Below are 57,671 nucleotides of genomic sequence, written 5' to 3' on the forward strand. Positions count from 1 at the left end.
GAACTCAAAAAAATGCTTCGACTCCGCTCAGCATGACAAAATACTGTCACACTGGGCAGAGTCGAAGTGGGAATCGAAGGGGATGTCATCCTGAGTGCCTGCCTGTCCGGTAGGCTAGGAGTCGAAGAGAATGTCACCCTGAGCGGAGTCGAAGAGAATGTCACCCTGAGCGGAGTCGAAGGGTAATAAATGCTTCGACTTCGCATGACAAAATCAAGTTTAGGATAATTATAAAAAATAAAATAAACAAATTGATAATTTTGCAAAGCTTAAAAGAAAAATACTACATGAATATCAAGAATATATATTTATACTTCATTCTCATTATTCTATCATTTAACGCTCTGCCATCTTTAGCACAAAATATCACACAACAAAATTTTTCTAATGTTCGTGTAGATGAGTTAACAGATGAACAAATCAAGCAAATTATCAAACAGGTAGAGTCATCTGGATTATCGGAGGCGCAGTTAGAGCAAATGGCGGCAGCCCGTGGTATGCAACCATCAGAAATCCAAAAGCTAAGGGCTAGGGTAGAAGCTTTAAAGAGTAAAAGTTCAGCAACTGGTACTAAAGATGCGACAGTAAAAGGAAAAGATGGTAGCAGAAGTAGAAGTTTTGAAGGCGAAGTAGAAGAAATTGCTAATTCAGATGATAAAAAAACAGAAACGGAGGCAGACGCTGCCTTGCAAGCTTTAAAATCTAAGATATTTGGTAAAGAGTTATTTTCCAATGCTGCAACTACTTTTGAGCCTAACTTGAGATTAGCTACGCCTTTAAATTATGTGATTGGTACTGCCGATCAATTATTAATTGATATTTATGGTTATTCTGAAGTTAGCTATCAATTAACGGTAAGTCCAGAAGGTACTATCAATATTCCTTATGCAGGTATAGTACAAGTTGGTGGTTTAACGGTAGAAGCCGCTACTTCAAGAATAAGAAATAAACTTTCTCCTATTTATAGTGGTTTACAAACAGGTAATACTAAGCTAAGCGTTGCTATTGGTAATATCAGAAGTATTAAAGTTATCTTAACAGGCGAAGTTACCAAACCAGGAACCTATACTTTACCATCTTTAGCAACAGTTTTTAATGCTTTATATTCATCTGGCGGACCAACAGATAATGGTTCTTTCAGAAATATTGAAATTATCAGAAACGGAAGAAAGGTAGGCACATTAGATGTTTATGATTTCTTGTTGAGAGGAGATTTAAAAAACAATATCCGCTTGCAAGATCAGGATATTATCCGAGTACCTACTTATCAAAAAAGAGTTGAAATTGTGGGTGAAGTTAAACGCCCAGCTATTTTTGAGATGAAAAACGGTGAAGATTTAAAAGACTTATTAAACTTTGCAGGTGGGTTTACTGAAAGGGCTTATCAAGCTAGAATCAAAGTCTTAAAAAATACAGCCACAGAGCGTAAAATAGCAGATGTAGTTGCTGACGCCTTTGCTACTTACCAACCAGAAAGTGGAGATAAATATTTTGTGAATGAGATATTAGATCGTTTTGAAAATAGAGTTTCTATTGTTGGAGCAGTTTTTAGGCCAGGAGAGTACGAGCTAACATCAGGTTTAACATTAAAACAATTGGTAGAGAAGGCGGAAGGTTTAAAAGAAGAGGCTTTTATTAATAGAGCTTACATTACCAGACTATTACCGAATAATCAAACAGAGCTATTGTCATTTGATTTAGGAAAGGTTATGAATGGCAAAGCTGCAGATATCACCCTTAGAAGAGAGGATGTTATTAATGTTTCTTCCATTTTTGAGCTAAGAGAAGAATATGCGGTGAGTATAGATGGTGAAATCAGAAGACCAGGTTCTTTTCCCTACGCAGAGAATATGAGTTTAGAAGATTTAATCATTCAAGCTGGAGGCTTTAAAGAATCCGCTAGTCCACAAAGAATAGAAATTTCTAGAAGAGTTGTTAATAATGGAGAAGCGGCAGCATCTGCATCAGCTAAAACAGCAGAAGTATTCCAAGTAGAGGTGAATAGAAATCTGAGTTTAGTAGCTGCCAAATTTATCCTGAAACCATTTGATATCATCACGGTACGTTCTTTACCAGGATATGAAATACAAAAGCAAGTACGTATAGAAGGGGAAGTCTTATATCCAGGAATATACAGCATTACCCGTAAAGATGAACGTATTTCAGATTTAATCACCAGAGCTGGTGGTTTAACGGAGTTAGCCTATGCAGAAGGGGCTTCTTTAAAAAGAGAAGGCAGAATGGATACCCAATTAGATAAGGAAAAGGAAGACCAAAAGCTATTACAATTTAAAAAGGTACAAAAAGAAGCTAAGGATAGTACTGCTGTAGAATTAGAAAATAAAGTAGCCAGGAATAATTTCGTGGGCATAAATCTTGAAAATATATTAGATAAGCCTGGAAAAAGAGATGATTTATTTTTAGAAGAAGGTGATATAATCTCCATTCCTAAGGAATTACAAACCGTAAAAGTAAGCGGTGAAGTATTATCCCCGAATACTGTTATTTATACTAAATCAAGAGGCTTTAAGCAATATGTAAATAACGCAGGTGGCTTTTCACAAAATGCGCTAAGAAAAGGTTCTTATATCATTTATGCCAATGGTTCTGTAAGAAGTACTAAAAGATTTTTATTCTTTAACAACTATCCATTAGTAAAAACAGGTGCAGAAATATTTGTACCTAAAGCAGAAGAAAAGCGTAAGCTTACCCCTGCAGAAACGGTAGGTATTATTTCAGGTTTAGCTTCATTTGGAGCTATTATACTAGGGGTAATGAATTTAATAAAATAAATTTAAGCTATAATATCACACCTAGTATTTGCTTGTCGGAAGTTAAGAGTCGAAAATTAAATAATATAAAAATAAAAAAAGCCAAATATGGCAGAAGAAAAACTCAATACAGCAGAAGACGAAATCTCCTTAAAAGAGCTCATTCTTAAATTAAAAGAATGGTATCAATATCTTTTAACAAAATGGAGAACCATTTTAATAGCAGGTATATTAGGCGGAGCTTTAGGTTTAGTTTATGCTTTTATTAAAAAGCCAGTTTATACTGCTACTACGACTTTTGTTTTGGAAGAAGGCGAAAGCAGTGGCGGCTTAGGTGCTTATGCAGGTATAGCTTCTATGGTGGGTATTGATTTAGGAGGTGGCGGTGGAGGTATTTTTAAGGGAGACAATATTATTGAATTGTATAAGTCTCGGAAAATGATACAAGAGACTTTATTAAGCCAGGATACTTTTGCAGGGAAACAACAATTGCTGATTGATAGGTATATTGAATTTAATAAGTTAAGAGAGGATTGGCAGGAAAAGCCCGAATTAGTGAATCTTAAATTTTCTGTTGATGTAAAAGGCTACAATAGATTAAGAGATTCTATAATGGGGAAGATTGTGGAAGAAATAAATGGAAGTATACTTCAAGTTGCAAAGCCTGATAAAAAACTTTCTATTATTAAAGTCGATGTAAAATCTAAAGATGAGCTATTTGCTAAATCTTTTGCTGATAATATTGTAGCCAAGGTAAACCAGTTTTATGTAGGAACGAAGACTAAAAAATCGATGGAAAATGTTGCTATTTTACAATATCAAACAGATAGTGTAAGAAGGGTACTGAATAAAAGTATTGGTGGTGTTGCTTCTGAAATAGATGCTAATCCTAATGCTAATCCTGCTTTCCAGACATTAAGAGTGGGTTCGCAAAAAAGACAGGTGGATGTACAGGCAGCTGGGGCAGTTTATGAGGAATTAGTGAAGAATTTGGAACTTTCTAAAATAACTTTAAGAAAGGAAAAACCACTGATACAGGTGATTGATGAGCCTGTTTTTCCTTTAAAGGTGGATAAAGTTGGGAAGGCTAAAGGAATTTTTTTTGGTGGAATTTTTTTGGGGTTTTTAACAACACTATTTCTAATAGTTAAAAGTGTTTTCAGAAATTCCATTTAGATTTGATATGAAGACCTACACCTTAAAGATTGTTGCAATCAAAAAAGAAACTGATGATACTATAACCATTAGTTTTAAACAACCTGCTTTGAAAAAGATAAAATATATAGCAGGTGAATACATTACTTTGATACTTAAAATTAATGGCCGTAGATATATTCGTCCTTATTCTTTCTCATCTACTACAAATGTTGATACCCATTTAGAGATAACAGTAAAAAGAGTTCCAAATGGCATCGTTTCTAATTACATCAATGACTATTTAAAAATTGATGATGTAGTTGAGGTAATGCCGCCAATGGGTAATTTCGTATTACCAGAGAATCATAACCATGAATCTGTATTTTTATGGGGAGCTGGAAGTGGTATTACTCCTTTAATTTCTATAGCAAAATATATTCTTTACCTTAAATCTTATACTAAAGTCAATCTCATTTATGGAAATAAAAATCTTAATACGACTATATTTTATGATTTAATTGAACAATTAGGTTTAGATTTTCCAGAACGATTTAAAGTTTGGCATTTTCATTCAGAATTAACTCAAAATGAAAATACAGGAATTATAAAAGGCAGGGTAAATCCAGAATTAATTATTGATAAATTCACTAAAAACGAATTATCAAATGGTCTCCATTTTATTTGTGGGCCATCAGGGCTTAAAAAATCTGTTAAAGAGTTCTTAAAAATATTACAAATAAACGAAAATCAGATATTATCTGAGGATTTTGAGCTAATAAAAAGTCCTGAGGATTTTAAAGAAATAGAGGATAGAAATATTAGAATAAGATTCCAAAATACAGAACATAATATAGAAGTTCCTAAAGGAAAGTCTATTTTGGAGGCAGCTTTAGATAATGAAATAGAACTACCTTATTCATGTCAGACAGGGAGTTGTAGTACGTGTAAAGCAATACTACAGTCTGGAGAGGTTAAGATGATTGGGTTGACAGAAAATCGTGAGGATTTACACAATAACGAATATTTATTATGCTGTTCTCATCCATTAAATAATGAAGTTTATCTCGAAATTTAAAATCAAATGAAAGTAGTCATCTTAGCTGGTGGTTTAGGTACCAGATTATCTGAAGAAACAGTGCTAAAACCAAAACCTATGGTAGAAATAGGTGGAATGCCAATTTTATGGCACATTATGAAGATTTACTCTTCTTATGGGTACAACGATTTTATCATTTGTTTAGGTTATAAAGGTTATGTGGTTAAAGAGTATTTTGCCAATTATTTTCTCCATAAATCAGACGTAACTATAGACTTATCTAACAACTCTTTAAAAGTTCATGATTCACAAGCCGAACCCTGGAAGATTACGTTAGTAGATACAGGCAACGATTCTATGACAGGTGGTAGAATTAAAAGAGTACAACCACACGTTGGTAATGAGCCTTTTATGGTTACTTACGGTGACGGTGTTAGTGATGTCAATATTAAAGAGCTTGTAAACTTCCACCAATCTCATGGTAAATTATGTACAGTAACAGCAGTACAACCATCCGGAAGATTTGGAGCATTAAACTTATCAGAAAACCAAACAGTCCAATCTTTTCTAGAAAAGCCAAAAGGAGATGGAGCTTGGATTAATGGGGGATTTTTTGTTTGTCAACCAAAAGTTTTTGACTATATAAAAAGAGATACAACCATTTTTGAAAAAGAACCTATGGAAAATATTGCTGCCGATGGTGAAATGAAGGCTTTTAACCATTCGGGTTTTTGGAAGCCTATGGATACACTAAGAGATAAACATGAATTAGAAGAAGATTGGTCTAACAACAAAGCAAAGTGGAAAATCTGGTAAAATGAGTTTTGAAAACATCTACAAAGATAAAAAAGTATTAATCACTGGTCATACAGGTTTTAAAGGCTCATGGTTAGCTATTTGGTTAAAAGAACTTGGTGCGGATGTGTATGGATATGCCTTAGCTCCTTACTCTGATATGGATAATTTTGTTATCTGTAAGTTAGAAGAACAAATAAACCATAGAGTGGGTGATGTTAGAAACTGGGAGGAATTAACAGCTTATTTTAAAGAAGTCCAACCAGATTTTGCTTTTCATTTAGCTGCGCAGCCATTAGTTTTACTTTCTTACCACGATCCATTAAATACTTTTAATACCAATTTAATGGGTACGGTAAACTTTTGGGAAGCGGTAAGAGCTACTCCATCAGTTAAGGTTGCGGTTAATGTCACAACAGATAAATGTTATGATAATAAAGAATGGGTTTGGGGTTATAGAGAAAATGATCCTATGGGGGGTAAAGATCCCTATAGTGCTTCCAAAGGTTGTTCAGAATTAATAACTACAGCCTACTTAGAGTCTTTCTTCAAATTAGAAGGAACTTGTAATATTGCATCTGCAAGAGCTGGTAATGTGATAGGGGGCGGAGATTGGGCCGCTGATAGAATCATCCCTGATTATTTTAGAGCCTACAAAAACAATCAGAAATTAGAAATTAGAAACCCTTTTGCTACCCGACCATGGCAACACGTTTTGGAGCCTTTAAGTGGATACTTAGCCTTAGGTGCAGAGCTTTATCAAAAAGGTAAAGGTTTTAGTGGAGGCTGGAATTTTGGGCCAGAAGACATGACTCATTATTCTGTAAAAAATCTAATTGATGAGCTATTAAAATTAGACCAACAAGGCGGTTACACTATACCTGAAAATCTTGAAAAACCTCATGAAGCTATTTTATTAAAATTAGATATCTCTAAAGCTATTGAGTTTTTAAAATGGAAGCCTGTACTTAACTTTAAGGAAACAGTGGCTTTTACTTTGGATGGTTATAAAGATGATATTCATAAACAAGTTCATGTATATGAAGCTAGGTTAAAACAAATAAAAGATTATACAAATAAGGCAAAACTTAGAAATCTTAAATGGGCCCTTTAGAAAATATTCTTATAACAGGAGCAAGTGGTTACTTGGGTAAAAATCTAGTTAAGTTTTTACTTAGTGCTAATTATAAACTTATTCTTTTAGTAAGAGAAAATTCAAATCTTACTTATTTGGATTCTTTACCAAATACAAATAAGTGTAAAGTTTATAAAATAGGTTCAGCAGATTTTGAAACAATTTTTAAAGAAAATCAAATAGATATCATAATACACACTGCAGCAAATTATGGGCGTAAAGGAGAAAGCTTAAGTTCCGTAATAGAAGCAAATTTATATTTTCCGATAAAATTACTTGATGCGGCATTAAATCATAAAGTAAAATACTTTATCAATACAGATACCTCTTTACCTAAGGAGCTTAATACCTATTCTAGATCAAAAAAGCAATTCCTAGAATGGCTAGAAACGCTTTCCTTAGAAATAAATATTATTAATATTCAATTAGAATATTTTTATGGTCCAAATGATGATAAAACTAAGTTTATTACTTTTTTACTAGATGAATTAAAATCAAAAAAAAATAAAATCGACTTTACTGATGCTACTTCATTAAGAGATTTTATTTATATAGATGATGTGGTAAGTGCTTATGCAGCCATTATAAATAAAATACAAGAATTTAAAGGATTTGTGAACATACCCGTAGGTTCTGGAAAAGCAATAATGCTTAAAGATATCATTAAAGAGGTGCAGAGTATTACAAATAATCTAGATAAGCAATTAAATTTCGGAGCAATACCAATGAGGCCTAACGAAATCATGAAATCATGTGCTGACATTACATTATTGATGAAATTAGGATGGCAACCTATGTTTTCTTTTGAACAAGGAATAATTAAAACAATAGAATTGGAAACTAAATAAGTTATGATAATAATTAATAATAAGGAGATTAACTTAAAAACATTTAGAACACCTGTAGCTGGTAAAGATTACATTCCAGTAACAGGTAAAATAATTGAAGAAGATGACCTACTGCTATGTATGGAATCTGTCGCAGATGGTTGGTTAACGGCTGGTCGTTTTTCTAACCAATTTGAGTATGAATTTGCAAAATACTTTAACGCACCAAAAGCCTTATTAGTAAACTCAGGCTCATCCGCTAATTTAGTTGCTTTTTATGCATTAACCTCACCAAAATTAGGAGATAGAGCCATTAAGCCTGGAGATGAGGTAATTACAGTAGCAGCAGGCTTCCCAACAACCGTAAATCCGATAATTCAATTTGGCGCAATTCCTGTATTTGTTGATGTGGATATTGCTACCCATAACGTAATGTCAAATCAAATTGAATTAGCCGTTTCTCCTAAAACAAAAGCGATTATGATTGCTCATTCATTGGGAAATCCATTTGATTTGGACGAAGTAATGAAAGTTGCCAAAAAATATAACCTTTGGGTAGTGGAAGACGATTGTGATTCTTTAGGCGCAACTTATAATGGTCAAAAGACGGGTACTTTTGGTGATTTATCTACATTCTCATTTTACCCAGCACACCACATGACCATGGGCGAAGGAGGCGCAGTAGTGGTAAATAATCCAGAATTGGCAAAAATAGCTGAAAGTTTTAGGGATTGGGGACGTGATTGCTATTGTGAACCAGGTAAGGATAATACATGTGGATGTCGTTTTGGGCAGCAATTAGGGTCATTACCTTATGGTTACGACCATAAATACACCTACTCTCATATAGGTTTTAACCTAAAAGTAACAGATATGCAAGCTGCTTTAGGAGTGTCTCAGCTTAAAAAATTAGACCGTTTTATAGAAAAACGTAGAGTCAATTTTAATGCACTTTATGAAAGAATGAAAGAATTTGAAGATATTTTTATTCTCCCTGAACCTACGCCTAATTCTAATCCATCATGGTTTGGTTTCTTACTTACCTTAAGAGAAGGTGATGCAGCAGATAGACACATGTTGGTACAACATTTAGAAGGGAAGAAAATTGGTACAAGATTATTGTTTGCTGGGAATTTATTAAGACAACCTGCCTATGCCAACATACTGTATAGAGTAGTAGGCGATTTAAAAAATACCGACATCATTATGAATAATTCATTTTGGCTTGGGGTTTGGCCAGGCCTAGATGAAAGTCATTACGAATACATAGCCGAAGTAATTAGAAATTATATAAACTCTTAACATATGAGATATTTAATAACCGGAGGTTGTGGGTTTTTAGGCTCGAATCTTGCTGCGGAGGTCCTAAGAAGAGGAGATGAGTTATTTGTTTTTGATAACTTATACAGAACAGGGACGGAACAGAATTTAATATGGTTACAGTCATTAGGGAAATTCAAATTTTATCACTCAGACATACGTTCTTATAATGATGTTGAATATGCCATAAGAGATTCTAAACCAGATGTGATTTTTCATCTAGCTGGTCAGGTTGCAATGACTACTTCGTTAGTGAATCCAAGATTTGACTTTGAAGTTAATGTAGTTGGTGGCATTAATGTGCTTGAGGCGGTTAGAAAATTTGTGCCTGAAGCTATTGTAACATATTCTTCTACTAATAAAGTATATGGAGATTTAGAATGGCTTGAATATGAAGAGACAACAACAAGATATCATGCAGTAGGATATGAAAATGGTTTTGATGAGAAAATTCCACTTGATTTTCAATCGCCTTATGGATGTTCTAAAGGAGCAACAGATCAATATATGCTTGATTATGCTAAAATGTTTGATTTAAAAACGGTTGTCTTTAGACATTCGTCCATTTTTGGAGGGCGTCAATTTGCTACTGTAGACCAAGGATGGATTGGTTGGTTTATAAAACAAGCCTTAGACATTAAAAATGGAAAATTAAAAGATCCATTTACTATCTCAGGCTCTGGTAAACAAGTAAGAGATGTGCTTTTTGCTGACGATTTGATTAAATGTTATTTCTCAGCAATTAATAATATACAACAAACTAAAGGTAAGGCTTTTAATATAGGTGGGGGTATGAATAATAGTCTTTCATTAATTGAATTATTTAAGCATTTAGAGCATAAATTAGACATTCAAATGGAATTTATTAAACTACCTTGGAGAAAGAGTGACCAAAAGGTTTATGTTGCTAATATTAATAGATCAGAGGATATATTTGGTTGGAAACCAGTGATAAATAGAGAAGAAGGAGTTAATCAAATGATTGAATGGGTCAAATTATTAGATTAAAATTCTTATATCGATTTAATATTTTAAAAATTAAAGCATGAGAATTTTATTAGTTTGCGAATCATCTCATTTATACGAATCAGGAGGGAGAGTTGTTCGATACATAACAAAATTATTAAAGCAACATGATAATATTGTTAAAATAGTTGTATTATCAGAAAAACGAGATGATTATAATTTGGGATCCTTTTATAAAGAAAATGATGTTGAATTCTTACCTGTAAGAAAGAAAATCATTTATAGAATTTTAAGGTTCATTTATAATACTGAAGAAATAAATAAGTTTAGTAACTTACTTAATACTTTTAAACCAGACGCCATTCATTTTGCATCTTTAGATCACAATAAACCTTCCAAATTTATTAGTCTCGCAACAAAAACTAAAGCACAAGTTGTAATGCAGCCTTGGACGATGCATTTTTACTGTTCTCAGGGTTTTGGTTTTAGAAATGGGAAACAATGCACATTATGTGCAAGCGGTAATTATTTTAATGCTATATCTAAAAGATGTATATCGATAAGAGGAATTCCTAGCTTGTTTGAAAAATGGGCAGTACACAGAAATGCATTAAAAGCAAATTTATTTTTGTCAACTAATGTTGAATTCGACGAAATTTTAAATAAGTATGGTGTAAAAAAATCAAATATATTTAGATTTCCGGTTCCTTTTGATTATACCTTTTTAGATAAAAATGGTGAAAAGACGGATGACTATTTCATTTTTTATGGTCAAGCTAATTCTCACAAAGGTTTAACAGTTTTAATAGAAGTATTTAAAAAATTACCTGAACAAAGACTTAGAATCTATCCTATGGAACCACTGCCTAAAAATTTTACCTCATTAAATAATGTAGAAATAATAAATGGCGTTAATTGGAAAAATGGTTTAGCGGATGCTATTATTAATTCAAAGGCTGTTTTATTACCATCTTTATGGTCTACAACTATAGAGTATGCATTATGGGAAGCACTACAAATTAAAAAAGCTGTAATTCTGTTTAATGTAGGAGCTCATAAAGAAATTTTTAAAAACAGACTAAATGCAATGGTAATTAAACCATATGATTTGGATTCATTTGTTAACGCTATTATTGAGATTGATAAAAATGATGAATTAAGAGCAATATTAGAAGAGAATGGTAATGTAACATTATTAGAAATTAATAATCCTAGCAAATTGTATACACAATTAATGGAATGTTACACTGCTCAATAATATTAAAATGCCTACGTTGTCAAAAACTAGATCATCCTTACTAAACCTTTTGTATAATTATGCGAATGTCTCATTTGTAATTATCAACGGCTTAATATTAGTGCCATTATACTTAACATATTTTTCAGTTGGGACATATGGTTCTTATTTGTCTTCTGGAAACATTATTGGAATGTTGGGATTATTAGAGGGCGGAGCATCCTTTGTTTTGACACAAAAACTATCTAATTGTTATGTAAAAAACAAAATGACAGAATTTGGTAGGATTTTAGGTTCTGGTCTCATTATTTCTCTTTCTATATTTAGTTTATTAGTTTTAATAGGACTTATTTTTACACCTTTTATATCAAATTGGGTAAAAGCAGAACCAAATGAATATAGAAATATTCAATACGCCTTTTTATTATCTGCAATAGGTGCAGGATTAAATATTGTTTACCATAATATATCTGCTGTTTTTCAAGCTATGTTAAAGGTAAATGTCTGTGGTCTTTCAAACATAGTTTCGATTATATTAGGAATAAGTTCAACATTAATAGGACTAAAACTCGGTTTAGGAGTAATAGCTATACCTTTAGGAGCATTAGTTAAAGGTTTAGTAGGAATTATCATTCTTATTAGTGTTTTAATAAAGTTTCATAGAGAAAAACAAATACCAAGTATTCAAATTAATAAATCTATCATAAAAGAGCTCTTAAACTCTATTCTGCCTATGTTTGGGGGAGGGGTTGCTAAATCTTTAGTTACTAATAGCCAATTACTAATTATTACTAATTTCATCAACCCAACAGCATCTGCTGTTTTCTTTATTACTAGTAGAATATATCAAGTCTGTGATTCATTTTTAGCGCCAGTTGGTTCATCAATATTTTCAAGTATTTCACAAATTGTGGGTGAAGGAGATAAAACATCAATTAAAAATAGTATAACCAGAATATTTTTTGCGTTCAATGCTTTTTCTGTACTTATTTTATCTCTTAGCTTTATTTTTAATGCCAGCTTTGTTACCTTACTATTAGGAACAGACAAGTATGGAGGTCTTCTTTTATCATTACTATTATGTGTGAATATGTTGTTTTACACCCGTTTTAATTTCTTAAGCGTCAATCTATACGCTTTAGGAATCTTCGGAAAAACTATCATGTATGATGTAATTGGTGGTATCTTACGATTAGTTATCATTTTAGTTCTAATACATCACATAGGATATATTTCATTACCTATAGCTGAATTCTTATCTACAACAATATTGTTAGGATATTTTTTAAACAAGTTAATTATCAAAAAGCTTGAAATGGAAGGAAAAGAGGTAATAGGTTTTGTTTTTTCAGGTGCTAGTTTAATTTTCACTATGTCCATAACTACTATAATTTGGGTAAATATTTTACCACAAATTAATAATTGGATATTATTTGCTACCTTTTCTTTATTAGTTGGAACATTGAATGGTACTATTATTTTACTGTTTTTTAGTGATATAAGAAAAATGATTTATAATATTCTGAAGAAAACATTTTTGAGAAAAGTATATAGATTTAATCCGTAATTATTAGCTGGAATGGATTTAGTAGTATTAATAAATGGACTAGGAAATCAAATGTCACAATATGCGTTCTACTTGCAAAAGAGGGAAATCAATAAATCTACCAGATTACTTATATTTTGCAATGAGCATAATGGTTTTGAGTTAAATAAGGCCTTTAACTTAAATATCAACTCTTCACTTAAAGAAAGGGCTCTTTATATTATTTTCAGGTTATTAATCACAGAAAAATATAAGCTAATATTTGCGCCTATTAAGAATGTGCTTTCGCTGTTAGGTTGTAAAATAATAAGAGAGAATTATGATTATACCTTCAAAAAAGAATTCCTTAAACAAGCGCCAGGGATTAATTATTATTTTGGTGGATGGCACTCAGAAAAATATTTCGAAAATATAACTAATCAACTATTTAAATCATTTCAATTTAATGTACCTCAAGATGAATTAAATAAAAAATATATTCAAAGTATTAAACAAAATAATAGTATAGCTATACATATAAGAAGAGGCGATTTTTTGAATAAAGATAATATCAATTTATTTGGTGGGGTTTGTACTCAAGCATACTATCAAAAAGCAATTGATATGATGGAAACAAAATTTGAAGACGCTCATTTTTTTGTTTTTTCTAATGACTTAGATTGGTCAAAGAGCAATCTTCGTTTTAAAAACGCTACTTTTATTGGCAATAATATTGGGTCAAATTCTTGGAAAGATATGTTCTTGATGTCAATTTGTAAGCATAATATTATTGCAAATAGTACCTTTAGTTGGTGGGGAGCTTGGTTAAATCGGAATGAAAATAAAACAGTTATTTGTCCTGACAGGTTTTTACTAACTGATACTTCTAATACTATATATCCAGAAAGTTGGATAAAAATTAACACTACGCAGCCTTGATGAAAAAAATTGCATTTACTATTTGTGCTAAAAATTATATCGGACTTGCCCAAACATTGGAAAGTTCAATCAAAAAACATAGCGAAGACGTTGAGTTTTTAATTTTTGTTGCAGACGAAATCTCGAGTTCCGATGGTTTAACTAACCTTCCAGAAAATGTGATTATTTCAAAAGATGTTTTAGCCATACCTACTCAACAATGGCATGAAATGGCTTTTAAATATGACCTTACTGAGTTTTGTACTTCAATAAAACCTTCCTGTTTTAAGTATATTTTTAAAGAATTTAATCCAGATGTTTGTATATACTTTGACCCCGATATTTTAACTTTCAATTCTTTAGATATAATTTTTAACCAATTGAATAATTATTCAATCATGGTTACACCGCATATCACCACCATAGAAGAGAATTACTCGGGGAGTTTAAACGAACGTAACTTACTATATTCTGGAATGTTCAATCTTGGTTTTTTAGGATTAAAAAATGATGAGACTGCAAATATCATGTTAGATTGGTGGGCAGAGCGATTGAAGGATAGATGTTACCAAAACGTGATGGAGAATTATTTCACCGATCAAAAATGGATGGATTTCTTACCCTCTTTTTTTCCTGATGAACTTCTAATATCAACTGATTTAGGGCTTAATGTTGCGCCTTGGAATTTTTACGAACGACAACTGATAGTAGAAAAAGATGGTAGACTAAATATTAAACATAGATTTAAAGAAGATATAGGAAGACAATATCCTTTAACATTTATTCACTTTTCAGGATTTAATTATAAAGCTTTTTTAAATAATGAATTAATTCAAGGTAATATAAAAAATTTAGAATTACCTACTGATTTTAATGTTGCATTTTCAGAATATGCCACTGAACTAAGAAAAAGTAATATTTCAAAGTACATCGATTTAACGTATTCATACAACTTTTTTAGTAACCTATCTGGTGTTTCTATAACTTATAGACGTTTGTATAGAAGACTATTAGAAGACGGTAAGATAAAAACTAACCCATTCGACTTTAAAAATCCATTTTATCAAGCTTTAAAAAAAAGCGGCTTAATTAATAAGAAAATGGTAATAGTAGATAAAACCAATGTAGCTAATGTTTCAGATACTGAAGCTAAGACAATAAAGATTAATAAACTCTTTAAAATCGTCTTCAAGATAATTGGCCCAGAAAGATTCTTTCTTCTAACTCGCTTAATGAGGTTATATTCAAAACCTGAAAATCATGTGTACCTTATAGATGAAGATTATCTTAAAAAATTTAAAATAAGGAACTAATCATCCATTAGCATAATGTATTTATTCACCTTTTTTCTTTTGTTCTTTTTTGCAATTGATGATGTCTTCTTAAAAAAAGGGAATTATAAACTTGCGCTTATATTGACTGCAATATTGTGGTTAATTTTTCATGATGGATTTAGATGGGGAGTAGGTACAGATTGGAAAATTTACCATGATTTCTTCCTAAACTGCTTAGATAATAACACTGATAAATTTGAGATTGGGTATAATACCATGAGTAAATTGGTAAGGGCTTTAACAGACCATTACTCTGCCTTTTTAATCTTACATGCCTTAATTGTGTATATCTTAATCAGCAGGTCTATTATAAAATACGCTGTTAATCCTTTATTAACAATATTCCTATTCTACTGCTTAATGTTAGGTTACTTAGGAATGAACAGACAATATATCTCATTTGCTATATGTATATTTTCTTATCAATTCATTTTTAAAAGGAAATTTATTTATTTCATATTATGCATCTTTATTGCACTGTTATTTCATTCTTCAGCACTGCTATTTATATTTGCTTATTTTTTACATAAAAAGCTAAAAACGAAATATATAGTAACATTACTTATATTATTTTTTCTAATCTCAGTTTCTGGAATTATTAATAAGCTGCCTCTTAATATATTCTTCTTATTAAGCGAATCAATTGGAGATAAAGCATCTTTCTATAAAGAAAATCAGTTTCTTGATACTAACATTGTATTTACTGTTTTAGCCTTGCTAAAGAGATCAATATGGATAATTTTGGGTATTATCTTCTATAAGCAAATAAAAAACAGGGATACTTATTTTGATTTTTTCTTTAATATTTATCTGGTAGGTACATTAATTTACATCTTGTTTAATAATACATTACTTCAGATTGTGGTTTCTAGAGGTATTTTGTATTACAACATTGGTGAGGTTTTCCTCATACCTTATATTCTTACAATTTTCAAGAATGACATCACAAAAAAACTTATGTTTGTACTAATTGCTATCTATGGTTTTTTAACAATTCAAAAGTCAATAAACTTTTATAAAGTTGATTTAGGCGTGGATATATTTAGGCCATATAATTCAGTTTTTGAAGACGATACTTATGATGCAATGGAAAGATAATATGAACATAACATACTTCCATAGAAATTCAAAAGGAGGGTATAGTATTGCAAAGGTCTCCAATACTTTCATCACAGAATTCAAAAAAGATTTAAATGTATTAGAATTCGAGATGCCACACCATAAAGCGGACTTATTTAGTGTTATTAAAAACATATATTATATTTTTAATAACAGAAATAAAACAGGCATTAATCATATTACTGGCGACATTCATTATGGTGCATTAGGTTTAATAGGCTGTAAAACAGTATTAACAATTCATGATTTAAGTGCACATGAAACTAATGATAGTGCCATTAAGAGATTTATTATAAAGTTTTTATGGTTTAAACTGCCTCTACTTTTTGTAAACAAGATAGTTTGTATTTCCGAAGAGACTAAGATAAGACTAGAGAAAATTGTTAAAAAAAAAGAAATCTTGGTTATACCTAATGCTGTTGATTCAACTTTTAGTGTCTCTATTAAAGAATTTAATACATCAGAACCTACTATATTACAAATTGGCACTGCATGGAATAAGAATGTTAAAAACTTAATCTTAGCTGTGAAACACATTAAATGTCAGCTGATTATTGTTGGTCAAATCAACAAAGAGCTTGAACTTTTACTTAACAAAAATCAAATAAATTACAAGATCAGAAAAGATTTAAGTGATAGGGAGATAATCGAAGAGTACAAAAACTCTGATATAGTAGCTTTTGTTTCATTGTATGAAGGCTTTGGGATGCCTATTATTGAGGCTAACGCTACCGGTAGGGCAATAATTACCTCAAATATTTCTCCAATGAACCAAATTGCGAATGATTCGGCCTTATTAGTAAATCCAAATAATGTTGAAGAAATAAAAAATGGTATTATTAAAATAATAAATGATAAAGAATACAGAGAAAGTATAATAAACAAAGGAATTCTAAATGCGAAGAAATACAATGTAGAATTAATTTGTAAACAATATGAAGAGGTTTATAAATCTTTACTGTAAATAGTGAAATTTTACCTGAACAATTTTAATCCACAATGAAAACAAATAAAATCAATATATTTTATGATACTTGTATTTTCGAAATACAAAATATAGGAGGAATAAGTATAGTTTTTGGTGAACTCATTAATAGAATTAAAAACATTAACCACATCAAAGTAAGTTTTATTGGTTCTAATAACTTATTTAATAATCTTATTTTTCCAAACATAAAAGATGGTATCCCATTCATAAAAGAACTAAAACTTCCTAAAGCAATCCTACCATTTACTCCCTTATTGATTAAATTGCCAAAATGGTCAATTTACCATAGTACGTACAATAGATATTCTTTTCAGAAAAATATCACGAAAATTATCACCATACATGATTTAGGATACGAAAAGCATATAATGCAATCAGGCATTAGGAGAATAGTACATTTATTTTTTAAAAAAATCGCAATTAAAAATGCAAATGCAATTATATGTGTTTCAAAAAACACCTTTAACGATTTAAAAAATCATTACGGAGATTTACTTACAAATAAAATAGTTAGAGTTATTTATAATGGCGTAGATCCTATTTTCTTTACTTCCCAAGAGAACTCTATTCCTAAATCTAAAAATTTACTTTTTGTCGGGGGAAGGCACCCCTATAAGAATTTTAAAAATGTAGTCTTAGCAACTAAAGAATTAAAAGATATTAATTTAATCATTGCTGGTGGAGGAAATCTGTCTAAAGGAGATATATCTTTTTTAGAAAAGCATATTCCAGGACGTTATTCTTTTAAAAAAAACTTGTCAACAGCTGAAATGGCTAGTTTATATAAGACTTCCTTGTGCTTAGTTTATCCATCCTCTTATGAGGGATTTGGTCTACCTTTATTAGAAGCAATGGCTGCTGGTTGTCCAGTAGTAGCATGTAAAAACTCTTGTATAGAGGAAATTGCTGGTGATGCCGCTGTATTAATTAAAGATTCACAGGTAATTAATATCATCGAAGGTGTTCAAAGGTTATCAAATGAAAGTTTTAACCAAGAATTGATTACTAAAGGAAAATTACAAGCCAAAAATTTTACGTGGGAAAAAACTGTTTATGAAACTTTAGAATTATATAAATCGATTGAAATAAAATGAAAAAATTATTAGTAACAGGCTCATCAGGTCTAATTGGTTCAGAAGTTTGTATTCATTTTGCAAACTTAGGCTGGGAAATTCATGGTGTTGATAATAATCAAAGAGCTATTTTTTTTGGTCCAAATGGAGATACTAGATGGAATCAAAATAAACTACAATCTGAACTTAAAAATTTCCATCATCATGAGATAGACATAAGAAACCGTAAAGATGTGATAAATCTTATCCAAGAGGTAAGACCAAATGCTATTGTTCATACAGCAGCACAACCTAGTCATGATAGAGCTGCAGCCATCCCTTTTGATGATTTTGATACCAATGCAGTTGGAACCTTTAATTTGTTAGAAGCGACTAGACAATATAATACTGAAATACCATTTGTACACATGTCAACAAACAAAGTTTATGGTGATGCGCCTAATGAAATAGAAATGTTAGAGTTAGATAAAAGATTTGACTATAAGGACAAAAATTATGAACATGGTATATCTGAGAATTTTAGGATTGATCAAACAAAACATTCACTTTTTGGAGCCTCAAAAGTTTCTGCAGATATTTCAGTTCAAGAATATGGCAGATACTTCAACATGCCTACAGCTTGTTTAAGAGGTGGGTGCTTAACTGGTCCTAATCATACTGGTGTTGAATTGCATGGATTTCTAAGTTATTTAGTTAAATGCAATCTCGAAGAGAAAGAATATACAGTTTTTGGCTACAAGGGCAAACAAGTAAGAGACAATATTCACTCATATGATGTTGCGAGATTTATAGAAGAATTTATTAATGCTCCAAGAATTGCAGAAGTATATAATTTAGGTGGAGGAAAAGATAATACCTGCTCAATTCTTGAAGCTTTTGATATCATTTCAGGCATTAGTGGAAAACAAATGAAGTATAAATATGAGGAAACGAATAGAATAGGTGATCATATTTGTTACTATAGTGATCTTAGAAAGATGAAATCACATTATCCAAACTGGGATATCACGAAATCTTTGCAACAAACATTTGAAGAAATATATCAATCATGGATAAAAAGAAACTGAAAATTTACACTGGAAGCAGTGTAGGTATAGATTATTTTTTCTTTTTAACAAAAACTATAAAGTATGCAGGTTTTGATGTAGAACCAATTTTCTTAATAAATGAAGTAGAATATAGAAAACTAGCTAAATCGTCTGGACTAAAAAAAATTTGGCTAAGGATAAAAATGTACATTTTTTATCCGATTTTTTTGATTTATAAAGGGTTAAGGGCTTCTAAAAATAGCGTTTTTGTCATATCAAGCAATACCTTTTTTGCTCCAATACTTTTACGTTTTATTTTAGGTTTTAAATCAATAAAGGTCGTTCATATGCTTTATGATTTGTTTCCTGATGCATTAGAAATAGCTGGTGCAATTAAATCTAATTCTAAGGTTTCTAAGTTTATAGGCTCTATTACTTACGCTAATTTAAAAAAATGTGAAGCGACAGTGTTTTTAGGTAAGTTTTTAAGAGAACATGCTGAACAAAGATGGGGAAATTCAAAAAAATCAAGTGTTATAGATATCTCAACAGACCTATCACTTTATGATAATCAAAGAACAAGTCTAATTCAATCAGAAAAAGTTATAATCCATTATGGAGGTCAACTTGGACATTTACACGATGCCAAATCTATAATTGAGTGTGTAAAGTATGTTCTAAAATCAGATATTCAAAATGATGTAGAATTCAACTTTTATGTTAGTGGTGCGCAAGCGAGCTTCCTTGAAGAGTCTTTAAAAAATTATTCAGTTAAAATTATATCAGCAATACCTAGCTCTCAGTGGAGAGAGGATGTAAAAAATTTTCATATTGGATTAGTTTCTTTAAGTCCTGGTGGGGCAAGTGTTTGCTTACCTAGTAAAACTTATGGCATGATGGCTGGCGGTATGTCAATTTTCGCTATTTGTCCTATTTGGTCAGATTTAAGTAGATTAGTAATAGACTTAGATGCTGGTTGGGTGATTAATAATTCTGTATATGACAACCATATTGAACTCAAGGACACTAATTATATAGATAGAATTAAAAAAGAGCGAGATAAATTAGAAATTGCAAATGAGTTTTATTTACACCTCAAAGAGATTATAAATGAAAGGGAGCTATTAGAAATGAAGAGATTAAATGCATTTAATGGTGTCAGAGTAAAACACAATATTGAGATTTTAAGCGAGAAATGGAGTGAAATATTAAATAATGTATGAAACTAACCATCACAGGCACCTCCGGCTTCACTGGCCAAAATCTTATACATTATCTTGTTGATTATGATATCTATAAACAATCTATAAGATACGTCCCTAATCAAGAAATATATTTAGATAATACAGAATCCATCATCCACCTAGCAGGTAAAGCCCATGATTTAAAAAACGTTTCTCAACCCCAAGATTATTATGAGGCAAACTTTGAGTTAACCAAGCAGCTTTATGATGCTTTTTTAAAATCAGATGCTCGTAAGTTTATTTATATCAGTTCGGTAAAGGCTGTTGCAGATTCTGTTAATGATGTATTAACAGAAGAGATTAAACCTGCACCTCAAACTCATTATGGTAAATCCAAGTTAATGGCAGAGGAATATATTAAAAGCCAGCCATTGCCAGAAGGAAAATCTTATTATATTTTAAGACCCTGTATGATTCATGGTCCGGGGAATAAGGGAAATTTAAACTTGCTTTATAAATTTGTGAGTAAAGGAATTCCATATCCTTTAGCTGCTTTTGAGAATAGACGATCTTTCCTAAATATAGAGAATTTTTGTTTTGTCGTTAAAGAATTATTAGTGCAAGATATTCCCTCTGGTGTTTACAATCTAGCTGATGATGAAAGTTTATCTACTAATGAATTGGTATCACTCATAGCTTCATGTTTAGACTTAAAACCTCAGCTTTGGACTATCCCAAAGGGTTTAATCAAAGGAATAGCTCAATTAAGTGATGTTCTTAAATTACCTTTAAACTTAGAGCGGTTAAATAAGCTCACCGAAAACTATGTGGTTTCTAATGCAAAAATTAAAAAAGCTTTAAAAAAGGAATTTCCAGTTTCTGCCAAACAAGGACTTCAAAAAACTATACTTTCTTTTAAAGAATAAGAAATCACTGTTTTTTTACCTAGTGCTTTGGTACAGCTTACCAACAGCCTATCTACAGGGTTAGGATAATTTATTTTTTTAAATAACGTAGTAGACACTAAAGCTATAGTTATGTTGATGCTACTTTATCCCTGAAAGAAAATAGCTTTATAGGTTCGCTATAAAAAATGGTACTAAATGCCCGCTCCTGCTAATTAAAGTGACTTTTAGGACTCTGTGAACACTGCGCCCTCTGCGGTTAGAAAAAATCTGCGTTTAATAAAAAAGCGATACAATCGCCACCCATGTTAAGCACTCTTGGCTTTTGTATCATGCTGAACGGAGTCGAAGCATTTTGGTTATCATAGAAATCAGGGTGACATTCCCTTTAGATCTGCCCATATTTTTTGTCACTGCGAAGCATGAAGCAGTCTTTTATAACCTTTATATAAAGATAAATCACTGAGTTTGTGATGACAAAATGATGTGTTAAACAACATCCAGCTAGGTAATAAAACCTGAAAAATCTCTGTGCATACTGCGGTCTTTACTTCAAAAAAACTGTTTTAGTAGCAAAGATTACAGAAATAATTTTTAATATTGTTTATTTTAATAAGCAATATTTTGTATTTTTGTTTATTGTAATAAACAAATGGAATTTTTATTTGAAAAATATCAACAAAAGTTAAGGTATACCAATCTTTCGTACATACGCTCTATGATGGATGATATTGATTGGGACGCTAGATTAATAGGTATAAAAGGAGCAAGAGGGATTGGTAAAACAACTCTTTTACTACAGTATATAAAGTTATACCTATCGGATAAATTATCTCAAACTTTATATGTAAGCTTAGATGATATTTGGTTTAATAACCATCTTTTATCTGATTTGGTGGCCGACTTTGTTAGAAAAGGAGGGGCATATCTATTTCTAGATGAAGTTCATAAATATAAAGGCTGGGCGCAAGAGCTAAAGAATATTTACGACGATTACCCTTTACTTAAAGTAGTATTTACAGGCTCATCTTTACTTGAAATCTTAAATGCCAGGGCAGATTTAAGCCGAAGGGCAGTTGTATATCAGATGCAAGGTTTTTCTTTTAGAGAGTATATTGCTTTAGAGACAAGTATCAAATTTGAAAAACTCACTTTAGCAAGTATTCTAGAAAATCATGTTCAGGAAGCAAGTATCATCAATAACCAAATTAAACCTTTCCAGTATTTTGATGATTATCTTAGACAAGGGTATTATCCCTTTTATCAGGAACAACCTAATTTATATGCATCTAGGTTAGGGGAAGTCATCAATATGATTTTGGAAATAGAATTGCCTCTGCTAAGAGGTATGGATATAGCCTACATTTCAAAAATTAAACAATTATTGATGATTATTGCTGAATCTGTGCCTTTTATCCCTAATGTAAGTAAATTGAGTGAAAGAATTGGTATTAATAGGGCAACCTTACTGAGTTATTTCCACTATCTGGATGAAATTAACCTAACTAAAAATCTTTTTAAAGATGCTAAAGGAATAAGTCTATTACAAAAGCCTTCTAAAGTATATCTAGAAAATACCAATTTAAGTTTTGCTATAAGTCCGCAACATGTAAATAAAGGGAGTTTGCGAGAAACTTTTTTTATCAATCAAGTAGCTTATTTACATGAGTTAAATTATACGGATAGAGGTGATTTTAAAGTTAATAATCACTATACTTTTGAGATAGGAGGAAAAGATAAAGACTTTAAGCAGCTTGAAGGTTTAGAGGATGCTTTTGTAGTTTGCGATGATATAGAATATGGCTTTGGACGTAAAATTCCACTGTGGCTATTTGGTTTCTTATACTAAAGCTTATTTAGTTAAGTTGCATGCTAAAAAGTGGATATTTCGTTATTAGGGTTAAGTGTTTTTTAAGTCTGCTGAACCCATAAGATTAATGCGATCTCTGCGGTTAAAAAAAACTGCTTATAATAATCAAGGCGATACAATCACCACCCCATGGTAAGAACTCGTTGTAAACGAGCTCAAGAAAGTAGTTTTAATAAGAAGAACGAAGCAGCATGTTGTATTAAACGAAGCTGGACCAAAAGCAAATACCTAAATACTTTCTTATTTTTTGTAAAAAACATCCTGTTTCAATATTTTAGATAATAAAATAAATGACCTATGGCAAGAGTAAAAAATAATATCCTTATACAAGGGCTAAGCGGTACGCTCAATAAGCAAGTTGTTTTTAAAACCCGTAACAAAAAAACATTCGTATCTCGTTACCCTGATATGTCTGAAGTGGTTCCAAGTTCAAAGCAGTTAAAAGCAAAAAATAGCTTTTCAAAAGCTGTACAATATGCCCAATCAGTTTTAGCAGACCCTGAAAAGAAGAAAGAAGTAGCTGCTCATACTCCACCCGGTAAATTGGTTTATCACCAAGCCATTAAGGATTATATGGAATCCATTAAAGATTAGATATGCTTTTAACGTAAGACCAACGTAAGATAAACGTAGGATAAGACTATTCAATAGAAACTTGAAGACAAATGTTGCCTAACTTTTAAGCCTGAAGGAGTTGAAGAATTAGCCGTAATACCTCCCCCCTTCGACTCCGTTCAGGGGTGACATCCCATTTGGATCTGCTCATGGTTTTTGTCACTGCGAAGAATGAAGCAGTCTTTTATAACTTTTCTATAAAGACAAATCACTGAGTTTGTGATGACAAAATGATGTATTAAACAACATCCAGCTAGGAAATAAAATCAGGTAAATTTCTTTGAATACCATGTCTTCTGCGGTTAATAAAAACCTGCGTTTAATAAAAAAGCGATACAATCGCCAACCAAAGTTAAGAACTCGTTGCAAACGAATTCAAAAAGATAGTTTGTCACAGCAAGGAATGAAGTAGTCTCTACGAGAGATAAATCATTGGGTTCGTTAGAACAAAATAGTACGCTAAATAACATCAAGCTAAGTGAAAAAATTATATAAATTTGTGAACACTGCGCCCACTGCGGTTAAAAAAAACTGCTTTTAATAATCAAGCTTTGCTCAAAACGTACCACGCTGGTTTTTTGCTCCCTATATTGAAATTCATTTGCCCATATTCAAATTGAAAGCAATTTAGCATCTTTGCAAATATGTTAACCTTTGTTATATCCATCATTTGCCTATTTCTAATAGAATTGCTTTATTTTAAAATAGCAGACCGTTATAATATCATTGATAAACCTAATCAACGTAGTTCTCATAGCCATATAACTTTAAGAGGCGGAGGGATTATTTTTCCCTTGGCAGTCATTACTGCTTTAATGATTTATCAATCTACTCATTGGTATTTAGCTTTAGCTGTATTTGCTATCGCTTTAATTAGCTTTCTAGACGATATCATCACCTTGAATAATAAAATAAGAATCAGCATACATTTTCTATCTGTATCGTTGGTGATTTATCAGACGATGTTCAATCAAGATATAAGTTCCTACGTCATATCTGAGCCCTTAACTTTAATCTTGATTCTTTTAGTATTCATTATCATCATAGGTGTCATCAATGCCTATAATTTCATGGATGGCATAAATGGGATAACCGTCATATATTCTCTCGTTGCCGTAGGGAGCTTTTTCATGATACAGGAAGTAAAAGATATAATTATTCTTGATACACAGATACTTGTAGTAACAGGAGCTTCGTTACTCGTTTTTGGTTATTTTAATTTAAGAAAGAAAGCTAAAGCCTTTGCTGGTGATGTTGGAAGTATTAGTATAGCCTTATTCCTATGTTTTTTTATAGCACAACTAATTTACCTAACTCAAGACATTAAATGGATATTGTTATTGGGTATTTATGGTTTAGATGCCGTAGCTACTATATTTTGTAGAGTGCTAAGAAAGGAGAATATTTTTGAAGCCCACCGTTCACATTTCTACCAATTCTTAGCTAACGAGAAAAAGATTCCACATATTTCTATAGCTTTAACTTATGGATTGGTACAATTGGCACTAAATTTCGTAATACTTTATGCAAATGCTATTTTGGTATATGGCTTATTTGTGGTAATTATCTTAACTTACGTCTTAATAAGATTAAGACTTGAGGGAAAAGAGCGCTTGTTTAAGAGCTATGCTTAGAGGAATTAAATTCCCACTAAATAAAAACAAATAGTATATTTGACTTTTTAAGTAGAAATTAAATATGTTTAAAAAAATCAATATCGTTCCAAGATGGATAATATTTTGTATTGATCTTTTTTTCTGTGGATTTGCACTTATTTTAGCTTATCTTCTTAGGTATAATTTCGAAGCTTCACAAATTGATATTTCTGAATTGAGCAGAAATACGCTCATATTTTTAGGTATCAACTGTGTAGTTTTTTTTAATGTAAAAACTTATGCGGGTATTGTAAGATATACCAGTGCTCAAGATTCTTTCAGAATTTTGTTTAGCATTACCATTAGTAATGCGTTTTTCATCTTTTGTAATCTTTTCCTTCAATCTTTTGATAGACCTCCTATTATCTCTAATGTAATTATTGTCATAACTGGGCTTTGCAGCTTTGTTTTATTGATTACTTATCGGGTTTTAGTTAAATACTTCTTCTTGTATATCAAGAATATGCGTTTAGATAAAAGACGTGTAATTATTTACGGTGCTGGAGAAACTGGTGTTGCAACTAAAAGAACATTAGATACAGACCCTACGGTAAACATGAGTGTTATTGCTTTTGTAGATGATGATCCACGTAAAAGGGGTAAGGTTGTAGATAATGTTAAAATATATCATGCCGATGATTTAGAGCGTATCATTGAAGCTGAAAATATTGATGATTTAATATTTTCTACTCATAGAATCTCTTCTGATAGGAAAAATAAAATTGTTGACTTATGTTTAGATCACAATGTAAAAGTACTGAATGTACCACCTACCAGAGAATGGGTTAAAGGAGCTATTAAAGTCAATCAAATTAAAAATGTTAGGATTGAAGACTTGCTGGAAAGAGCACCTATAACCATTGAAGAAGATGTTTTAAGTTCGCAATTAACTGGAAAAAGAGTTTTGGTGACGGGGGCTGCTGGTTCTATTGGAAGTGAGATTGTAAGGCAAGTAGCTAAGTTTAAACCTCAATTGATTATCTTAAATGATGTTGCAGAAACTGCTTTACATGATTTACAATTAGAATTACAAGACAATAATATGTGTAGTAATTTTATTGCTTATATAGGAGATGTAAAGAACAAGCAACGTATGGATAATTTATTTGAGACTTTTAAACCTCATTATGTTTACCATGCTGCGGCCTATAAACATGTTCCTATGATGGAGGATAATCCTGCTGAAGCTATCTGTACAAATGTTGGGGGGACTAAAAACATTGCAGATTTATCTGTTAAACATGATGTGATTAAATTTGTAATGGTTTCTACAGATAAAGCGGTTAATCCTACAAATGTAATGGGGGCTTCAAAGCGAATTGCAGAAATGTATGTACAAGCTTTTTATACAGCTTTAAATTACGAGTCGCCTGTTTTTGAAAACGGACATAGTTATCTGAATGCAAAAAAATCGAACACTAAGTTTATTACGACCAGGTTTGGTAATGTTTTAGGCTCAAATGGTTCAGTAATACCTAGATTTAGAGCTCAAATTCAAAAGGGGGGGCCTGTTACAGTAACACACCCTGATATTACGCGTTATTTCATGACTATCCCTGAGGCTTGCCGCTTAGTACTAGAAGCAGGTTCTATGGGTAACGGTGGTGAGATTTACATCTTTGATATGGGTAAATCTGTCAAAATTGTTGAGCTTGCGAAGAAGATGATTAAACTTTCTGGTTTAGTTCCAAACCAAGATATTCATATTGAGTTTACTGGGCTAAGACCAGGCGAAAAGCTTTATGAAGAGCTTTTAAATGATTTGGAAAATACTATTCCTACACATCATGAAAAAATCATGATAGCCAAGGTAATACCTAGAGCGTTTGATAAAGTAAATCAAGATATTCAAGAACTTATTGAGATAGCTTGTAACTATCAAGATAAAGAAGTAGTTAAAAAAATGAAGGACATAGTTCCTGAGTTTAAAAGCAACAATTCTATCTTTGAAGAGCTAGATCAAAAACAGGTGATAAGCGTTTAAGTATTCAATCAACAAAACCTCAATCATATCAATTCAGGACAATATTCTAATCAAAATTATAAGTATAAAGTTAGTATAATTATACCAACTTATAATAGGAGTCACTTGGTAGCTAACGCCATTGAAAGTGTCCTTAACCAAACCTATAAGAATGTTGAAATTGTATTAGTTGACGACGGCTCTACTGATAATACTCTCGCTGTAATTCAGCCTTTTTTGCAATTAAATAATTTCAAGTATATTTTTCAAGAAAATAAAGGAAGATCATATGCAAGAAATCAGGGCTTAAGTCATACTGAAGGAGAGTTTATTCTTTTCTTGGATTCTGATGATTATTTAGAACTAGATGCAATTGATGTATTGGTAAAACTATCATTAGAATATCCAGCAATAAATATCTTTAGTGGCGGTTATAGGTTGTATCAAGTAAAGAACGGATCGTACTTTGAAATCTATAAAAGACAGTTTTATATACATTTAAAGAATATATTTATAGAACAAATTCAGGGGATGATTTTGAATATGGGCAACAATATAATTAGAAAAAGCCTGATTCAAGCTTCTGGAGGATTTAATTGTTCTTTAGATTATGCGGAGGATTGGGAGCTTTTACTGAAAATTTGTAGGTATGAAAATGTTGTTTCTACAGAGAAAATTATATTAAATATTTATAGACATAGTGATAATTCTTCTTTTCTTCATATTCAAGAGTCTGTAATTAGCGTAGCTTACAATATGATTAATAAATTAAAAAGTGAAGGCATTAAAGACAACTTAACAAAAAAGATAATTATTGAATTAGAGAAAAGATTGATTATGGCCTATAATAGGAAAAATGATAAGTTTAGAGCCTTTATCTTATTATTGAGTGTTTTAAAGAGAGATATAAAAAGTCTTATCACTAATATTTTTCTATATAGAGAAATAGTTTATATGTTTATTTCTGCCAACTTATTGATAACCGCTAGAACGATGCAATTAAAGCTCATTTCTAAGAAAAGATAAAATACATGATGAAAAATAGAATAGTTATAAGTATAATCACAATAATTATAATTTTTAAGGTTGGAAGACTAGAAGCACAAACTCCAAATCATAATCAGCCTTTTTCGCATCAGTTCTATCAAAAGTTTGATAATAAAATTTATAGTCAAAAAACTAAATTCCATAGTTCTATTAAGCCCTACTTTATAGATGATACTATTCTTAAACCTAGTGTAGACTCATTTTTTAATGTCAATCTCGATACAAATAAGAAAAGCTGGGCTCATAGAAAACTATTTCAAGAGCATTTCATAGAGGTGAAAAATAAGGATTTTACTGTTTTCGCAGATTTTTTACCTGATTTTACCTTAGGTTATGATGAAGTAACAGGCCAGAATACTTGGTTAAATACAAGAGGATATCAATTAGGAGGTACTATAGGAGATAAATTCTTTTTTTATACCAGTGGGTTCGAGAATCAAGCTAAATTTCCGAATTATATTACAGAATTTGTCAACGAAAACGGAATTATCCCAGGTGAGGTAAACGATAAATTCGGCCCTAGAAAGTCTATAAAAGATTGGGCTTATGCAACAGCTATTCTTTCTTATACTCCAGTTAAGTATTTGAATGTTACTTTAGGTCAGGATAAGAATTTCATTGGCGATGGTTATCGTTCGATGTTATTATCTGATGTAGCGGCTAATTATCCATTTTTACGATTAACAGCTAATTTGGGTAATGTAAAATATATGGCATTGTGGGCTCAATTTCAAGATTTAAAATCTCCACAATTTTCTTATGATAATGGATTTAGAAAGAAATGGGGAGTGTTTCACTATTTGGATTGGAATGTTACAGATAGGTTAAGCGTAGGAATATTTGATGCGATAATTTGGCAAGATGCAGATAGTACAGGTAAAAGAGGATTTGATTTTAGTTATGTTAATCCATTAATTTTCTTGCGTCCAGTGGAAGGACAGAATGGTTCACCAGATAATGCTTTAGTAGGCTTAAATCTTAAGTATGAACTATTAAAGAACTTAACAGTCTATGGTCAGTTTTTAGCAGATGAATTTACTGCGAAAGAAGTTTTTGCAGGCAATGGTTATTGGGCCAATAAATTTGCATATCAAATTGGGATAAGAGGCTTTGACATGTTTAGCGTTAAGCGGTTAAATTATTTATTTGAATTTAATACTGCCAGACCTTTTACTTATACTCAAAGAAGTTCGCTTTTAAATTTTGGTCATTATAATCAGCCTTTAGCCCATTTGTATGGCGCTAATTTTCGAGAAACTGTCGGAATTTTAAACTATAGTCTAGGTAAGTTTGATTTTTCTGGTAAGGTGAATCTAGCTCAATATGGATTAGATGCTTCTGCCAATGATAATTTTGGTAAGGATATTTATAAACCTTACAGTACACGAAATTCAGATTACAACAATATAACTACACAAGGACTTAAAACATCATTATTAGTGGCAACTGGAAGAATATCCTATCTAATAAATCCTAAATATAATTTGAGATTGGAGCTAGGAGGTTTAATAAGATCTGAATCAAATGATAGGGGCGACAGAAATACCACTTTAATATCTTTTGGCTTAAGAAGCTCATTTAGAAATTTTTATGATGATTTTTAAAGAAATAATAAAGTAGCGTGAAAAATCAAGATATCGAGATTGTATTTATAACGGCTCACATTCGAGATAATACTACTTCAGCAGAAAGATTTAGAAGCTTTGCAGAAGCCTTTATCTCAAATTTTGAAAATGTTCATATTTATGAATTCGATTATCCTTGGAAAGAAAAAACATGGATGGGGCATGAGACAAAAAATGTAGACCCCTTAAATTCTAATATTGAATCTCATTTGCGGATTCTTAAACCTCAATTAAATCTCTTTCAAAGGCTCATCTTCTTTCTCTTTAGAAAGGGATATATATTCTTAGCAAAACCCTTACATATACTATATCAAATTTATTTTAAAAGAGATATTAATCACCCCGGTTATCGTACTATTCCTAAGGATCTCAAAGCATTAAATAAAGGTTATGTGCTTGTTTCGGGTGGGCCATTTGGTATATTTTCATATGCTAACTTCCTAGCTAATCGATTAAATTATAAACTTATATTAGATTATAGAGATCCATGGACTTATGGATATCGTGTTGTAGGAGGATTTAAATTTATACATCTATTAAAATTAAGACTGAATAGAAATTTAGAGAATCTTTTAATTGGAAATGCTAAAATTGTTACTACGGTATCTGAAACACTTAAGAGTTACTACCCTCAAGCCTTTCAAAATAAAATTCATGTTATTTCAAATGGATTTAATTACAGAGAACATGATTTCCAGATAGAAATTCCACAAACTTTTAATATTGTTTATGCAGGGACTGTCTATGATGATCAATTAATAGATGATACCTTTTTTGAGGCCCTTAAATTATTCATTAGTCGTTTATCAGTAAAAAGGTTGAAAATTCAGTTTTTAGGTTCTTTCTACAATGAAAAGCTTAGGAAAAAGTTACGAGATTTTGGGTTAGATGAATTTGCGGAGATAACTCCAAGATTAAGAAGAGACCAGTTAAGGACTTATTTTAATAATTCATCGATTTTTATACACCTTAAATATGGAGATAAAAGCGGTATCATAACATCTAAACAAAGCGACTATTTATTTTTTAGAAAACCCATACTTCTGCCAGTTAGCGATGAGGGAGATATAGCTAAAAGTATCTTAGAAAATAAAGCAGGCTATGTTTGCTATAATGTAGAGGATAATATAAAAGTGCTGAATGATTTATACATGAAGTTTTTAAATCAAGTTCCTGAATATATCACACAAACAGAAGATTTTTTTATAAAAAACTCCAGAGCTTACCAAGCAAAAATATTAACTGATATAATGTTAGCTAGTTATTAGATTATTATACTACCCCACCAAGCGCTCAGTAGGTTTAGCTTTTACCAGTTCTTTCACAGTTTTTAAAATAGCAAAAGCATCATAACCACACTCATTCCAAAGTTCTGCTTGTTCACCGTGTTCTATAACAGCATCAGGTATGCCTAGACGTTTTACCACAGCTTGGTATTGATGGTCGGCCATAAACTCTAATACGGCACTTCCCATTCCGCCTTGTATACAGCCATCCTCCACAGTAATTACATTTTTGAAATTTTTGAAAACTTCATGTAATAACTCTTCATCAATAGGTTTGGCAAAACGCATATCATAGTGAGCAGGATAGTAGCCTTCAGCATTAAGCTCTAAACAGGCTTTTACAGCTTCATTACCAATATGGCCAATGGTTAAAATGGCAACATCTTCACCATCGGTAATTTTTCTTCCTTTTCCAACTTCAACTTCTTTTAATGGTCTTTTCCATTCTGGCATAACACCATTGCCACGAGGGTAGCGAATAGAGAATGGTCCGCCATGATTTTTAAGTTGAGCAGTATACATCAAGTTTCTAAGCTCTTCTTCATTCATAGGAGCAGAAACAATCATATTAGGTATACACCTGAAATATGCGATATCGTAAGCTCCGTGATGCGTTGGTCCATCAGCACCAGCTATACCGGCTCTGTCTAAGCAGAAGACTACAGGAAGCTTTTGCAAAGCAACATCATGTACCACCTGGTCATAAGCCCTTTGCATAAAACTTGAGTAAATATTACAGAAAGGAATTAATCCTTGCGTTGCTAAACCAGCAGAAAAAGTTACGGCATGCTGCTCAGCAATACCCACATCAAAAGCTCTGTGAGGCATGGCTTTCATCATGATATTTAAAGAGCAACCAGATGGCATAGCAGGAGTAATACCCATTATCTTGTCATTCATTTCTGCTAACTCTACCATGGTATGTCCAAAAACATCTTGATACTTTGGCCCTTGTGGTTTAGAAGGAGCAGATTTTTTTATTTCTCCTGTAATCTTATTAAATAAGCCTGGCGAGTGCCATTTAGTTTGATCTTTCTCTGCCAAAGCGTAACCTTTACCTTTTACAGTTACGCAATGTAATAGTTTAGGTCCGGGTATATCTCTTAAATCTTTTAAAACTTTGGCTAAATGGACTACATCATGACCATCAATAGGACCAAAGTATCTAAAATTTAAAGCTTCAAATAAATTACTTTTCTTTAATAAAGTACCTTTAATGCTTTTCTCAATCTTTTTTACAATTTCATGCGCATTAGGGCCTAGTTCTGATATTTTGCTTAAAACAGCAGAAACATCATCTCTAAATTTATTATAAGTTTTACTAGTGGTAATATCTGTAAGATAATCTTTTAAAGCCCCAACGTTAGGGTCAATAGACATACAGTTATCATTTAAAATAACTAAAACGTTAGAGTTTTCTATCCCTGCATGGTTTAAAGCTTCAAATGCCATACCGGCAGTCATAGAGCCATCGCCAATTACGGCTACATGTTGGCGATCTTTTTCTCCTTTGTAATGTGAAGCAACAGCCATACCTAACGCTGCTGATATAGATGTAGATGAATGGCCTACACCAAAAGTATCATACTCACTTTCTGATCTTTTTGGGAAACCGCTAATCCCTTTGTAGATTCTATTGGTATGAAATACTTCTCTTCTTCCGGTTAATATTTTATGGCCATATGCCTGATGACCTACATCCCAAACCAATTGGTCATAAGGTGTATTCATCACGTAATGTAATGCAACCGTTAACTCTACAACTCCTAAGCTGGAAGCAAAATGCCCTCCATTAACAGATACAATATCAATAATATATTGACGAAGTTCTTTGCAAATCTCCGGTAAATCTTCTTCTTTAAATTTCTTTAAATCAGAGGGTATGTTTATTTGTGATAATAGTTGGCCCGCCTGTACTTCCATTTTTACGTTTAGGAGTAATTAATTTACAAATTTAAAAGAATAATTCTATTAAATATCATGACAATTTACAAGATTGATTTGTTTTAAGAAAGGTATATTTTTTAAGAAACCTCTAAACTACAAGTGTTGCAAATTGAATGTGGTTGGTTATATTTGAGCTAATAAATGAACTCACAAGAAAGCTTTGCTATAAAATTACCCATGTTTGAAGGTCCTTTTGACCTTTTGTTGTTTTTTATAGAACGTGATGAGCTTGATATACATAACATTCCCATAGCAAAAATTACAGATGATTTCTTGAATTATATTCACCAGATGAATGCTTTAAATATGGAGTTGGCTAGTGAGTTTATTTATGTTGCGGCTACTTTAATGCGTATTAAAGCTAAAATGTTATTGCCTAGGATAGAACTTGATGAGGATGGTAATGAGATTGACTTAAAACAAGATTTAATTCAGAAACTATTAGAATATAAGCGTTTTAAAGCTGTCACAGAAGAGTTTAAGCTTTTAGAAGAAGAACGATTTTTTAAAGAAAAGAGAGGTAATATTACTGAGGATTTAAAAAGGTTTACAGAAGGGGCGCAATCTACAGAAGAGGAACTAGCTTCTTTTGATTTATATAAGCTTTTAAAAGTTTATCATAAACTAATGAGGGCTTATCAAATAAAATCTGAAGAGGTTAAGCATACTGTTGTGCAATATCCTTATACCATAGAAGAACAAAAAATTGTCATCGGTGAACTTTTAAGGATTAACAGTCGATTAGATTTTAAAAATCTTGTTCAGCAATCAAAAGACAAGGTGCAATTTGTTTACAATTTTCTTGCAGTTTTAGAAATGTTACAACAGCAACTTATTCAAATACAAATAGGCTTAGGCTTTAATAACTTTTGGATTGTAAACAAAGAAGAGCCTGTTCTATAAAATCAATAACATGTAGTTCATCAACTAACCTAATTTCTGGTTCTTTGTCTTCTTTTATACAAGAAATTACTTTTTTAATAAAAACATCATGTTTATCTGCCGAGCCCTGATAGTAATTATATTGGTTAGCATGAGTAATCTTATCAAAAACAGGAACGTCAAATTGGTCTTGTAATTGAACAAAATCAAGCTTTTCCATATATTGTCCACCAACCTTAACATTTCCTTTAGTACCTATAATAGTGATACTACTTTCTATATTACCATTCCAGGCGGCATTGGTATAATTAAAATTACCTTTCCCCCCTTTTGGTAAATCAAAGTTTATAGAGCCACTATCGTCAAATTCAGTATCAATATTTGTTCTTAAATTATAAGACTGACTTTTAATATCTTTCGGTTCGCCACAAAGCCAAACCATCAAATCAATAAAATGACTAAATTGGGTGTATAGTGGGCCGCCACCTAGGCTTTTTGTTGCTCGCCATGGCGAATCGTTATAATATTGTTGGCATCTATTCCAAAAGCAATTTATTTGCATGTAAAGAATATTGCCTAGCATGTTATGATCTATTAATTTTTTAAGCCAAATAGAAACCGGGCTGTATCTGTTTTGCATAACAGCAAAAACTTTTTTGCCAGATTTTTCTTCTGCCACCATCATTTCTCTTACATCTTCTGCGGTAAGTGCTACAGGCTTTTCACAAATAACATGATATCCGGCTTCTAAACAAGCAATAGTTTGTTTGGCGTGTAAACCGTTGGGTGTACAAATACAAACTACATCAGCAGGAATTTTAGCTTCAAAAAAATCCTGAAGAGAAGTGAAAAAGGGAACTAAAGATTTTAATCTTTTTCTTCTAGCAAAATCGGGGTCTACAGCAGCAACTAAATCTACGTCTTCAAGAGTCTGAATAATTCTTGAATATTTAGCCCCAATATTTCCTACTCCAACTATTACGAAGCTCAATTTATTCATGTATAGTTTTTATCAAATAAATCGTATAAAATGCATAATTTAGGCCTTTAATAGAGTAGATTAAATTTTGATGAAAATGGCTACATATTTCGTCAAATATTTGCCCTAATATTAGCTAATAATATTTATAATTTCATGAAAAAAGACAAAATTATTTTTGATTTAATTAACGAGGAGCAGCAAAGACAAGAGCAGGGCCTAGAGCTAATTGCTTCTGAAAACTTTGTAAGTGAGCAAGTTATGTTGGCTGCAGGTTCTGTTTTAACAAACAAGTATGCCGAAGGCCTACCAGGTAAAAGGTATTATGGTGGCTGTGAAGTTGTTGATGAAATTGAAAATATTGCGATTGATAGAGCTAAACAATTATTTAATGCTGCTTGGGCAAACGTTCAGCCACACTCTGGTGCGCAAGCAAATGCAGCTGTTTTTTTAGCAGTTTTAAATCCAGGAGATAAAATTTTAGGTTTTGATTTGGCACATGGTGGCCACTTAACTCATGGTTCTCCAGTAAATTTTTCTGGAAAAGTTTATACTCCATTTTTTTATGGTGTTGATGAAGAAACTGGCTTAATCAATTACAAGCAATTAGAAGAAGTAGCTTTAAGAGAGAAACCAAAACTGATTATTTGTGGTGCTTCTGCATATTCTAGAGATTGGGATTACGAATTTATTAGAGCCGTAGCCGATAAAGTTGGTGCTTTAGTATTGGCAGATATTTCTCACCCATCAGGTTTAATAGCTAGAGGTTTATTAAAAGATCCACTTCCACATTGCCATATTGTTACTACTACTACTCATAAAACTTTAAGAGGTCCAAGAGGTGGTTTAATTATGATGGGTAAAGATTTTGAAAATCCATTCGGAATAAAAACTCCTAAAGGCGAAATAAGAATGATGTCTTCTTTATTAGATGGTGCTGTTTTCCCTGGTACACAGGGCGGTCCTTTAGAGCATATTATCGCTGCTAAGGCAATTGCTTTTGGCGAAGCTTTAAGTGATGAGTATATGGATTACGCTTTACAAGTAAAGAAAAATGCACAAGCTATGGCTAAAGCATTTGTAAATCGTGATTATAAAATTATTTCCGGTGGTACAGATAACCATTTAATGCTTATTGATTTAAGTAATAAAAATATCACTGGTAAAGTAGCAGAAGAGGCTTTAGGTGCAGCAGATATTACTGTAAATAAAAATATGGTGCCTTTTGATAAACGTTCGCCTTTTGTAACATCAGGTATAAGAGTGGGTACTGCTGCTATTACAACCAGAGGTTTAAAAGAAGAGCATATGGAAATTATAGTTGGTTTCATTGATGAAGTAATTAAAAATCATGAAGATGAAACTATCTTATCAAATATTGCCGATCAGGTTAATGACCTAATGGAAAAATTCCCTTTATATAAAGGTTAAAAATATAGTGCCCTTTCTTTTCTATCCAAGGAAGGGCACTTTATAAAATGGAGTTAATTTTAAGTCACATCTAATAGTTAAATGACCTACCAAAAAAAAATATTAATTGTAGATGATAATGATATCAATAAGCTATTGATAAAAAAGATGCTTTCCAAATTTGAGTTGGATATGGATTTTGCATCAAACGGGCAAGAAGCTTACGATATGATTTTAACTAAGGCTTATGATATTGTCTTGATGGATGTACATATGCCTATATTGAGTGGTCTAGAAGCTACTAAACAAATTAGAACTTTAGAAGATATTTATTTTAAAGAACTTCCCATTATTGCATTAACATCTTGTATTATGCCAACAGATATTGATGAGGTTTATGAATATGGGATGAATGATTATCAATCTAAGCCTTTTAAAATAGAAGAGCTTCTAGAAAAAATAGAACGACTAAGGCTTGCTAAGTAAGTATTGATAAAAAGGAAAAAGCGAAGTCTGCTACAGATCTCCGCCTTTTCTTAATCTAAATTAACGCTCTCAAATACTTATACTACGTATTTCTTAGAAGGTTACATATTTTTTTAATTTTTTTAATCTTCATAACAACCTAAAGTAGAAGGATAAACTCTTGTAAAACCTTTAATATCTTTAGTGAGAGCTAAACCATAAGTTGTATTATTTAAATTAACACCTTTAGTTCTTGCTGTACTATTTGTAACAGTTTTATAATTCCCCTCTCTAGGATTTATAAAAGCAGGGTCAAGATTTAAGAAATTATTGTTATTTATACTCAAATCTGTAGCTAGTCTGCTGCTTCTGATGATGTTAGCTTCAAAATTTTGATTAAAGAGTTGATTAGTGCCTCTGCGGCTAATTTCTAGCTCTTCTCTTAATACTCCCCAAATGATATTGTTTTTAAATAAAGCATTAAAATTAAAGGCAGTAGAAGAATTATAGCTATGGTCTGCCAAATAAACAGCTGGTGTAGAACGAGCTAAACTAAAGTTATAACCAGCCAAAGTATTCTGATAAAATTCATATCTACCACCATTAATAGCTGCTAAAAGATACTGCCCACAGTTAAAAAATAAATTATTGTATGCAGTAATATCTGCTTGGTAAGCTAATATTCCGGCAACTTGGTGATTCTTTATAATAGTATTACCAATTAACAGTTTAGGATTACTATTTCTACTTAAAGAATCAATCTGAATACCAATAATAGCATTCTTGATACAGCTGTAATTGATGATATTGTTATGAGAAGATGGGAAAAAATGAATCCCCTCCCATTGTCCAGGTTCATCTTTATAAATTCTTTCTAACCTGTCGCTTGCAAAGGTTATACTATCTTGTAAAGTTCCATTAGCAGCTAGCGTACCATGTACCAAAAGTTTGGCATCTTTATGAAAGTATATTCTTGCCCCAGCAGCTATATTTAAGATGGCATTTTTATTTACTTTAAGCTGATTATAAATAATATAAGGCTTTGATTTTGTGAAAGTAGTAAGGGTACTAATTTCTGTATTGTTTAAATAAACAGCGTTTTGTCCATAAGCTATGAGCGGTATTTTAACACGATTTCCATTAAAATTACAAATGATAGAGTCCTCAACAATAAAAGGCTTTTCTTGATTATTTGGGTTAATTGATGCTCTTATAAAAACATAAATAGAATCATTTCCTTTTATTCTGATGTTTTGCGCTTGGTTAGCATTTAATCCGTTAATGTTGATACTAAAATCAGATGAATTACCGCCAGCTAATCTAATATTATTGATGTTAATACTATTAGCATTATAATTGAAGATTTTGAGTATACGAGTAACGGTACCTCTCTCTGTAAAAACGGTATCAAATAAAACAGAGTCGGTAGAGAAGTTTAATCTTGTATTAGGGCTTGTATCTAACACCTCTGTTTTGCTACAAGCTGTAGCAAATAAGATGATAACCATCAAGAAATACAAAAGCTTCTTCATTTTATTAGTTTAATACAAATATCCATAATTAGCTGGCAAATGCAATTCCTGCGATATGAATATCATGTATGCCAGCTTTTTCTAATGCCAATACGCAGGCTTCAAGTGTAGCACCTGTGGTAATGGTATCATCTACCAACAACACCGATTTTAGATTATCATCATTTTGAGAAGCCTCAAAAACACTTTGCATATTGTAAAATCTAGACTCCCTTTTCATGAAAATTTGGCTATCTGATGATTTTACACGTTTTAAAACATGGTTTAATACAGGTATAGATAGACTTTCACTTAAACCTAAAGCAAATTGTTCACTTTGGTTATATCCTCTTTTACGCTGTTTACTTGGGTGCAATGGTACAGGTATAATGGCTTCTATATTTTGGTAACGCTGTTGTTTTCTTAAAATTTTACCATACATTTTACCAAGTTCAACTCCAATTTCTGGATGATTATTGTATTTTAATTGATGCATCAGGTTTTGTACTTTACCTTCTTTACTGAAGAAAAGATAAGCCGTAGCAGATTTAACATGAACCTTTCCCCAAAACTGTTTAACCAGTTTATTTTCATCATCTAAATGATAATCTGTAAAAGGTAATTGGTAAAGACAAGTAGTGCAAATTAAATATTCTTGATGTAATAAAGGTGTGCCACAGGTATGGCAAAGTTTAGGAAAAAATAATGCCCAGAAATCTTTTAGGTAGAGTTTAGCCAGATTCATGGCCTTAAAATAATTATTTATTTTCTTCTTTCACAGCTAATTGTCCACAAGCAGCATCAATATCTTTACCTCTACTTCTTCTTATATTGGTAATAATACCTTGTTTTTTTAAATAATTTGCGAATATCTCGGTTTTATCAACAGCCGCATTTGTAAAATCCGCGAAAGCGATAGGGTTATATTCTATAATATTTACCTTACAAGGCACATGTTTACAAAAACGAGCAAGTTCTTTTGCATCTTCAATTTCATCATTAAAATTGTTGAAGATGATATACTCATACGTTACCGGATTTTTAGTTTTGGCAAAGTAATACTTAAGGGCTTCGGCCAAGGCAGCAAGTGAGTTTTGCTCGTTAATAGGCATGATTTCATTTCTCTTCACATCATTTGCAGCATGTAGAGATAAAGCTAGGTTAAACTTTACATCATCATCTCCTAGTTTTTTAATCATTTTAGCGATACCAGCTGTAGAAACTGTTATTCTTTTATAAGACATGTTTAAGCCATCTTCTGCTGTAATCCTGTCTATAGATTTTAAAACATTATTGTAATTTAATAAAGGTTCGCCCATGCCCATGTAAACAATATTAGACAATGGAATACCATAATGCTCTTTCGCTTGTTTATCAATTAAAACAACTTGGTCATAAATTTCATCAGCATTTAAGTTTCGCTTTCTTTCCATATAACCTGTAGCACAAAACTTACAAGTTAAGCTACAACCTACCTGAGATGATACACAAGCTGTCATTCTTTCGGTAGTAGGAATTAAAACACCTTCTATTAAATGTTTATCATGCAAAACAAAAGTGTTTTTAATTGTTTTATCGTTGCTAAACTGCTTTAACAGCATTAATAACAAATAGCTCGTTAAGTTTTTCGCGAAGAGGTTTTGAAAGATTACTCATCTCATCAAAACTGAAAGCAGATTTTTTCCAAAGCCATTCATATACTTGGTTGGCTCTGAAAGCTTTTTCTCCGAGTTCTAAAAAGCGTTTTTTTAAATCTTCTAGAGATAAGCTTCTAATATCAGTTTTATTGAGTTTTGAATCCATTTACAGATGCAAAATTACAATTAATATTTACAAGCTTAGGTAATATTCATATTATGGTATAAAGATTGTTCGGGTTTAGTTGTCAATTTAATATATATTCAAATAATTAACGATAAATCCAAAATTTTGCAATGAGGAAGTTTACAGCAGATTATATTTTTACATTAGAGGCAGAACCCTTAAAAAATGGTTTAATTGTTACTGATGATGAAGGAAAGATTCTTGCTGTAAACGAGTCTTTTGATGAAAAAGACCCAGAAATTGAGCGTTTTAATGGGGCTATAGTTCCTGGTTTTATCAATGCCCATTGTCATCTAGAATTATCCCATCTTAAAGGTAAAATAGAGTCTGGAAACGGTTTAGTAGCTTTTCTTAAAGAGGTTATTGCTACCAGAGGTAAAGAAAACAAGGATGTACTGAAAGCTATACAGGCTGCCGATAAAGAAATGTGGAAGAATGGTATTGTGGCAGTTGGTGATATTTCCAATACAGATGTAACTGCTAAAATTAAAACACAAAGCCCTATACATTATCACACCTTTATAGAAATGGTAGGGCTTGACCCTGCAAAAGCTGATGAGTTAATGGAAAAAGCCATTGAAACAGCTAATGCTTTTGAAACTTCTGTTTCTTTAACACCTCATGCGCCTTATACCTTGTCTAAAGCATTATTAAAAAAGCTTTATAATTACTGTAAGCATAAGGTAAATCCGATTAGTTTACATAATCAAGAAAGTGATGAAGAAAATAAATTCTACCGTTACAAAACCGGAGACTTTGTGAAATTTTATGAAGATTTAGGTCTTAATATCGATTATTTCTCACCGCTTTCTAAAAATACCATGCAAGCTATCGTTCCTTTATTGCCAGAAATGCAGCGCATTTTATTAGTGCATAATGTGTATACCAGTTTAAAAGATGTATACATGCTAAGAAGGTTTACGAAGAATATTTTCTGGTGTTTTTGTCCGGGTGCAAATCTTTATATAGATAATAAATTACCGGCTTTTGATTTCTTTAAGCAAAGTGATTACCCTATAACCTTAGGTACAGATAGTTTAGCATCAAACCACGGACTAAGCATTTTAGAAGAAATGAAAATCATTCATCAGCATAGAGAAGATTTTTCTTTCGAAACTTTGTTAAAGTGGGCTACTATCAACGGAGCCAGATTTTTAGACTTAGACAAAGAACTAGGAAGCCTTGCTGTAGGTAAAAAACCAGGGTTAAATCTCATTTCAAATTTCAAGAATAACCACCTAACAGAAAAATCTACTGTTAAAAAGCTTATTTAATTTGGATAATCATCAGTAAACAGCCAAATTAGCTTAGTTTAAATAGTTGTTTCTTTTGTTTTTATCGATTTTATGAAGAAGGCTTTACAAATTACAGTTAAAGGAAAAGTACAGGGTGTGTTTTTTAGAGCCTCTACAAAAGCTGTAGCAGACCAACTTGGCGTTAAAGGAAGTGTAAAGAATTTGCCTAATGGAGATGTATTTATAGAAGCCGAAGTTGATACCTTTTTTGAGCAAGATTTTTTAGAATGGTGTAAAACCGGCCCTGATGAGGCAGAAGTAACAGCTGTAGAAGTAAAAGAAGCAGAATTAAAAAACTTCATTAATTTTGAGATTCTAAAAAGATAAGCTTGTCTGTATTAAGAAAATTTGCTGGCCAAACTGCAATTTATGGTTTAAGTACCATAGCCTCTCGTATCCTTAATTTTTTTCTTACGCCGGTTTATACCTTGGTTTACAAACCTGCTGTTTATGGTATTTTCACTACCCTTTATGCCTATGCATCTATTTGCAATGCCATAATGGCTTTTGGCATGGAAACTACTTTTTTCAGATTCATCAATAAAAATGAGGGAGATAAGGAAAAGGTTTATAGTAATACATTTTTGGTGGTTCTGTTATTAGGGCTCTTATTTCTTAGTACAACTTTCTTATTTCTAGAACCTTTAGCAGAATGGTTACAAGCAAGTAAGCAAAGTTCTTTGGCAGATTATAAGCGGTATATTCAATACTTTATTTTTATTTTATTTCTAGATGCTTTAGCTGTCATTCCTTTTGCAAGAGTAAGGGCAGAAGGAAAGCCAAAACGCTACGCTATCATTAAATTTGTAAATATCTTGAGTTTTATCTCCCTCAATTTGTTTTTCATTTTTGGTATTCCATTCATTATTCGTCATCAATTGCCATTTTCTAATGAATTATCGCTGATTTACCAAACAGAATGGATAGGGTATGTTTTTATTTCTAACTTAATAGCTAGCGGTTTAACACTTTTGCTGTTATTACCAGAACTATTAAAACTAAAATTTAACCCCGATAAAAAGTTGGTCTTAGATATGTTTACTTATAGTTTTCCTATTCTCATTGCCAACCTTTCTTTTATTGTTAACGAGAATTTAGATAAAATTTTCTTAGGTCAATTATTACCAGCTGCAATAAGCGAAGAGCAAGTAGGGGTATATGGTGCTTGTAGTAAATTGGCTATTTTTCTAAGCATCTTCATTAATGCTTTTAGGCTTGGGGCCGAGCCTTTTTTCTTTAACAATGCAAAAAATAGCAATGCTAAAGAAACTTATGCGGCTATCATGAGTTATTTTATCATAGCGTTAAGTATCATATTTGTAGGTTTGGTAGCCAATATAGAATTGCTTAAATATTTTATTGGCGAGGCTTATTGGGTAGGCTTAAATGTTGTTCCTATATTGTTATTAGGATATTTAAGTTTAGGGATATACATGAATTTATCGGTATGGTATAAACTATCAGACCAAACAAAATATGGCTTATATATATCTGGTATTGGTGCAGTTTGTACCATTATTCTTAATCTTATATTTATTCCCTTATGGGGATATATGGCATCGGCATGTATATCTTTAACTGTGTATATGTTAATGATGATTTTATCTTATGCATGGGGGCAAAAACATTATCCAATACCCTATAAAGTGAAGAAAGATATCATATATATTGGTTTAGCTGTGATATTTGTATTTGCTTCTTTTGTATTATTTAAACGAAATATCATAGTTGGTAATATTTTATTATTACTTTTCACCTCTATCATTGTTTATGTAGAGAAGGATACCATAAAACGCATTTTTAAAATATGAAGATTAACATCATCAATAAATCAAATAACCCTTTACCTAATTATGAAACGGCAGCTTCTGCAGGTTTAGATTTAAGAGCAAATTTAGAAAGCCCCGAGTCTTTAAAGCCGCTAGAAAGAAAGCTTATCCCAACAGGTTTGTTTATAGAGCTACCTATAGGTTATGAAGCACAGATAAGACCAAGAAGTGGTTTGGCATATAAAGCTGGTATTTCTATAGTAAATAGTCCGGGTACTATTGATGCCGATTATAGAGGAGAAATTAAAATATTATTGATAAACCTTTCTACCGAAGATTTTGTGATAAACCATGGCGATAGAATAGCGCAAATGGTTATTGCAGCACATGAGCAGGCAGAGTGGGTTGAAGTTGATGAACTAAGTGAAACAGCAAGAGGCGCTGGTGGTTACGGGCATACAGGAGTAAAATAAATGATGAACAAGAAGCATATCTTAATTTTAGCTTTAACCTGTACAGGGCTGTTGAGTTATGCTCAAAAAAATAAGAATAAACAGCAAGAATTTATCGTCATAAGTGGCAAGCAACTGTCTCAACAAGATAGCAGCTTGGTAGAAAATCTATATTATTCTGGCCTTAAAGAAAAAGTTTCTGATAATTACAGCTTAGCAGCAGATTTTTTTAAAAGAGCTTTAGATATAGATCCTTTACATCATTTTTCTGCTTATGAATTGGCTCAAATTTATTTCAGGGCTAAAGATTTTGAACAAGCCAAAAACTATATTCAAAAAGCTATTACCGTAGAAACACAAAACGAGTGGTATTGGTTACTTTCTTCCAATATATATCAGGAATTAAAGGATTATAATTTACTTAATTATGCCTTAACAGAATTGGTAAAAACAGCTCCTGATAAAATAGAGTATCAGCTAGATAAGGCTAATACCTTAATGATTTTAAAGAGAAACGATGAGGCTTTAGCTATTTATGATGCTTTAGAAAAACAATTTGGCTCAAATCCAGAAATTGTAAAAGGTAAACAAAACATTTTTGTAAGTAAAGGCGATTTGAAGGGAGCAACAGCTCATCTGCAAAAGTTAATAGATGAACAACCAGAAGAGGTTGTTAATTACATTTATTTAGGAGATTTATATTTTAATAACCGACAAAAAGATAAAGCGCTTGAGGTATATAAAAAAGCAAAAGTTTTAGCTCCAGAGAATGCTTATATCAATCTGGCTTTGGCCGATATTTATAATTCTATTGGTAAAAGTGAAGATGCCTTTAATGAGTTAAGAATAGCTTTCTCTCATCAAGAATTAGATATAGATCAAAAAATTAAAATCATTATCAGTTATTTTTCTGCTTTTCCAGAGTTAAGAGCAGTTAGGTATGCCGAGACTTTATCTAAAACTTTAACAGAAGTACATAGCAATGAGGCTAAAGCTTTTGCAGTTTATGGTGATGTTTTATATCAAAAAAATGAATTAGAGAAGGCTAAATCTGCTTATGAAAAAGCTGTTTATTTAAACAAGCAAATTTATGTGGTTTGGGATCAACTAATTAGGATAAAAATTAGTCTTAATGATATGCCCGGCGTGGTAAAAGACGGGGAAGAGGCTTTAAGTTTATTTCCAAATCAGGCTGTTTTATATGTTTATACAGCTTTAGCTTATAACCAGTTAAAGCAAAGTGAAAAAGCTGTAAATTATTTAAATGCTGCACTCAATTACGAACTTAACAATCCTTTAAAAGTACAAGTTTACAGCAGTTTAGGCGATGCTTATCAAAGTTTAAAAAAATTCAAAGAATCTGTTGCAGCATATGAGCAGGCGTTGGCCCTAGAGCCAGATAATGTATATGCACTTAACAATTATGCTTATTATTTATCGTTAAGAGATGAGAATTTGGAGAAAGCCGAGCGTATGTCCTATCGTTCTAACCAGCTAGAAAAAGATAATTCTTCTTTTCTAGATACTTACGCTTGGATATTGTTTAGGCAAAAGAAGTATAAAGAGGCTAAAGATTGGATAGAAAAAGCTTTAAAAGCGAGTGATAGCCAAAGTGCTACTATTATAGAGCATTACGGGGATATTATTTTCCACTTAGGAGATAAAGCTGGGGCTTTAGAGAATTGGAAAAAAGCTGCTCAATTAGGTGAAAAAAGTACATTATTACAAAAGAAGATTAATGAAGGTAAATATTTTGAATAACATTTTCTTGGTACTTATAGCTTTATTTTTTACAACAGCTTGCGGTACAAAAAGAATAGTTTCAAATACAGGTTCGGTTGCGGTAGAAAAGAAAGTGAAGTTTAATTTAGCTGATATCAAAAAGAAAGGATTTTCTTTTGAAACTTTAGCTGCCAAAGCAAAAGCTAGTTTTGATATTGCAGGTAAAAGTCAAGATTTAAACCTTAATATCAGAATAAAAAAAGGTGAAATCATTTGGTTGTCTGTAACGGCATTTGCTGGGGTAGAAGTAGCTCGTTTATATGTAACACCTGATAGCGTTAAATTCATCAATCGCTTAAATAGCGAATACGCATTAAAGCCTTTTAATTTTATCCATCGTTTTACAAGTTCTGCTATTTCTTATCAAGAATTAGAAGCCTTATTTACAGGTAATGTTTTGCCTTTTTCGTTGGTAAATGGAAGTTCTAAAATCACAGAGGAAAATAAGCTTTTTTACTTATCAGGTAATTATGAAAATTTACATTTTAAGCATCAGTTTAACGAAGTTTTACAATTGTTAAAGTTAGAGCTTAAAGATGCCTTAGCCGAGCAACAATTAGAAGCTTCTTATCAAGATTATAGACCTTTATCAGGAAGGGATTTTCCATATCAAGTACAACTGAGTTCTAGTATAGAAAATCAAAAAGTGAGTTTAAATCTTAACTATCAGACTATACAGCTTCAGGTACAACAAGATTATCCTTTTAATATTCCTAAAAGATACACCTTGATAGAATAAATTTTTAGATACCTTTGCGAAAATGAAGTACTTTAAAGCCCTTATCATATTCTTTTTGCTGGCCATTGGTAGTAACCAATTATTTGCCCAAACCAGAGCAGAGTTAGAGCGTAGAAAAGCACAGCTCAATAAAGATATTGAGATGATTAACAATACGCTAAAAAAGACAGCTTCAAGTAAGAAGGTTACTTTACAACAATTAAATGCTTTAAGAGCGCAGATAAGATTGCGTGAAGAGAAAATTAGAACCATAAATTCTGAGGTGAGATTGCTAGATGGGCAAATCAATGAAAATCTCAATACGGTAAAGTCACTTCAATCTCAGCTACAACAACTAAAAGTAGATTATGCAGCTATGATTAGATTCGCACAAAAGAATCAGGGCTCATACAGTAAGTTGATGTATATTTTCGCAGCTAAAGATTTTAATCAGGCTTACAAAAGAATGAAATATTTGCAGCAGTTTAGTGAATATCGCATCAAGCAGGCAAATTATATCGAGGAAACTCAAAACAATTTAAGAGGTAAAATAGCGGTGCTTAATAAGAATAAGCAAGAAAAAGATCATCTCTTATCTGACCAACAGAAAGAAAAAAATAAGTTAGGGAATGAGCAGGCAAACCAAGCCAAAGTAGTGAAAACTTTAACCTCTCAAGAGAAAAAATTAAAACAAAATTTGGCTCAAAAACAAAGAGATGCAGCTAAATTAGACAGAGCAATTAGAGAAGCTATCCAAAGAGAAATTGCAATAGCTAAAAAGAAGGCAGAAGATGAAGCTAGGGCTGCAGCAGCAAAAGCTAAAGCAGAAGGTAAAGAAGCGCCAGTTGCAAAATCAAGTAGTGGGTCTATCTTATCGGCTACACCAGAAGCAGCAAAGCTATCGGCAGATTTTGTTAGTAATAGAGGGCGTTTACCTTGGCCTGTAGCCAACGGTGTTATAACAGATAGTTATGGAAAGAAAAATGTGGTAGGTAATGTAACATCAGAAAATAACGGATGGAATATTAGAACTGGGGCAAATGCATCTGTAAGAGCTGTATTTGGTGGTACAGTTGCAAGAGTACTAGAAATTGCAGGTAAAGGCGTGGTAATGATAAGACACGGGGAGTTCTTTACTGTTTATCAAAACTTAAAAACCATAAGTGTAAGTGCAGGAGAGAAAGTTAGTACTAAGCAAACTATAGGTACTGTTGGTGCAGACGAAGAAGGAGTTTCTGAAATCCATTTCGAACTTTGGAAAGGTATGCAGGCTCAAAATCCATCGCTTTGGTTAGCTAATTAACATTTATTAAGGAAAGCCTTTAAAGAATAAATTTTTTATATTTGCGTTAAACTATTAAAAATAAAGCATGTACTACGGGGTGTTATTATTCTTAAATTTGGGTACTCCAGAAATTATCTTGATAGTTTTTGTGGCATTACTTTTATTTGGAGGGAAAAAATTGCCAGAACTTGCCAGAGGTTTAGGGAAAGGGATAAGAGAATTTAAAGATGCCTCTGATGGCGTTAAAAGAGAAATTCATAGAAATATTAATACATTAACTGCTGAAGAAGAGTTAAGAAGAGATGAAGCGGCAGCTCAACGGTCTTCTACTAGCCAACAACCTGAAGAAGGTGTTACTTCAACAGAAACAGAACAAACAATTAAACCGTAATTAATCACAATTAAAATATAAACAAAAATGGGTCTAGGTGCACCAGAAATTATACTTATAATAGTAGCCTTGTTACTATTATTTGGAGGCAAAAAAATTCCAGAATTAATGAGAGGTCTAGGAAAAGGTGTTAAAGAATTCAAAGACGGACAAAACGGTGTTGAGAAAAAGGAAGAAAAGCCTCAATAATTTTCTTAATATCCAAATTATTTATGATTCTTGTAACCTTGAATCTTTTGAACCATCAAAACACTCAAAAGATCCAGGGTTTTGTTTTAAATGATGTTAGCAGAAACTACTTACAACTACTCTAAATTAGAAGATATACAAGCTGATATACGCTCTGGCGTATTAAAGCTGGAAGATTTGGTTGCTTTTTATTTAGACCGCATACAGCAACTGGCTGATTTAAATGCTTATTTAGAAGTTTTTGGAGAAGAAGCGCTGGCTAAAGCTAAAGAGATACAAGAGAAAATTGATAATGGTACTGCAGGTAAATTAGCAGGCATGGTTATCGGTTTAAAAGATAATATCTCTTACAAAGGACATCGCTTGGCGGCATCATCCAAAATACTAGATGGTTATGTTGCTATCTATTCCTCAACAGTTGTAGAACGTGTTTTAGCAGAAGATGCTATTATTATTGGACGCTTAAATTGCGATGAATTTGCAATGGGGGCTTCTAATGAAACTTCTTACTTTGGCCCGGTTAAGAATTTTGCCGATACTACAAAAGTTTCTGGTGGTTCCTCGGGCGGTTCTGCCGTAGCAGTACAAGCTAATTTATGTTTAGCTTCATTAGGTTCTGATACTGGAGGTTCTATCAGACAGCCGGCAGCTTTTTGTGGTGTAGTTGGTTTAAAACCAACTTATGCCAGAGTATCAAGATATGGTATTGTAGCTTATGCTTCATCTTTTGACCAAGTTGGGCCTATTACACGCTCTGTGGAAGATGCGGCTTTATTATTGGAAGTTATTGCCGGAAAAGATGATTATGATAGCACTTCTGCTATAGAACCAGTACCTGCCTACTCAAAACTTTTAAACAATTCATCAAAAAGGAAAATTGCTTATATCGAGGAAACTTTGCACTCAGAAGGTTTAGATCCAGAGATTAAGCAAAATATAGAAGCTCAAATTCAACTATTACGTAGCCAAGGCCATACTGTTGAGCCTGTTTCTTTCGAATATCTAGACTATGTAGTTGCAACATATTATATTTTGACAACTGCAGAAGCTTCATCTAACTTAGCCAGATATGATGGAGTACATTTTGGCTACAGAAGTGATTCATCAACAGATTTAATCAGTACTTATAAATTTTCTAGGTCTGAAGGTTTTGGCGATGAGGTAAAAAGAAGAATTATGCTAGGTACTTTTGTTTTAAGTGCTGGTTATTATGATGCTTACTATTCTAGAGCCCAAAAAATACGCAGGCTTATCAAAGAAAAAACCGAACATATTTTAGAAGATTACGATTTTATCTTAACTCCAACAACTCCAACTCCGGCTTTTAATATAGGTGAACAACCTACAGATCCTGTTGTGATGTATTTGGCTGATATTTTTACAGTAGGGGCTTCATTAGCCGGGCTGCCTGCAATCTCCTTACCATCGGGTGTTAATAAAGATGGTTTACCTTTAGGTATGCAAATTATAGGTAAGCGCTTTGGCGAGGCAGATTTATTATCTTTTTCAAAATACTATTCAGAACTTGATAAAATTAATATTTAAATAGTCAGCTTCAGCGATAACAAAAAGGCCTGTAAATATCAATTTACAGGCCTTTTTGTTAGGTGATATTAATACTTATAAACCTAGTGTGAAAGTATAAATAGCAGTTGCTCTAACTCTAAGCTCTTTTGTGGTAACACGTCTAGCTTTACCTTTTAAAGAGTATTTGAAATTTCCAGAAAGGATATAATTTTTCAACTCTATACCAGAGCCAACAATCGGTAATACAAGATTACGCGTATCCACATCTGGATTATTCGGTAATGATACTAAAATCTGATTGGATTGATTAGTAGCAGATAGTTCAGCCGATACTGATTCTAATACTGAAAAGTTATTAGTAGCATCTCCATTTAAAAGTTCTAGATTAAAACCTTTAAGTTTTACACTTTTTACGGCAGGAGATCCGAATTCTGGTACATTGGCTTTTATCAAAGAGTCAACATTGATATTTAATGTAGCCTCGCCCAAAACAGCTTGTGCAGTAGTTTGAGTAATAACTGGAACGGTAATTTCTACTGCTCTAGGTGTAATGTCAGCATCTCTACTTACTGCATCTTTAATTTTTTCACAAGAGGTGAAGGTAATAGTTAGCGCTGCTAACATGAAAAGGAAATTTTTTTTCATAAAGTGTTTATTAATGAGAATGTTACAAAGCTAATCATTAAGCTTAAGAATGAGAAATTTTAGTTTTATTTACGCTACAAAAGATTGATTTTTAGCCATTAGCTAAAGTTTAAATCATATAAAAGGTAGTTTTATAGGCGCTACAAAATTTTTTCTTTTCAAAATATTATTCTGAACTCGACAAAAAATAATTATTTTGTGACTAATCCTAATAAATGGCTCTAGCCGGAAAATTTTAAAGAATGAGAAGCATCAAAAGTCTTATCCTGTGTGTATTGTTTTTATCAGTAACACAGGCTAAATCTCAGAATTTAACAAAGCCCGATACCAGCAGAACATTGTTAAGCCCTAAAGAGTCTAGAACAATTAAAAATTTAGTACGAACAGATTCTAGCTTCGTTCCTACGCAATTACCTCTACAACTAGAGCTGTTAAAATATAATGCTAATTTGTTGTATAAGTATCGGCTAGATTCTATTAAAACAGCAATTCCTTTAGATTACAATCAGCAAGTTCAAACCTATATAGATATTTTTCTTGGACAGCGAAAGTTCATGGTTTCCAAAATGTTAAGTTTAGGAAACTATTACTTCCCTATTTTTGAGAAAGCGCTAAAAGCTAAACAAATACCAGAAGAGTTTAAGTTTTTGCCCATAATTGAGTCTTCTTTAGATCCTCATGCCGTATCACGGTCTGGCGCTATGGGTTTATGGCAATTTACATACATCACCGGTAAGGGTTACGGTTTAACAATAGATAGCTATTTAGATGAGCGTAAAGATCCTATCAGCTCTAGCTATGCTGCTGCAAATTATTTAAAAGATGCTTACAAAGAGTTGGGAGATTGGCTACTTACTTTAGCAGCTTATAATTGTGGTACAGGTTGTGTTAAAAGAGCCATACAAAGTGCAGGTGGTGTTAGAAACTATTGGGAAATTCAGCCTTATTTACCTGTAGAAACGCAAAATTATATTCCAAAGTTTATTGCGGTTACCTATCTGATGAATTATTACCATACCTATAAGGATATTAAAATACCAGATGCGGATAGTAAAATTAACACAGACTCTATTTATGTAAATAAATTTTTGGGTATTAATGATTTAGCTGCTGTTTTAGATATGGAGGAAAGGGATTTACAGATTTTAAATCCTGCTTACAAAAGAAATATTATCAACGGCAGTATAGATAATCCTAAAAGATTAATCATCCCTAAAGTAAGTTTTAAAACTTATGCTGCTTTGTATGATATTTTAAATAACGATAAACCTTTCTCAGAAATAGCTGAGGATCCTGTTTTAATGCCAGCTTCTCAGTCGCAAGGTTATCATGTAGTTACTAAAGGAGAAACTTTAGTTAGTATAGCTAATAAATATCATTTAGAGGCTCAAGATCTTAAGGTTTGGAACAATTTAAAAAGTTTTAATGTTGTACCAGGACAAAAATTAATCATCACGAAAGCAAAAGAAGATAAACCTAAACCACAATATATAACTTATACCGTTAAACTTGGCGATACCTTAACTGCAATTGCAAAAAAGTTTAATGGTGCAACTGTAGTTGGCATACAAACATTAAATAATCTCCAAAATGCAAGCCTATCTGTAGGGATGGTGCTAAAAATTATGGCATTATAACAAGGAGAAAAATATATAAACCAATTAATCTTACAATTAGAGAGAATTTTATTAAAGAGGAAATGAGTAAGACTACCAGAAAGCAGGATGCTTTGGATTATCATTCACAAGGCAGACCGGGGAAAATTCAAGTTGTCCCAACAAAACCAACCAATTCACAAAGAGATTTAACATTAGCATACTCGCCAGGTGTTGCAGAGCCTTGTTTAAAAATAGCGTCTAACCCAGAAGATGTTTATAAATATACAGCTAAAGGTAATTTAGTAGCTGTTATCAGTAACGGAACTGCAGTTTTAGGCTTAGGAGATATTGGTCCTGAGGCCGGAAAACCTGTAATGGAGGGTAAAGGCATTTTGTTTAAAATCTTTGCAGATATTGATGTTTTTGATTTAGAGTTGAATACCAAAAGTGTAGATGAATTTGTAAATGTAGTTAAAGCATTAGAACCAACTTTTGGAGGTGTAAACTTAGAAGATATTAAAGCACCGGAGTGTTTTGAGATTGAGCGTAGATTGAAAGAGGAAATGAATATTCCTGTAATGCATGATGACCAACATGGTACAGCTATTATCTCTGCAGCGGCTTTAATTAACGCTTGTGAGTTACAAAAGAAGAAGATTAAAGATATTAAGATTGTAGTTAATGGTGCTGGTGCTGCAGCTATTTCTTGTACTAGGTTGTATGTAGCTTTGGGCGCACAAAAAGAAAATATTGTGATGCTGGATAGAAATGGTGTAATTAGAGCTGATAGACCAGATTTAGACGGTACCAAAGCAGAATTTGCTACAAAAAGAGATATTTCTACGTTAGCAGATGCGGTAAAAAATGCAGACGTATTTATCGGCTTATCTTCTGCTGATATTTTAAGTGCTGAGGTTCTTAAAACAATGGCTCCAAATCCTATTGTTTTTGCTATGGCTAATCCAAACCCTGAGATAGCTTATGAACTTGCCGTAAAAACACGTAAAGATATCATCATGGCAACAGGCCGTTCTGATTATCCTAACCAAGTAAATAACGTTTTAGGTTTTCCTTATATTTTCAGGGGAGCTTTAGATGTTAGAGCAAGAACCATCAATGAGGAGATGAAAATTGCAGCTGTTAAAGCCATTGCAGCATTAGCAAAAGAATCTGTGCCAGAGGCTGTTAATTTAGCTTACAATACTACCAATCTTAAATTTGGTAAAGATTATATCATTCCAAAACCTATAGATTTTAGGTTGATAACCACTGTAGCGCCGGCAGTTGCTAAAGCAGCAATTGAATCTGGTGTTGCAGGTACAACCATAAAAGATTGGGACGCTTACGCTGAGGAATTGAAAAAGCGTTTAGGTATGGATGATGCCATTGTTAGGGCTTTATCTAACAAAGCTAAATCTAACCCACAAAGAGTAGTTTTTGCTGAGGCTGATAATTATAAAATTTTAAAAGCAGCGCAAATTGTAAAAGATGATGGTATAGCCATCCCAATCTTGCTTGGCAATAAATCTATCATTAATAAAATTATTGCTGATAATGATTTAGACTTAGAAGGTGTAGAAGTAATAGACCCGCTAGAAGAAGTAGAATTAAGTGAGAAATTTGCCCAGTATCTATACAGTAAACGCCAAAGAAGAGGTATAACATTGTACCAAGCTAGAAAGTTGATGAGAGACAGAAACTATTTTGGCGCATCAATGGTAGAATTTGGTAATGCTGATGCTTTAATTTCTGGTTTAACCAGAGATTACGGAACCACTGTAAAACCAGCTTTGCAGATTATTGGTACCGAGGCGGGAGTGAATAAAGTAGCTGGTATGTATATGATGTTGACCAAAAGAGGGCCAGTTTTCTTTGCTGATACCACAATAAATTTGGCTCCAACAGCTCAAGAATTGGTAGATATTACTTTATTAGTGAATAGGTCTGTACAGCAATTCAATATATCGCCACGTATAGCTTTATTATCCTACTCAAATTATGGTTCTAATGAAGGCGAAATTTCGCAAAAAACTAGAGAAGCAGTAAGGATTTTACACAGCCAATATCCAGATATTATTGTAGACGGAGAGGTTCAAGCTAACTTTGCTTTAAATCCTGAGTTGATGAAAGATAATTTTTCTTTCTCTAAACTTAAAGATGGTCCTGCAAATACGCTAGTTTTTCCTAACTTAGAATCCGGAAATATTGCTTACAAACTTTTACAAGAGTTAGGTGGTGCAGAAGCTGTAGGCCCAATACTGTTAGGTATGAATAAGCCTGTTCATGTACTACAATTGGGAAGCTCTGTAAGAGAAATCGTAAATATGGTAACTATTGCTGTTGTAGATGCGCAAGATAAAGCTGCCTTAACTATTTCTAAGAAGAAGTAATATTTCAATAGAAATAAATTAAATATTCATGTACGCTTATATTGATGGTAGGTTAACATTTAAATGTCCTACTTATGTTATTCTTGAAGCGGGTGGAGTTGGTTATCAGCTCCACATTTCTTTACACACATATACCTTACTGAAAGATGAAGAAAGATGTAAAATGTACGTTTGGCTTCATGTAAAAGAGGATGCACATACACTTTATGGGTTTATAGAAGAAGGCGAGAAAAGATTATTCCTGCATTTGATATCGGTTAATGGTATTGGGCCAAATACAGGAAGAATGATGCTTTCTTCCATCTCTCCGCAAGAAATAGAAGACGCTATTATCAAAGGAGATGTTGATCAAATAAAACGCATAAAAGGTATAGGTCCAAAATCTGCTCAGCGCTTAATCATCGAGCTTCAGGATAAACTGAAAAAAGATGGTACTGGTACATTAATTTCTGCACCGTTAAACAATACTGCAAAAGAAGAAGCGTTAAGTGCTTTAGTGATGTTGGGTTTTGTTAAAAACAGCGCAGAAAAGGCAGTAGATTTTGCATTAAAAAACTCTGAAAAAGCACTTTCTGTAGAGGAGATTATAAAAATTGCTTTAAAAAACCTTTAATTGCTAATCCTAAACCATAATACGTTTGAAAATTAATTTTTCCTGTTTGTTAAACAGGTTATTAATTATTGTTGCTTATTTATTCATTGCTAGTGCTGCTTTAGCACAAAATAACACTAGTAATGATTCTTTGAAGATTAAATATCCGATTAAAGACACGCGTACAGCACCTGTTTTTGGTCGGGGTGGAGGTCTTTTTCTCAAAAATCCGCAGAATATTAAACGTACTGTAGAGTACGACCCACTTACCAAGAAATACATTATCAAAGAAAAAATAGGTGATAAAGATTATAAAACGCCACAATTTTTAAATTTTAGCGATTACCAAAAATTAGAACAGCAAAGAATCCAGCAGCAATATTGGAATAATTTGGTGGTTACAGGTATTCCTGATGAGGCTAATGGTTTTATGCCATCGGTGGTGGTAAAAAGTAAATCTTTTGAAAAAATATTTGGCGGTAATACCATCAATATACAACCTCGTGGTACGGCAGATTTAACTTTCTCTGGAAGAATTAATAAAAATGAAAACCCCTTGTTTAACGAAAGACAAAGAAGGCAAGGGAATTTTGATTTCGACCAAAGGATTCAGATGAATTTGATTGGTAATATTGGCGAGAAATTGAAAATCACCACCAATTACAATACAGAAGCTCAGTTTGATTTTGAAAATCAACTTAAACTAGAATATACTGGGAAGAAAGACGAAATCATACAAAAGCTTGAGGCTGGTATGGTTAATTTTCCGCTTAATACAACCTTAATATCAGGCAGCCAAGCGTTGTTTGGGGTTAAAACTCAGTTACAATTTGGGCGTTTGGGTGTAACCAGTTTATATTCTCAGCAAAAATCTCAAGCTAAAGAAATTAATATCACTAACGGATCACAGCAAAATGAGTTTAGGATAACTTCTGATAATTACGAAGCAAATAAGCACTATTTCTTAGCCCAGTATTTTAGAGATAATTTTAACAATGCCATGGCGAGGCTTCCTGTGGTAACTTCAAGCATCAATATTACGCGTATAGAAGTTTGGGTTACAAATAGAAGTAACAGCACTACAGATTCTAGAGATATACTAGCATTTCTAGATTTAGGCGAGAATACTCCCTATAATACTAGCCAATTTACAGGTGGCGGTAATAGATTTCCATCGGCTTTTACAGATCAGAACTTCCCGCAACCGCAATCAAACAATTTATTGCAGAGAATTCCGGCCGGAGCAAGGCTAACCAATGCAAATGACATTGATGCTTTTTTTCAAAGCTCTGGTAGAACAGATAATTATAATAAATTAACCTACGCTAGAAAACTTACCGAAAGAGAATTTACTTTAAACCCATTATTGGGTTATATATCTTTAAATAATGCGCTTAACGCTGATGAAGTTTTAGCCGTAGCTTATCGTTATACTGTAAATGGTGAGGAATTTCAGGTGGGAGAGTTTTCTACCGATAGACCTGTGACCCCTGATAATCCGGAAGTGCTTTATGCTAAGCTTTTAAAGAACGAAACCATTAAAACCAATTTGCCAATTTGGGATTTAATGATGAAAAATATTTATGCCCTAGGTGCTTATCAAATAAGTAGGAATGATTTTAGGTTGAATATTTTCCGTTTGGATGAGAGCGGTATAGAAAAACCTTTAATTACAGAAGGAGCTAAGCTAGATGAAAATAATCGTCCTTTAGCTAGTAAATTATGGTTGCAAGTTACTGGTGTGGATAGGTTAAATCAACAAAATGCCAGACAGCCCGATGGTTTCTTTGATTTCTTAGAAGGTCAAACCATAGACCCTCTAAACGGAAGAATTATATTTCCTGTGATTGAGCCTTTTGGTAAAGATTTAAGAGCTCAATTTGATGAAACAACAGAACAAGCACTTATCAGTAAATATGTTTACCAACCTCTTTACGACTCTACAAAAGCATTAGCACAACAGTTTTTTCCGGCTTTAAACAGGTATATCATTAAAGGAACTTATCAATCTCAAGTAAGTTCAGAGTTTCAATTAAATGCTATCAATGTACCAGAAGGCTCTGTTACAGTAACCGCCGGAACTTTACGCTTAACAGAAGGTGCAGATTACACGGTTGATTACAATATAGGACGAGTAAGAATTCTTAATCAGGCTTTACTAAACTCGGGTCAACCCATAAAAATAAAACTAGAAAGTAACGAGCTATTTGGTATACAACAGCGCTCTTTGTTTGGAACCCGATTTGATTATAAAGCTAACGAGAAACTAAACCTTGGGGCTACCATCATGAATTTGAAGGAAACGCCCTTAACACAGAAAGTTAATTTTGGTGAGGAATCTATCTCTAATACTATGTACGGTTTTGATGTTAATTACAATACATCAAGTAGGTTTTTAACTAAATTGGTAGATAGAATTCCGTTTTTATCAACCAAAGAAGAATCTAGTTTTACTTTTAGTGGCGAGTTTGCAAAGTTTGATCCAGGGCATCCAAAAGCTTTAGATTTTGCTGGTAGCGAAGGCGGTGTAAGTTATATAGATGATTTTGAAGGAAGTAGATCTATTATAGACTTAAAAAGTCCGGTTAATTGGCAAATATCTGGCACACCTCAACGTTTTCCAGAATCTCAACTTACTAATGATTTATCGTATGGATTTAA

Annotated in this window: 47 protein-coding genes and 1 pseudogene (1 of these 48 running past the window's edge); 42 read left to right on the top strand and 6 right to left on the bottom strand. The window is 32.3% G+C overall.

Annotated features, from left to right (window positions below):
- Positions 1-287 precede the first annotated feature (287 nt).
- From GJJ64_RS15740 to GJJ64_RS15860, 25 genes are all read left to right on the top strand, one after another.
- Positions 288-2,792 (top strand): SLBB domain-containing protein, encoded by a 2,505-nt coding sequence (locus tag GJJ64_RS15740; protein ID WP_154288716.1) that lies wholly within the window; start codon positions 288-290, stop codon positions 2,790-2,792.
- Between the two features lie 87 nt (positions 2,793-2,879).
- Complete coding sequence (locus GJJ64_RS15745; RefSeq protein ID WP_154288717.1) at positions 2,880-3,947, top strand: Wzz/FepE/Etk N-terminal domain-containing protein; 1,068 nt, start codon at positions 2,880-2,882, stop codon at positions 3,945-3,947.
- 7 nt (positions 3,948-3,954) lie between these two features.
- Positions 3,955-4,983, top strand: coding sequence for a flavin reductase family protein (locus GJJ64_RS15750; protein WP_154288718.1), 1,029 nt, complete (start codon positions 3,955-3,957; stop codon positions 4,981-4,983).
- A gap of 6 nt (positions 4,984-4,989) precedes the next feature.
- Positions 4,990-5,760 (top strand): glucose-1-phosphate cytidylyltransferase, encoded by a 771-nt coding sequence (gene rfbF / locus GJJ64_RS15755; RefSeq protein ID WP_154288719.1) that lies wholly within the window; start codon positions 4,990-4,992, stop codon positions 5,758-5,760.
- A 1-nt stretch (position 5,761) separates the two neighbouring features.
- Positions 5,762-6,853: a CDP-glucose 4,6-dehydratase gene (gene rfbG / locus GJJ64_RS15760; RefSeq protein WP_154288720.1), complete on the top strand. Its 1,092-nt coding sequence runs from the start codon at positions 5,762-5,764 to the stop codon at positions 6,851-6,853.
- Positions 6,841-7,722, top strand: coding sequence for an NAD-dependent epimerase/dehydratase family protein (locus GJJ64_RS15765; RefSeq protein WP_154288721.1), 882 nt, complete (start codon positions 6,841-6,843; stop codon positions 7,720-7,722). Before rfbG ends, GJJ64_RS15765 begins: the two co-directional genes overlap by 13 nt.
- A gap of 3 nt (positions 7,723-7,725) precedes the next feature.
- On the top strand, positions 7,726-9,003 hold the full coding sequence (rfbH, locus tag GJJ64_RS15770; protein WP_154288722.1) for a lipopolysaccharide biosynthesis protein RfbH: 1,278 nt from the start codon (positions 7,726-7,728) through the stop codon (positions 9,001-9,003).
- A 3-nt stretch (positions 9,004-9,006) separates the two neighbouring features.
- The gene (locus GJJ64_RS15775) at positions 9,007-10,029 is read left to right on the top strand and encodes a GDP-mannose 4,6-dehydratase (RefSeq protein ID WP_154288723.1); all 1,023 of its coding nucleotides are present in this window, start codon (positions 9,007-9,009) and stop codon (positions 10,027-10,029) included.
- Between the two features lie 37 nt (positions 10,030-10,066).
- The gene (locus tag GJJ64_RS15780; RefSeq protein ID WP_154288724.1) at positions 10,067-11,245 is read left to right on the top strand and encodes a glycosyltransferase family 4 protein; all 1,179 of its coding nucleotides are present in this window, start codon (positions 10,067-10,069) and stop codon (positions 11,243-11,245) included.
- 16 nt (positions 11,246-11,261) lie between these two features.
- Positions 11,262-12,791 (top strand): lipopolysaccharide biosynthesis protein, encoded by a 1,530-nt coding sequence (locus GJJ64_RS15785; protein WP_195759305.1) that lies wholly within the window; start codon positions 11,262-11,264, stop codon positions 12,789-12,791.
- A 12-nt stretch (positions 12,792-12,803) separates the two neighbouring features.
- Positions 12,804-13,688 (top strand): alpha-1,2-fucosyltransferase, encoded by an 885-nt coding sequence (locus GJJ64_RS15790; protein ID WP_154288726.1) that lies wholly within the window; start codon positions 12,804-12,806, stop codon positions 13,686-13,688.
- Positions 13,688-14,980, top strand: a complete 1,293-nt coding sequence (locus GJJ64_RS15795) for a hypothetical protein (RefSeq protein WP_154288727.1) — start codon at positions 13,688-13,690, stop codon at positions 14,978-14,980. Before GJJ64_RS15790 ends, GJJ64_RS15795 begins: the two co-directional genes overlap by 1 nt.
- A 15-nt stretch (positions 14,981-14,995) precedes the next feature.
- Entirely contained in the window at positions 14,996-16,099 is a 1,104-nt protein-coding gene (locus GJJ64_RS15800) for an EpsG family protein (protein WP_154288728.1), read from the top strand.
- Positions 16,080-17,084, top strand: coding sequence for a glycosyltransferase (locus tag GJJ64_RS15805; RefSeq protein ID WP_154288729.1), 1,005 nt, complete (start codon positions 16,080-16,082; stop codon positions 17,082-17,084). Before GJJ64_RS15800 ends, GJJ64_RS15805 begins: the two co-directional genes overlap by 20 nt.
- A gap of 35 nt (positions 17,085-17,119) precedes the next feature.
- Complete coding sequence (locus tag GJJ64_RS15810; RefSeq protein WP_154288730.1) at positions 17,120-18,202, top strand: glycosyltransferase family 4 protein; 1,083 nt, start codon at positions 17,120-17,122, stop codon at positions 18,200-18,202.
- A complete protein-coding gene (locus tag GJJ64_RS15815) occupies positions 18,199-19,248 on the top strand; it encodes an NAD-dependent epimerase/dehydratase family protein (RefSeq protein ID WP_154288731.1) in 1,050 nt (349 codons plus the stop codon). The genes GJJ64_RS15810 and GJJ64_RS15815 overlap by 4 nt, the downstream gene beginning before the upstream one ends.
- Complete coding sequence (locus GJJ64_RS15820; RefSeq protein WP_154288732.1) at positions 19,230-20,432, top strand: glycosyltransferase family protein; 1,203 nt, start codon at positions 19,230-19,232, stop codon at positions 20,430-20,432. Before GJJ64_RS15815 ends, GJJ64_RS15820 begins: the two co-directional genes overlap by 19 nt.
- Positions 20,429-21,319, top strand: a complete 891-nt coding sequence (locus GJJ64_RS15825) for an NAD-dependent epimerase/dehydratase family protein (RefSeq protein ID WP_154288733.1) — start codon at positions 20,429-20,431, stop codon at positions 21,317-21,319. Before GJJ64_RS15820 ends, GJJ64_RS15825 begins: the two co-directional genes overlap by 4 nt.
- Before the next feature lie 631 nt (positions 21,320-21,950).
- On the top strand, positions 21,951-23,147 hold the full coding sequence (locus GJJ64_RS15830; protein ID WP_154288734.1) for an ATP-binding protein: 1,197 nt from the start codon (positions 21,951-21,953) through the stop codon (positions 23,145-23,147).
- 318 nt (positions 23,148-23,465) lie between these two features.
- Positions 23,466-23,762: a PH domain-containing protein gene (locus GJJ64_RS15835; RefSeq protein ID WP_154288735.1), complete on the top strand. Its 297-nt coding sequence runs from the start codon at positions 23,466-23,468 to the stop codon at positions 23,760-23,762.
- Between the two features lie 665 nt (positions 23,763-24,427).
- A complete protein-coding gene (locus tag GJJ64_RS15840; protein ID WP_154288736.1) occupies positions 24,428-25,417 on the top strand; it encodes an MraY family glycosyltransferase in 990 nt (329 codons plus the stop codon).
- A 64-nt stretch (positions 25,418-25,481) separates the two neighbouring features.
- Positions 25,482-27,422 carry a polysaccharide biosynthesis protein gene (locus tag GJJ64_RS15845; protein WP_154288737.1) on the top strand — a complete coding sequence of 647 codons (1,941 nt, stop codon included), beginning with the start codon at positions 25,482-25,484 and terminating at the stop codon, positions 27,420-27,422.
- Positions 27,423-27,503: 81 nt separating this feature from the next.
- A complete protein-coding gene (locus GJJ64_RS15850; RefSeq protein ID WP_317162950.1) occupies positions 27,504-28,427 on the top strand; it encodes a glycosyltransferase family 2 protein in 924 nt (307 codons plus the stop codon).
- A gap of 5 nt (positions 28,428-28,432) precedes the next feature.
- Complete coding sequence (locus GJJ64_RS15855; protein WP_229655568.1) at positions 28,433-30,052, top strand: gliding motility protein RemB; 1,620 nt, start codon at positions 28,433-28,435, stop codon at positions 30,050-30,052.
- Between the two features lie 17 nt (positions 30,053-30,069).
- A complete protein-coding gene (locus GJJ64_RS15860; RefSeq protein ID WP_154288740.1) occupies positions 30,070-31,341 on the top strand; it encodes a glycosyltransferase family protein in 1,272 nt (423 codons plus the stop codon).
- A gap of 9 nt (positions 31,342-31,350) precedes the next feature.
- Here the strand turns inward: GJJ64_RS15860 and dxs are convergent, their stop codons facing one another.
- A complete protein-coding gene (gene dxs / locus GJJ64_RS15865; RefSeq protein WP_154288741.1) occupies positions 31,351-33,282 on the bottom strand; it encodes a 1-deoxy-D-xylulose-5-phosphate synthase in 1,932 nt (643 codons plus the stop codon).
- A 165-nt stretch (positions 33,283-33,447) separates the two neighbouring features.
- Here dxs and GJJ64_RS15870 point away from each other — a divergent pair, with 165 nt between their 5' ends.
- Positions 33,448-34,209, top strand: coding sequence for a segregation and condensation protein A (locus tag GJJ64_RS15870; RefSeq protein ID WP_154288742.1), 762 nt, complete (start codon positions 33,448-33,450; stop codon positions 34,207-34,209).
- On the opposite strand, the gene GJJ64_RS15875 is transcribed toward GJJ64_RS15870, so the two are convergent.
- Complete coding sequence (locus tag GJJ64_RS15875; RefSeq protein WP_154288743.1) at positions 34,166-35,188, bottom strand: Gfo/Idh/MocA family protein; 1,023 nt, start codon at positions 35,186-35,188, stop codon at positions 34,166-34,168. The genes GJJ64_RS15870 and GJJ64_RS15875 overlap by 44 nt on opposite strands.
- A gap of 135 nt (positions 35,189-35,323) precedes the next feature.
- Here GJJ64_RS15875 and GJJ64_RS15880 point away from each other — a divergent pair, with 135 nt between their 5' ends.
- Positions 35,324-36,598 (top strand): serine hydroxymethyltransferase, encoded by a 1,275-nt coding sequence (locus tag GJJ64_RS15880; protein ID WP_154288744.1) that lies wholly within the window; start codon positions 35,324-35,326, stop codon positions 36,596-36,598.
- 81 nt (positions 36,599-36,679) lie between these two features.
- Positions 36,680-37,063 (top strand): response regulator, encoded by a 384-nt coding sequence (locus GJJ64_RS15885; protein ID WP_154288745.1) that lies wholly within the window; start codon positions 36,680-36,682, stop codon positions 37,061-37,063.
- A 122-nt stretch (positions 37,064-37,185) separates the two neighbouring features.
- Here the strand turns inward: GJJ64_RS15885 and GJJ64_RS15890 are convergent, their stop codons facing one another.
- The 3 genes and pseudogenes from GJJ64_RS15890 to rlmN all read right to left on the bottom strand — a co-directional run bounded on the left by GJJ64_RS15890 (position 37,186) and on the right by rlmN (position 40,356).
- On the bottom strand, positions 37,186-38,574 hold the full coding sequence (locus tag GJJ64_RS15890; RefSeq protein WP_154288746.1) for a right-handed parallel beta-helix repeat-containing protein: 1,389 nt from the start codon (positions 38,572-38,574) through the stop codon (positions 37,186-37,188).
- Positions 38,575-38,602: 28 nt separating this feature from the next.
- Positions 38,603-39,298, bottom strand: coding sequence for a ComF family protein (locus GJJ64_RS15895; RefSeq protein WP_154288747.1), 696 nt, complete (start codon positions 39,296-39,298; stop codon positions 38,603-38,605).
- Positions 39,299-39,311: 13 nt separating this feature from the next.
- Positions 39,312-40,356 (bottom strand): annotated as a pseudogene (gene rlmN, locus GJJ64_RS15900) (23S rRNA (adenine(2503)-C(2))-methyltransferase RlmN).
- A gap of 131 nt (positions 40,357-40,487) precedes the next feature.
- Between rlmN and GJJ64_RS15905 the strand changes: the two are divergent.
- From GJJ64_RS15905 to gatA, 10 genes are all read left to right on the top strand, one after another.
- Complete coding sequence (locus GJJ64_RS15905; protein ID WP_154288748.1) at positions 40,488-41,651, top strand: amidohydrolase family protein; 1,164 nt, start codon at positions 40,488-40,490, stop codon at positions 41,649-41,651.
- Between the two features lie 72 nt (positions 41,652-41,723).
- On the top strand, positions 41,724-41,999 hold the full coding sequence (locus tag GJJ64_RS15910; protein ID WP_154288749.1) for an acylphosphatase: 276 nt from the start codon (positions 41,724-41,726) through the stop codon (positions 41,997-41,999).
- A 2-nt stretch (positions 42,000-42,001) separates the two neighbouring features.
- On the top strand, positions 42,002-43,483 hold the full coding sequence (locus GJJ64_RS15915; RefSeq protein WP_154288750.1) for a lipopolysaccharide biosynthesis protein: 1,482 nt from the start codon (positions 42,002-42,004) through the stop codon (positions 43,481-43,483).
- Positions 43,480-43,914 (top strand): dUTP diphosphatase, encoded by a 435-nt coding sequence (gene dut, locus GJJ64_RS15920; protein WP_154288751.1) that lies wholly within the window; start codon positions 43,480-43,482, stop codon positions 43,912-43,914. Before GJJ64_RS15915 ends, dut begins: the two co-directional genes overlap by 4 nt.
- Positions 43,915-45,654 (top strand): tetratricopeptide repeat protein, encoded by a 1,740-nt coding sequence (locus GJJ64_RS15925; RefSeq protein ID WP_154288752.1) that lies wholly within the window; start codon positions 43,915-43,917, stop codon positions 45,652-45,654.
- Complete coding sequence (locus tag GJJ64_RS15930) at positions 45,632-46,414, top strand: DUF4292 domain-containing protein (protein ID WP_154288753.1); 783 nt, start codon at positions 45,632-45,634, stop codon at positions 46,412-46,414. The genes GJJ64_RS15925 and GJJ64_RS15930 overlap by 23 nt, the downstream gene beginning before the upstream one ends.
- Before the next feature lie 22 nt (positions 46,415-46,436).
- Positions 46,437-47,696, top strand: a complete 1,260-nt coding sequence (locus GJJ64_RS15935) for a murein hydrolase activator EnvC family protein (protein WP_154288754.1) — start codon at positions 46,437-46,439, stop codon at positions 47,694-47,696.
- A 67-nt stretch (positions 47,697-47,763) separates the two neighbouring features.
- Positions 47,764-48,069, top strand: coding sequence for a Sec-independent protein translocase subunit TatA/TatB (locus GJJ64_RS17050; RefSeq protein ID WP_154288755.1), 306 nt, complete (start codon positions 47,764-47,766; stop codon positions 48,067-48,069).
- 27 nt (positions 48,070-48,096) lie between these two features.
- Positions 48,097-48,258 (top strand): Sec-independent protein translocase subunit TatA/TatB, encoded by a 162-nt coding sequence (locus tag GJJ64_RS15945; protein WP_026905154.1) that lies wholly within the window; start codon positions 48,097-48,099, stop codon positions 48,256-48,258.
- A gap of 90 nt (positions 48,259-48,348) precedes the next feature.
- Positions 48,349-49,803, top strand: a complete 1,455-nt coding sequence (gene gatA / locus GJJ64_RS15950; protein ID WP_317162948.1) for an Asp-tRNA(Asn)/Glu-tRNA(Gln) amidotransferase subunit GatA — start codon at positions 48,349-48,351, stop codon at positions 49,801-49,803.
- 75 nt (positions 49,804-49,878) lie between these two features.
- Here the strand turns inward: gatA and GJJ64_RS15955 are convergent, their stop codons facing one another.
- Positions 49,879-50,430, bottom strand: coding sequence for a hypothetical protein (locus tag GJJ64_RS15955; protein ID WP_154288757.1), 552 nt, complete (start codon positions 50,428-50,430; stop codon positions 49,879-49,881).
- A gap of 242 nt (positions 50,431-50,672) precedes the next feature.
- Here GJJ64_RS15955 and GJJ64_RS15960 point away from each other — a divergent pair, with 242 nt between their 5' ends.
- From GJJ64_RS15960 to sov, 4 genes are all read left to right on the top strand, one after another.
- Entirely contained in the window at positions 50,673-52,067 is a 1,395-nt protein-coding gene (locus tag GJJ64_RS15960) for a LysM peptidoglycan-binding domain-containing protein (protein WP_154288758.1), read from the top strand.
- Between the two features lie 62 nt (positions 52,068-52,129).
- Complete coding sequence (locus GJJ64_RS15965) at positions 52,130-54,418, top strand: NADP-dependent malic enzyme (protein WP_154288759.1); 2,289 nt, start codon at positions 52,130-52,132, stop codon at positions 54,416-54,418.
- Between the two features lie 28 nt (positions 54,419-54,446).
- Positions 54,447-55,031, top strand: a complete 585-nt coding sequence (ruvA, locus tag GJJ64_RS15970; protein ID WP_149074998.1) for a Holliday junction branch migration protein RuvA — start codon at positions 54,447-54,449, stop codon at positions 55,029-55,031.
- A gap of 25 nt (positions 55,032-55,056) precedes the next feature.
- Positions 55,057-57,671 carry the start of a T9SS outer membrane translocon Sov/SprA gene (sov, locus tag GJJ64_RS15975; protein ID WP_229655569.1) on the top strand. The gene runs 4,462 nt beyond the window's last position, so only the first 2,615 of its 7,077 coding nucleotides appear in the window; its start codon is at positions 55,057-55,059; its stop codon lies off the right edge, out of view.

It is taken from the genome of Pedobacter puniceum (assembly GCF_009674685.1).
Classification (GTDB): domain Bacteria; phylum Bacteroidota; class Bacteroidia; order Sphingobacteriales; family Sphingobacteriaceae; genus Pseudopedobacter; species Pseudopedobacter puniceum.

Coding starts and splice junctions, on each gene's coding strand:
- GJJ64_RS15740 (WP_154288716.1), top strand. CDS start 288: ATGAATATCAAGAATATATATTTATACTTCATTCTCATTATTCTATCA.
- GJJ64_RS15745 (WP_154288717.1), top strand. CDS start 2,880: ATGGCAGAAGAAAAACTCAATACAGCAGAAGACGAAATCTCCTTAAAA.
- GJJ64_RS15750 (WP_154288718.1), top strand. CDS start 3,955: ATGAAGACCTACACCTTAAAGATTGTTGCAATCAAAAAAGAAACTGAT.
- rfbF (WP_154288719.1), top strand. CDS start 4,990: ATGAAAGTAGTCATCTTAGCTGGTGGTTTAGGTACCAGATTATCTGAA.
- rfbG (WP_154288720.1), top strand. CDS start 5,762: ATGAGTTTTGAAAACATCTACAAAGATAAAAAAGTATTAATCACTGGT.
- GJJ64_RS15765 (WP_154288721.1), top strand. CDS start 6,841: ATGGGCCCTTTAGAAAATATTCTTATAACAGGAGCAAGTGGTTACTTG.
- rfbH (WP_154288722.1), top strand. CDS start 7,726: ATGATAATAATTAATAATAAGGAGATTAACTTAAAAACATTTAGAACA.
- GJJ64_RS15775 (WP_154288723.1), top strand. CDS start 9,007: ATGAGATATTTAATAACCGGAGGTTGTGGGTTTTTAGGCTCGAATCTT.
- GJJ64_RS15780 (WP_154288724.1), top strand. CDS start 10,067: ATGAGAATTTTATTAGTTTGCGAATCATCTCATTTATACGAATCAGGA.
- GJJ64_RS15790 (WP_154288726.1), top strand. CDS start 12,804: ATGGATTTAGTAGTATTAATAAATGGACTAGGAAATCAAATGTCACAA.
- GJJ64_RS15795 (WP_154288727.1), top strand. CDS start 13,688: ATGAAAAAAATTGCATTTACTATTTGTGCTAAAAATTATATCGGACTT.
- GJJ64_RS15800 (WP_154288728.1), top strand. CDS start 14,996: ATGTATTTATTCACCTTTTTTCTTTTGTTCTTTTTTGCAATTGATGAT.
- GJJ64_RS15805 (WP_154288729.1), top strand. CDS start 16,080: ATGATGCAATGGAAAGATAATATGAACATAACATACTTCCATAGAAAT.
- GJJ64_RS15810 (WP_154288730.1), top strand. CDS start 17,120: ATGAAAACAAATAAAATCAATATATTTTATGATACTTGTATTTTCGAA.
- GJJ64_RS15815 (WP_154288731.1), top strand. CDS start 18,199: ATGAAAAAATTATTAGTAACAGGCTCATCAGGTCTAATTGGTTCAGAA.
- GJJ64_RS15820 (WP_154288732.1), top strand. CDS start 19,230: ATGGATAAAAAGAAACTGAAAATTTACACTGGAAGCAGTGTAGGTATA.
- GJJ64_RS15825 (WP_154288733.1), top strand. CDS start 20,429: ATGAAACTAACCATCACAGGCACCTCCGGCTTCACTGGCCAAAATCTT.
- GJJ64_RS15830 (WP_154288734.1), top strand. CDS start 21,951: ATGGAATTTTTATTTGAAAAATATCAACAAAAGTTAAGGTATACCAAT.
- GJJ64_RS15835 (WP_154288735.1), top strand. CDS start 23,466: ATGGCAAGAGTAAAAAATAATATCCTTATACAAGGGCTAAGCGGTACG.
- GJJ64_RS15840 (WP_154288736.1), top strand. CDS start 24,428: ATGTTAACCTTTGTTATATCCATCATTTGCCTATTTCTAATAGAATTG.
- GJJ64_RS15845 (WP_154288737.1), top strand. CDS start 25,482: ATGTTTAAAAAAATCAATATCGTTCCAAGATGGATAATATTTTGTATT.
- GJJ64_RS15855 (WP_229655568.1), top strand. CDS start 28,433: ATGATGAAAAATAGAATAGTTATAAGTATAATCACAATAATTATAATT.
- dxs (WP_154288741.1), bottom strand. CDS start 33,282: ATGGAAGTACAGGCGGGCCAACTATTATCACAAATAAACATACCCTCT.
- GJJ64_RS15870 (WP_154288742.1), top strand. CDS start 33,448: ATGAACTCACAAGAAAGCTTTGCTATAAAATTACCCATGTTTGAAGGT.
- GJJ64_RS15875 (WP_154288743.1), bottom strand. CDS start 35,188: ATGAATAAATTGAGCTTCGTAATAGTTGGAGTAGGAAATATTGGGGCT.
- GJJ64_RS15880 (WP_154288744.1), top strand. CDS start 35,324: ATGAAAAAAGACAAAATTATTTTTGATTTAATTAACGAGGAGCAGCAA.
- GJJ64_RS15885 (WP_154288745.1), top strand. CDS start 36,680: ATGACCTACCAAAAAAAAATATTAATTGTAGATGATAATGATATCAAT.
- GJJ64_RS15890 (WP_154288746.1), bottom strand. CDS start 38,574: ATGAAGAAGCTTTTGTATTTCTTGATGGTTATCATCTTATTTGCTACA.
- GJJ64_RS15895 (WP_154288747.1), bottom strand. CDS start 39,298: ATGAATCTGGCTAAACTCTACCTAAAAGATTTCTGGGCATTATTTTTT.
- GJJ64_RS15905 (WP_154288748.1), top strand. CDS start 40,488: ATGAGGAAGTTTACAGCAGATTATATTTTTACATTAGAGGCAGAACCC.
- GJJ64_RS15910 (WP_154288749.1), top strand. CDS start 41,724: ATGAAGAAGGCTTTACAAATTACAGTTAAAGGAAAAGTACAGGGTGTG.
- dut (WP_154288751.1), top strand. CDS start 43,480: ATGAAGATTAACATCATCAATAAATCAAATAACCCTTTACCTAATTAT.
- GJJ64_RS15925 (WP_154288752.1), top strand. CDS start 43,915: ATGATGAACAAGAAGCATATCTTAATTTTAGCTTTAACCTGTACAGGG.
- GJJ64_RS15930 (WP_154288753.1), top strand. CDS start 45,632: ATGAAGGTAAATATTTTGAATAACATTTTCTTGGTACTTATAGCTTTA.
- GJJ64_RS15935 (WP_154288754.1), top strand. CDS start 46,437: ATGAAGTACTTTAAAGCCCTTATCATATTCTTTTTGCTGGCCATTGGT.
- GJJ64_RS17050 (WP_154288755.1), top strand. CDS start 47,764: ATGTACTACGGGGTGTTATTATTCTTAAATTTGGGTACTCCAGAAATT.
- GJJ64_RS15945 (WP_026905154.1), top strand. CDS start 48,097: ATGGGTCTAGGTGCACCAGAAATTATACTTATAATAGTAGCCTTGTTA.
- gatA (WP_317162948.1), top strand. CDS start 48,349: ATGATGTTAGCAGAAACTACTTACAACTACTCTAAATTAGAAGATATA.
- GJJ64_RS15955 (WP_154288757.1), bottom strand. CDS start 50,430: ATGAAAAAAAATTTCCTTTTCATGTTAGCAGCGCTAACTATTACCTTC.
- GJJ64_RS15960 (WP_154288758.1), top strand. CDS start 50,673: ATGAGAAGCATCAAAAGTCTTATCCTGTGTGTATTGTTTTTATCAGTA.
- GJJ64_RS15965 (WP_154288759.1), top strand. CDS start 52,130: ATGAGTAAGACTACCAGAAAGCAGGATGCTTTGGATTATCATTCACAA.
- ruvA (WP_149074998.1), top strand. CDS start 54,447: ATGTACGCTTATATTGATGGTAGGTTAACATTTAAATGTCCTACTTAT.